This window comes from Micromonospora sp. S-DT3-3-22, assembly GCF_015354745.1.
Lineage (GTDB): Bacteria > Actinomycetota > Actinomycetes > Mycobacteriales > Micromonosporaceae > Micromonospora > Micromonospora wenchangensis.
This window is the reverse complement of the sequence record NZ_JACGMO010000028.1, coordinates 1-57,671: the sequence shown is the minus strand read 5'-3', so window position 1 is coordinate 57,671 and position 57,671 is coordinate 1. Positions and strand designations below refer to the sequence as shown.

Annotated in this window: 33 protein-coding genes, 1 pseudogene and 1 riboswitch (1 of these 35 running past the window's edge); of the genes and pseudogenes, 15 read left to right on the top strand and 19 right to left on the bottom strand. The window is 74.0% G+C overall.

The annotated features are described in order from the left end of the window. On the bottom strand, positions 1–503 hold the start of the coding sequence (gene atzF / locus H1A17_RS11225) for an allophanate hydrolase (protein WP_194821801.1). Its footprint begins 1,411 nt before the window's first position; only the first 503 of its 1,914 coding nucleotides appear in the window; it begins with the start codon at positions 501–503; its stop codon lies beyond the left edge, outside the window. Positions 504–695: 192 nt separating this feature from the next. Here atzF and H1A17_RS11220 point away from each other — a divergent pair, with 192 nt between their 5' ends. The 3 genes from H1A17_RS11220 (at position 696) to H1A17_RS11210 (ending at position 2,691) form a co-directional block, all read left to right on the top strand. Beyond that, entirely contained in the window at positions 696–1,160 is a 465-nt protein-coding gene (locus tag H1A17_RS11220) for a TetR/AcrR family transcriptional regulator (RefSeq protein ID WP_194821800.1), read from the top strand. Between the two features lie 92 nt (positions 1,161–1,252). Continuing rightward, positions 1,253–1,606 (top strand): hypothetical protein, encoded by a 354-nt coding sequence (locus H1A17_RS11215; protein ID WP_194821799.1) that lies wholly within the window; start codon positions 1,253–1,255, stop codon positions 1,604–1,606. Between the two features lie 116 nt (positions 1,607–1,722). Next, entirely contained in the window at positions 1,723–2,691 is a 969-nt protein-coding gene (locus H1A17_RS11210; RefSeq protein ID WP_228543320.1) for a S9 family peptidase, read from the top strand. A gap of 100 nt (positions 2,692–2,791) precedes the next feature. Here the strand turns inward: H1A17_RS11210 and H1A17_RS11205 are convergent, their stop codons facing one another. From H1A17_RS11205 to H1A17_RS11195, 3 genes are all read right to left on the bottom strand, one after another. Then, on the bottom strand, positions 2,792–3,457 hold the full coding sequence (locus H1A17_RS11205; protein ID WP_145919372.1) for a GntR family transcriptional regulator: 666 nt from the start codon (positions 3,455–3,457) through the stop codon (positions 2,792–2,794). 112 nt (positions 3,458–3,569) lie between these two features. After that, positions 3,570–4,673, bottom strand: a complete 1,104-nt coding sequence (locus H1A17_RS11200) for a Gfo/Idh/MocA family protein (RefSeq protein ID WP_194821798.1) — start codon at positions 4,671–4,673, stop codon at positions 3,570–3,572. Continuing rightward, the gene (locus tag H1A17_RS11195) at positions 4,643–5,353 is read right to left on the bottom strand and encodes a ThuA domain-containing protein (protein ID WP_145919370.1); all 711 of its coding nucleotides are present in this window, start codon (positions 5,351–5,353) and stop codon (positions 4,643–4,645) included. The genes H1A17_RS11200 and H1A17_RS11195 overlap by 31 nt, the downstream gene beginning before the upstream one ends. A 395-nt stretch (positions 5,354–5,748) precedes the next feature. Here H1A17_RS11195 and H1A17_RS11190 point away from each other — a divergent pair, with 395 nt between their 5' ends. The 3 genes from H1A17_RS11190 (at position 5,749) to H1A17_RS11180 (ending at position 8,366) form a co-directional block, all read left to right on the top strand. Beyond that, a complete protein-coding gene (locus H1A17_RS11190) occupies positions 5,749–6,879 on the top strand; it encodes a sensor histidine kinase (protein ID WP_194821797.1) in 1,131 nt (376 codons plus the stop codon). Beyond that, the gene (locus H1A17_RS11185; protein WP_145919368.1) at positions 6,876–7,550 is read left to right on the top strand and encodes a response regulator transcription factor; all 675 of its coding nucleotides are present in this window, start codon (positions 6,876–6,878) and stop codon (positions 7,548–7,550) included. The genes H1A17_RS11190 and H1A17_RS11185 overlap by 4 nt, the downstream gene beginning before the upstream one ends. Before the next feature lie 150 nt (positions 7,551–7,700). Then, on the top strand, positions 7,701–8,366 hold the full coding sequence (locus H1A17_RS11180; RefSeq protein WP_145919367.1) for a DUF2306 domain-containing protein: 666 nt from the start codon (positions 7,701–7,703) through the stop codon (positions 8,364–8,366). A 46-nt stretch (positions 8,367–8,412) separates the two neighbouring features. Here H1A17_RS11180 and H1A17_RS11175 read toward each other — a convergent pair whose 3' ends face one another. After that, positions 8,413–9,003: a DinB family protein gene (locus H1A17_RS11175; protein ID WP_145919366.1), complete on the bottom strand. Its 591-nt coding sequence runs from the start codon at positions 9,001–9,003 to the stop codon at positions 8,413–8,415. 124 nt (positions 9,004–9,127) lie between these two features. Here H1A17_RS11175 and H1A17_RS11170 point away from each other — a divergent pair, with 124 nt between their 5' ends. The 5 genes from H1A17_RS11170 to H1A17_RS11150 all read left to right on the top strand — a co-directional run bounded on the left by H1A17_RS11170 (position 9,128) and on the right by H1A17_RS11150 (position 15,504). After that, positions 9,128–9,688: a hypothetical protein gene (locus H1A17_RS11170; RefSeq protein WP_145919365.1), complete on the top strand. Its 561-nt coding sequence runs from the start codon at positions 9,128–9,130 to the stop codon at positions 9,686–9,688. A gap of 232 nt (positions 9,689–9,920) precedes the next feature. Then, positions 9,921–10,610, top strand: a complete 690-nt coding sequence (locus tag H1A17_RS11165) for a response regulator transcription factor (RefSeq protein ID WP_194821796.1) — start codon at positions 9,921–9,923, stop codon at positions 10,608–10,610. Next, complete coding sequence (locus tag H1A17_RS35305; protein ID WP_309236752.1) at positions 10,607–12,397, top strand: HAMP domain-containing sensor histidine kinase; 1,791 nt, start codon at positions 10,607–10,609, stop codon at positions 12,395–12,397. Before H1A17_RS11165 ends, H1A17_RS35305 begins: the two co-directional genes overlap by 4 nt. Before the next feature lie 127 nt (positions 12,398–12,524). Then, positions 12,525–14,903: a PEP/pyruvate-binding domain-containing protein gene (locus tag H1A17_RS11155; RefSeq protein ID WP_194821795.1), complete on the top strand. Its 2,379-nt coding sequence runs from the start codon at positions 12,525–12,527 to the stop codon at positions 14,901–14,903. A gap of 7 nt (positions 14,904–14,910) precedes the next feature. Further along, positions 14,911–15,504 carry a TetR/AcrR family transcriptional regulator gene (locus tag H1A17_RS11150; protein WP_194821794.1) on the top strand — a complete coding sequence of 198 codons (594 nt, stop codon included), beginning with the start codon at positions 14,911–14,913 and terminating at the stop codon, positions 15,502–15,504. A 55-nt stretch (positions 15,505–15,559) separates the two neighbouring features. Here H1A17_RS11150 and H1A17_RS11145 read toward each other — a convergent pair whose 3' ends face one another. Beyond that, a complete protein-coding gene (locus H1A17_RS11145; RefSeq protein ID WP_145919362.1) occupies positions 15,560–16,279 on the bottom strand; it encodes a hypothetical protein in 720 nt (239 codons plus the stop codon). Positions 16,280–16,334: 55 nt separating this feature from the next. After that, positions 16,335–17,237: an oxidoreductase gene (locus tag H1A17_RS11140; protein ID WP_145919361.1), complete on the bottom strand. Its 903-nt coding sequence runs from the start codon at positions 17,235–17,237 to the stop codon at positions 16,335–16,337. 127 nt (positions 17,238–17,364) lie between these two features. Between H1A17_RS11140 and H1A17_RS11135 the strand changes: the two genes are divergently transcribed. The 3 genes from H1A17_RS11135 to H1A17_RS11125 all read left to right on the top strand — a co-directional run bounded on the left by H1A17_RS11135 (position 17,365) and on the right by H1A17_RS11125 (position 22,020). Then, complete coding sequence (locus H1A17_RS11135; protein WP_145919360.1) at positions 17,365–18,252, top strand: helix-turn-helix transcriptional regulator; 888 nt, start codon at positions 17,365–17,367, stop codon at positions 18,250–18,252. Between the two features lie 28 nt (positions 18,253–18,280). Then, positions 18,281–18,494: riboswitch (cobalamin riboswitch) on the top strand. Between the two features lie 119 nt (positions 18,495–18,613). Further along, positions 18,614–20,989, top strand: coding sequence for a ribonucleoside-diphosphate reductase subunit alpha (locus H1A17_RS11130; RefSeq protein ID WP_194821793.1), 2,376 nt, complete (start codon positions 18,614–18,616; stop codon positions 20,987–20,989). Positions 20,990–21,042: 53 nt separating this feature from the next. Then, a complete protein-coding gene (locus tag H1A17_RS11125) occupies positions 21,043–22,020 on the top strand; it encodes a ribonucleotide-diphosphate reductase subunit beta (protein ID WP_228543325.1) in 978 nt (325 codons plus the stop codon). 62 nt (positions 22,021–22,082) lie between these two features. On the opposite strand, the gene H1A17_RS11120 is transcribed toward H1A17_RS11125, so the two are convergent. From H1A17_RS11120 to aceA, 5 genes are all read right to left on the bottom strand, one after another. Beyond that, positions 22,083–23,417 carry a PIG-L family deacetylase gene (locus tag H1A17_RS11120; RefSeq protein WP_194821792.1) on the bottom strand — a complete coding sequence of 445 codons (1,335 nt, stop codon included), beginning with the start codon at positions 23,415–23,417 and terminating at the stop codon, positions 22,083–22,085. A gap of 103 nt (positions 23,418–23,520) precedes the next feature. Then, positions 23,521–25,152: an ABC-F family ATP-binding cassette domain-containing protein gene (locus tag H1A17_RS11115; RefSeq protein ID WP_194821791.1), complete on the bottom strand. Its 1,632-nt coding sequence runs from the start codon at positions 25,150–25,152 to the stop codon at positions 23,521–23,523. A gap of 244 nt (positions 25,153–25,396) precedes the next feature. Next, positions 25,397–26,938, bottom strand: a complete 1,542-nt coding sequence (locus H1A17_RS11110; RefSeq protein ID WP_194821790.1) for a glycoside hydrolase family 43 protein — start codon at positions 26,936–26,938, stop codon at positions 25,397–25,399. A gap of 149 nt (positions 26,939–27,087) precedes the next feature. Further along, positions 27,088–28,695, bottom strand: a complete 1,608-nt coding sequence (gene aceB / locus H1A17_RS11105; protein WP_194821789.1) for a malate synthase A — start codon at positions 28,693–28,695, stop codon at positions 27,088–27,090. Continuing rightward, complete coding sequence (aceA, locus tag H1A17_RS11100; protein WP_194821788.1) at positions 28,692–29,963, bottom strand: isocitrate lyase; 1,272 nt, start codon at positions 29,961–29,963, stop codon at positions 28,692–28,694. The genes aceB and aceA overlap by 4 nt, the downstream gene beginning before the upstream one ends. Positions 29,964–30,202: 239 nt before the next feature. On the opposite strand from aceA, the gene H1A17_RS11095 reads away from it, so the two are divergent. Then, on the top strand, positions 30,203–31,588 hold the full coding sequence (locus tag H1A17_RS11095; RefSeq protein ID WP_168222457.1) for a short-chain fatty acyl-CoA regulator family protein: 1,386 nt from the start codon (positions 30,203–30,205) through the stop codon (positions 31,586–31,588). 33 nt (positions 31,589–31,621) lie between these two features. Here the strand turns inward: H1A17_RS11095 and H1A17_RS11090 are convergent, their stop codons facing one another. From H1A17_RS11090 to H1A17_RS11060, 7 genes and pseudogenes are all read right to left on the bottom strand, one after another. Then, positions 31,622–32,023, bottom strand: a complete 402-nt coding sequence (locus tag H1A17_RS11090) for a hypothetical protein (RefSeq protein ID WP_145919352.1) — start codon at positions 32,021–32,023, stop codon at positions 31,622–31,624. A gap of 24 nt (positions 32,024–32,047) precedes the next feature. Beyond that, positions 32,048–32,407 carry a nuclear transport factor 2 family protein gene (locus H1A17_RS11085; RefSeq protein WP_145919351.1) on the bottom strand — a complete coding sequence of 120 codons (360 nt, stop codon included), beginning with the start codon at positions 32,405–32,407 and terminating at the stop codon, positions 32,048–32,050. 35 nt (positions 32,408–32,442) lie between these two features. Then, the gene (locus tag H1A17_RS11080) at positions 32,443–33,672 is read right to left on the bottom strand and encodes a cytochrome P450 (protein ID WP_145919350.1); all 1,230 of its coding nucleotides are present in this window, start codon (positions 33,670–33,672) and stop codon (positions 32,443–32,445) included. Then, positions 33,669–37,493 carry a type I polyketide synthase gene (locus tag H1A17_RS11075; protein ID WP_194821787.1) on the bottom strand — a complete coding sequence of 1,275 codons (3,825 nt, stop codon included), beginning with the start codon at positions 37,491–37,493 and terminating at the stop codon, positions 33,669–33,671. Before H1A17_RS11075 ends, H1A17_RS11080 begins: the two co-directional genes overlap by 4 nt. After that, positions 37,490–41,833, bottom strand: coding sequence for a type I polyketide synthase (locus tag H1A17_RS11070; protein ID WP_375372807.1), 4,344 nt, complete (start codon positions 41,831–41,833; stop codon positions 37,490–37,492). Before H1A17_RS11070 ends, H1A17_RS11075 begins: the two co-directional genes overlap by 4 nt. After that, a complete protein-coding gene (locus tag H1A17_RS11065; RefSeq protein WP_375372808.1) occupies positions 41,830–51,945 on the bottom strand; it encodes an SDR family NAD(P)-dependent oxidoreductase in 10,116 nt (3,371 codons plus the stop codon). The genes H1A17_RS11070 and H1A17_RS11065 overlap by 4 nt, the downstream gene beginning before the upstream one ends. Positions 51,946–52,036: 91 nt before the next feature. After that, positions 52,037–57,490: pseudogene (locus H1A17_RS11060) on the bottom strand (SDR family NAD(P)-dependent oxidoreductase); the annotation flags it as partial. Between the last annotated feature and the right edge of the window lie 181 nt (positions 57,491–57,671).

Sequence of the window (57,671 nt, the reverse complement as noted above, 5' to 3'; positions counted from 1 at the left end):
AGGGCGAAGCTGACCTGGCCGGCGGCGACCGCGACGGCCGAACCGGAGCTGGAGCCGCCGGAGACGAGCCCGCCGCCGAAGACGCTCTCGCCGCTGCCGTACGGCGAACGGGAGCCGGTCAGACCGGTGGCGAACTGGTCGAGGTTGGTCTTGCCGACGAGCAGGGCACCGGCGTCGCGCAGCCGGCGCACCACGGGAGCGTCCTCGGCGGCCCGGTAGCCGAAGTCGGGGCAGCCGGCCGTGGTGACCATCCCGGCGACGTCGATGTTGTCCTTGACCGCGAAGGGGATGCCGTACAGCGGCAGCGCGGCGGGATCGTGGTGGCGGGTCAGTTCCTCGGCGCGGGCCCGCAGCTCGGCGGCCGGGACGGTGCTGATCCAGACCGGTCCCCCGTCCCGCCCGGCGAGCCCGGCCAGGACGCGTTCGACCTGGTCGACGGGGGTTGTCGCCCCGCTGCGGTAGGCCGACCGTAGTTCCGGGACGGTGCCGATGCGCTCTGACATACTGTCGATTGTCGACTGTCTTGTTACGACCAACGGTCCATGCCGTAACGACGCCATGACGGCCGGCAGGTCGGGCCGGCCCACCTTCTCCCAGTAGCCGTCCACCTCGTGACGCCCGCGACCCGCTCGACCTGTCGAGAAAAGGAACGATCGTTCTTGACTGGTCGTTCCTCAATCGTTAGGGTTCTCGGCATGGGTCGCCCGAGGGGTTTCGACGAAGAAGTCGTGACGGCCGCGGCGGCCGAGCTGTTCGCCGGCCGGGCCTACGACGGGGTGTCCGTCGACGACCTCGTCCAGCAGTTGGGAGTGCACCGCAACAGTCTGTACAAGACCTTCGGCAGCAAACGGGGGCTGTATCTCGCCGCTCTGCGGTGGCACCTCGATCACCGGCTACCGCCACTGACCGAGCAGCTCGCCGCCGGCGCCGAAGTCGCCGACGACTCCGCACTCGATCTGCTGTTGTTGGCGGCGGTCGAGCGCGCTCCCCGCGACGTCGAGGTAGCCGCCCTCGTGACCAAGGCGTGGCAGGCGCTGGATCAGGCCCTGCAGCGGGCGTCGGCGAACCACCCCGACGGCTCTCCCTCGACGGCGTTGAACGCCCTGCTGGGCGAGCGGCTGCGGGCTCGTGCCGCTGCGGCGACGGCCGGCCCTTCATAGCCCCAACCACTCCCCCCGCCCGGCGCTGCTCACGCCGGTGCCCCACCATGCCCTGCGGCCGGTGCCGCCGGGCTTACGAAAGGACCTACGACATGGCCAGTGTCCGCATCGAGGGCGACGATCTCGTCGTGGAGATCGAGGGGATGGACAGGTTGTGGTCGCTCAAGAGCCGTTTGGTGATCCCGTTGGCCAATGTCCGCGGCGCCACCGCCGACCCGGGTATCGCCGCCGAACCCAAGGGCCTCCGGGCACCGGGAACGAGCCTGCCCGGGGTGATCACGGCCGGCACCTTCCATCAGGACGGTGAGCGCGTCTTCTGGAACATCCGTGACGGTGCCCGCGCCGTCGTCATCGAACTCGCCGACGAGCACTACGCCCGCCTGGTGGTGGAGGTCGTCGACCCGACCGCCACGGTCGCCCTGATCGAGCAGGCGGTCCTGCGATGATCTCGCTCGGCCGGATGCCGCACACCGCCCGCCGGATCGCATGGAGAGCCGCGATCGGCGCCGTCACGCTCGGGAGCATCGCCGCGGGGGCCCTTCCCGCCGGTGCCGTGCGGTCCATGCCGACCACGCCCGCCATGGACCGCGAGATCAGCTTCACTGTGGACGGCACCGTCACGTACGGCACCCTGCACATCCCCGCCCACCGCCGGGGGCGGCAGATGCCGGCCGTGTTGTTGCTGCCCGGCAGCGGCCCCACCGACCGCAACGGCGACCAGCCGCCCGCGCTCACCCCGCACACCCTGGCCAAACTCGCCGATGCGCTGGCGCGCGACGGAGCCGTCAGCCTGCGCTTCGACAAGTACGGCACGGGCCGGACCGGGCTGGGTGCCTACGCCGAACGTCCCGAGACGATCGACTATCCCGCCTTCGTCCGCCAAGCCGATGCCGCGTACCGGCTCCTCGCCAGCCAGCCCGAGGTCAACCGGCGGGCGGTACGGCTGATCGGGCACAGCGAAGGCGCGCTGACGGCACTGCAGGTCGCGGTCGCCGCCGAACCCCGTGCAGCCGGGGTCGGGCTGTTGCAACCCCTGGCACAACGGTTCCTCGACGTGCTCGCCCGGCAACTGCACGACCAACTCGCCGCCGCCGTCGCCGCAGGTCAGCTGAGCCGGCAGGAGCAACGCACCATCGGACGCGCCGTCGACCGGGCCGTCGCCGATCTCCGGGCGCACCGCCCGCCGGACACCACCGGCATGCCGCCCGCCCTCGCCGCACTCTTCCAGGCCCTCGGCGGCCCCAACCGGCGCTACGTGGAGACCATCGACGCCATCGACCCAGCCTCGGTCGCACTCCAGCTACCGCGCCGGACCCCTGCCCTGCTCACCTGCGGAACCATCGACCAGCAGGTCCCGTGCCACACGACCACGCGGCTGGCAACGGCGCTGGAGCGGGCACACACCAGCGGGCCCGGCCGCATCGTGCTGTCCGGCGTGGCGCACGATCTGACCGACCCCGCGAATCCGGACGTGCTCGCCCCGGCGACACTCGACGCACTGCACCGGTTCATGCGGCACGGCGCCCGATAGGCGAGGCCCATGCTCACGATGCCCGGTGTGATGGGCGTGCCGGTGGGGTCGCTGCCACCCTCGACCGGCTACGCGCCGTCCCCGACCCGCAAGACGGAACCTAGCCGAGGTACGAACGCGCGCCGTGCGCGGAGAGCACGGCGAGCACCTCCTCCGGGTCACCCCCGGCGACCGCCTCGAACAGCCGCTCGTGCCGGTGCACGCCGTCGAGCGGCTGGGCCAGCTCCGCCTCCCGGCGCAGGTTGATCGCCATGTAGAGCTGCAACTTCACCAGGATCGAGTCGTACACGTCGGACAGTTTCCGGTTTCCGGCGAGCGCCACCAGCGCGACGTGGAACGCCCGGTGCGCCTGCGCGACCAGCATCCGGTCGCCACGCCGTACCGCCTCGCGCATCTGCTCCAACGCCGCCCGCAGGCCGGCCAGGTCGCCGTCGCGGCCCACCGGGATGCCGGCCCGCACCGCGAACCGCTCCAGCACGTCGCGCAGCTCGTAGAGTTCCCGCACGTCGCGGTCGGAGAGGGTGGCGACCCGGACCCCCCGGCGGGGCACGTGCTCGACCAGCCCCTGCTGGGCGAGCAACCGCAGCGCCTCCCGCAGCGGCGCCCGGCTGATCCCCAACCGCCGGGTCAGCTGCTCCTCCACCAGGCGTTCACCCGGGTCGCTCCTGCCGCTGAGGATCTCCTGGGTGATCCGGATGACGGCCAGCTCCACCAGGCTGACACTCTCCAGCTCACCATCCATCGGCGATGCGGCCACGTCGTTCACTCCGCTGAGTCTGCCATCTGTCCCCCGGCGGTCGGCGTCGCGGCGTCACCCCGCCGGGGTGACGCCGCGACGGTCCGGCCCGTACCCCGGCTGCCGGGCCTTCCGCCCCCGCTCAGCGTCCCTGCCAGTCCTCGGCCGCCGTGAGCGGCACGGGGTGGGGTCGCCGCACCGTCGTGTCCAGCGTGATCCGCCGGCCCTCGGTCGCCGACCGCAGCAGGCCGGTCATCGTGTCGAGCACGTGCAACGCCAGGTCACCGCCCGCCCGGGGGGCCCGCGCGTCGTCGGCCCGCACCGCGTCGATCAGGCCGAGGCCCCGGGCGCCGTCCCGGTAGCCCGCCGTCGGTGCGAGCACCCGCCAGCCGTCGCCGCCGAGCGGGCACAGCCGGACCTCGCCGTCGAAGTAGTTCGGGTCGGGTACGGCCAGGGTGCCGCTCTCCCCGTGCACCTCGATCGGCGCGGCCGTCGTGGTCACCCCGTCGAAACTGGTCGTGAGGGTGGACAGCACCCCGCTGTCGTGTTCGAGCACGCCGGTCACGTGGGTGTCCACCAGGACGGGGACGCGCTGGCCGAGGCGCGGGCCGTTGCCGACGACCCGGTCGGAACGCAGCCGGCTGGCCGCCCCGGTCACCGCGCGGACCGGACCGAGCAGGTGGATCAGCGCGGAGAGGTAGTAGGGGCCCATGTCCAGCAACGGGCCGCCACCCGGGGCGTAGTAGAAGTCGGGGTGGGGATGCCAGCGCTCGTGCCCGGGGGTGACCATGACGGCCGAGGCGGCCAGCGGACGCCCGATCAGCCCGCCGTCGATCGCCGCGCGGGCGGTCTGGGTGCCGGTGCCCAGGACGGTGTCGGGCGCGCAGCCCACCCGTACCCCGGCCGCGGCGGCCCAGTCGAGGACCGCACGGCCCTGCGGCAGCTCCACGGCGAGCGGCTTCTCCACGTACACGTGCTTGCCGGCGTCGATCGCGGCGAGCGAGACCTCCACGTGGGCGGCGGGGATGGTGAGGTTGAGGACCGTCTGCACGTCGGGGTGGTCGAGCAGGCGCGCGACGCTCATCGCCTCGGCGTCGGGGAGGGTCGCGGCGGCTGCGGCCGACCGGTCGGCGTCGAGGTCGGCCACCGCGACGATGCACAGCTCGGGGTGGTGGGCCAGGGTGTCCAGATAGGCGCGGGAGATGACCCCGAGCCCTACGACGCCGACGCGGTGCGGGTCGCCCACAGCATGCCCCTCTCGATGACGGTCCGCACGGACGGGTGCTCCAGCACGTCGAGGCTGTGCCCGGGGGTCGTGACGACGACCCGGCCGGCGCCCCAGCGCCGGGTCCAGATCGCCGGCGAGGTGACCGGCCGGTGCCAGGGGTGCCAGTCCCGGGTGGGGTGGACGGTGCTGGCGAGGACGTCGACCAGGTCGTCGTGCAGCACCCAGTACTGCTCGGTGACCAGGTCGAAGTCGGCGATCCCGGCGGTGATCGGATGCTGGCGGCCGAGGTCGGTGACCGTCACCGTGTGCGGCAGGAAGTTGTCCTCTTCCCCGCCGCGCCGCTCGCAGGGCTCCCGCCCGGGGTGGGTCGCGAACTGGCCGCCCACCAGGTGCAGGTAGTCCGACGAGGCGCGGAACGCGTCCACGATGCCGCCGTGCCAGCCGGTCAGGCCCGTCCCGGCGACGACCGCCGCGCTCAGGCCCGCCACCTGGTCGGCGGTGATCTCGGCCATCGTCATGCACTGCACGACGAGGTCGGTGCCGGCCATCGCGGCGGCGTCCGCGTAGACCTCGGTGGACTCCTCGATCCGTACCGAGTAGCCGTTGTCCGCCAGGAACGGCAGGAACAGTTCCGTCGCCCGGACCGGCTGGTGTCCCTCCCAGCCACCGCGTACCACCAGTGCTCTGCGCTGCGTCACGCTCGCTCCCCTCCACGGTCCGTCGCCGGCCGGGCCGGCCGGTGCCGCCCCGGCGACGGGCCGCCGCCGGGCGTGCCGGCCGGGCACCGAAACCGTACTCGGCTCCGCCGACACGATCGGCCCCGCGCGGATCGCGGCATCGCCGACGGATCGGACCGCAGCGGCTGCGGGGACGGGTCCAGGGCCGGGGCGTCCACGGGCACAGGGCGACCTCGGTGGCCTGCTGGAGGGCCGCGCGGGTCGCGACCGGGTCGACGCGGCGTCGCGCGTCCCCCGGCAGCGTGGTCAGGGCGGCGGTGGCCGCACCGACGGACGCGCCGACCAGGGCGGCGGCGCTCACCTCGTCGAGGCGGTCGGGATAGGCGGCGGCGAGGTGCCGGCCGTACGATTTCCCCGTGCGCGAGCTGCTGCGGTCCTGGTGGCGTGAGCCCCGCCCGGCGCGCCCGGCACCGCACGGGTGGCGCGACGGGACGCTGGTCGCCCTGCTCGCGGCGGCGGCGCTGGTGGAGGGGCTCGCCCGGTGGGGCAGCCTGCCGCAGCCGGCGGCCGTGCCGGTCCTGATCGGCGTCGGTCTCGCCCCGGTCCTGCTGTGGCGACGGAGCCGGCCGCTGCCCGTGACGCTTGTCGCCTTCCCGGTCTGCGCCGTGGGCGAGATCGTCGTCGGTGGCGATCTCGGCCTGCACACGCTGGCCTACCTGCTGCTGGCGGTGTTCGCGCTGACGCGCTGGGGATCGGGGCGGGAGGCCGGGTTCGGCGCGGCCCTCGTCGCCGCGAAGATCACCTGGTCGACTGTGGTCGGCCACCTCGGCCCGGAGGACGCCCTGGCCGGGGCCGGGGTGGTGGCGGCGGCCCTCGCGGTCGGGGCCGCGTTGCGCTGGCGGGAGCGGGCCCGGCGGCGGGAGGTCGAGCAGGTGACGCTGCGCGAGCGGGAGCGGCTGGCCCGCGACCTGCACGACACCGTCGCCCACCACGTGTCCGCGATAGCCGTCCGCGCCCAGGCCGGACTCGCCCTGATGGAGACCCGGCCCTCGGCCGCCGCCGACGCGTTACGGCTGATCGAGACGGAGGCGAGCCAGGCCCTGACCGAGATGCGCACCCTGGTCCGGGCCCTGCGCCGCGACGAGCCGGCCGACCGGCTGCCGAGCCCCCGCATCGCCGACCTGCGGCAGTTGGCGGGCCGGACCGGTGACGGCCCGGCCGTCGAGGTGGACCTGGACGGCGACCTGGACGGCCTGCCGGCCCCGGTGGCGGCCACGATCTGCCGGCTGGCCCAGGAGTCGGTCACCAACGCCCGCCGGCACGCCCGGGAGGCGACCCGGATCACGGTCCGGGTCGTGGCCGACGGGGACACGGTGCGGCTGCGGGTCAGCGACGACGGCGTCGGCCCGCCGAGGCCCGGACGCGACGGCTTCGGGCTGGTCGGGATGCGGGAACGGGCCCATCTGCTCGGCGGCTCCGTCGACGCCGGCCCCGACCGGGACCACGGTTGGACGGTCACCGCCGCGCTGCCCCGGGCCGTGGCATGAGCGGCGGGCCCGGCCGGGTACGGGTGCTCGTCGCCGACGACCAGGAGATCGTGCGGACCGGGCTGGCGATGATCCTCGCCGCGCAGCCCGACGTCGAGGTGGTCGGCGAGGCGGCCACCGGGCAGCGGGCGGTCGAGCTGGCCCGGCGGCTGCGCCCCGACGTGTGCCTGTTCGACATCCGGATGCCCGGCCTGGACGGGATCGAGGCGACCCGGCTGCTGGCCGGCCCGGGGGTCGCGGACCCGATGGCGGTGGTGGTCATCACGACGTTCGACCTGGACGAGTACGTCTACGCCGCGCTACGCGCCGGGGCGCGCGGGTTCCTGCTCAAGGACTGCGGCCCGGCCCTGCTCACCCAGGCCGTTCACGCGGCGGCCGCCGGGGACGCGCTGATCGCGCCGCAGGTCACCACCCGGCTGCTCCGGGCGTTCGCGGACGCCGGGCCGGCCGCCCCGCCCCGCCAGCCGGTCGACCGGCTCACCGACCGGGAGGAGCAGGTGTTGGGCGCGGTGGCCCGGGGACGCACCAACACCGAGATCTCGGCCGAGCTGCACATCACGCTGAGCACGGTCAAGACGCACGTCGCCAGCCTGATGGCGAAGCTGGGTGCGCGGAACCGGGTCGAGGTCGCGATGTGGGCGTACCGGACCGATCGGCTGCGCGACGGCTGAGCGGGACCCCTTCCGGGCGACGCCGGTCGCGGCCGGGTCCCTCCACGGTGGACGTCGCCGAAAGTACGGTCGACGGCCCCGACCATCGGCCGGTCCGACGGCGGCCCGTGGACCGATGAGCCGGCCGGGTCCGGTCGCCATGCTCGGGTCATGACGACGCGACGACGGGACTGGCCCCTCCTCACCGGGCTCAGCGCGCTCAGCGCGGTCCCCACCTTCGGCGGCGCGCTGCGGGTGGCCGCCCTCTCCGGTGGGGCCGAGGTGACCCCCGCCAACGAACGCTTCTTCGCCGCGCCGGTCCCGGTGCTGCTGCACATCGCCGCCGCCGTCACCTTCAGCCTGCTGGGGGCGTTCCAGTTCGCGCCGGGCTTCCGGCACCGCCACCGGGCCTGGCACCGCCGGGCGGGCCGGTTGCTGGTCGGCTGTGGACTGATGGTGGCCGCGACCGGGTGGTGGATGAACGCCACCTATCCGCTGCCACCGGGTGACGGCCCGCTGCTCATGGTGCTGCGTTACCTGTTCGCCGCCGGCATGTTCGTCGCCGTCGCCGCCGGTTTCGTGGCCGTCCGACGGCGACGCCTGCACCAGCACCGGGCGTGGATGATGCGGGGTTACGCGATCGCCCAGGGCGCGGGGACCCAGGGCGTGCTGCTGTCGACCTGGATGCTGGCGGTGGGGCCGACGACCGAGCTGTCGCGGGCGTTGCTCATGGGGGCGGCCTGGACGCTCAACCTGCTCGTCGCCGAGTGGCTGATCCGGCGGCGACCCGGCCCGGTCACGGCGACCCGCCCGGCGACGCTCGCCGCCACGGGATAACGGGCGGGACGGAGCGTCCCGTCGCCGGGGTGGGCCGGTCGGCGGGTCAGGCGAACCGGTCGGCGAGCGCGGTCAGCCTGGCGACGTACGCCGGCCAGTCCTGGTCGTCGGGGACGTTCGGGTTCTCCCGTCGCCAACCGATCGCCGCGTCGTGCTGCTCGCGCAGGATGTCGGCGTGGCCGGCGTGCCGGGCGAGGTCGCAGGTCACGTGGATGATGATCTGGTGCAGGGTCACGTCCTGGTGCCCCGGTCGCCACCACGGCACCCGCCCCGGCGCGTCGAGCGGCAACTCGGCGATCGTCCGGTCGGCGAACTCGGCCACCCGGCGGTACAGGTCGATCAGGCCGTCCTTCGTCTCGTCCGCCCGCGCGTACCAGTCCGCCTGCGGGTCCTCGTCGTACGCCGCCATGGGGACCAGTTCGCCGGGGGACCGGAACGTCCGGCCGAAGGTGGGGCCGAAGTAGCCGGCCTCGACGTTAAGGCAGTGCTTGAGCAGGCCCAGCAGGTTGTTGCCGGTGGCGGTGCGGGGCAGCCGGGCCTCGCGTTCGTCGAGCCCGTCCAGCTTCCACACCAGGTCGTCGCGGGTGGCCTGGAGGTAGTGCCGCAGTGCCGCCTTCGGATCGTCCCGTTCCGCCATGCCCGTCAGTCTGCCCCACCGGTACGACACCCGTGGGGGCCCGTCGCGGCAAACAGCTTCCTGACAGTCGACGGTGATGCTGGGCCCCGGCGAGATCGCCACAGAGCTGACCGGAGGCGTGACGATGAGGAAGCAACTGATGGCTGCGCTGTGCAGCGCCGTACTGCTGATCGGCGGGTGCTCGACCGCCGACGAGGAACAGCCCGCGGCCGTCGGCAAGACCGGTGAGGCGGAGGTGGCCACCCTCCAGACCGGCGCGCCCACCCCCGCCGCGTCGGCGACGTCACCGCAGGCCGAGCGGCCACGGGAACGCCTCGACGACACCCCGGAGGACCAGAAGGAACGCCTCAAACCGTACGTGAAGTGCATGGCCGACCACGGCGTCGACATCGCCAAGCTCCGGAGCGACGGCACCAGCTCGAACGGGACCAGCGAGGCGTCCAAGGCCTGTGAGCAGCTGATGCCGCTACCGCCCTGGGAGTTCGACCCGGCCAACCCGGAGGCGAAGGACTTCGCCCGGGACGTCGTCAAGTGCCTCAAGGGCAAGGGCGTCCGGTACGTCGAGGTGGGCTCCGACGGCACAGGCTGGGCCTTCGGCGGCAAGAACAACGACTCCGAGTCGATCTCCAAGGGGTTGAAGTACTCCCCGGCGTGTGAACGCGAGGTCGCCGCGAAGCGGAAGTGACCGCGCACCCGGCGGCGTCGCCCACCCCGGGCGACGCCGCCGACGGTCGTCCGCAGGGCGATCCTGCCACCGGTTTGTCAGGAACCGGTCAGGGCCGGGCATGACCTTCTTCTCACGATCGCCGGATCTCCCCGCCACCCGCCCGCCGAACTGCACACCGATCGTGAGGTGCCCGGTGCCACCACCTTCCGCCGGATTCGCGACCCCCCTGACCTGCTCTATATTCCCCAGCATGTGCGCACACGTGATGCTCGCGGAGGACGATCCGCGGCAGGCCGAGGCGCTGCGCCGCTACCTCACCGCAGCGGGTCACCGGGCGACGGTCGTGGCCGACGGCGAGACGGCGCTGCGCCAGGCCCGGGAGCAGGCGTTCGACCTTCTCCTGCTCGACGTGATGCTGCCGAGACTGGACGGCATGCAGGTTTGCCGGATCCTCCGGCAGGAGTCGGACGTGCCGGTGCTGATGCTGACCGCCCGGTCCGCCGAGGACGACCTGCTGCGCGGGCTGGACCTGGGCGCCGACGACTACATGACCAAGCCGTACAGCCCGCGTGAGCTGGTGGCCCGGGTACGCACCCTGCTGCGGCGGGTACGCACGACGCCCCAGGAGTCACCGGTGCACCGGCTCGGGCGGCTCGCCGTCGACGAGTCCCGACGCCTGGTCACCGCAGGGGACACCACGGTCGACTGCACCGCCGGGGAGTTCGCCATCCTCGCCGCGATGATCCGGCAGCCCGGCCGGGTGTTCAGCCGGGTGCAACTGCTCGAACACACCCGGGGCGTCGACCGGGAGTCGACCGGACGCACCATCGACGTCCACGTGATGAACCTGCGCCGCAAGATCGAGTTGAACCCACGCCGGCCGCAGCAGCTGCTGACCGTCTACGGCGTCGGCTACAAGCTCAGCGCCGGCGCGTCGTGACCCGACGGCAGCGGGTCCCCCTGCACCGCAGCCTGGTGGTGCGGCTGCTGGCCACCTCGCTGCTGGTCGCGATCTGCGCGATCCTGGCGACGACCTGGCTGGCCGTGCAGTCGACCACCCGGGCGATCCGCCAGGAGCAGGGCCGCTCGCTCGCCGACGACAAGAGCATCTACGACACGCTGCTGGATCACGCGGCGACCCACCGGGACTGGAGCGGGGTCGACGCGGTGCTCGCCGAACGGGCCGACCGGCTCGAACGGCGGATCACCCTGATGACCCCGGACCGGCAGGTGATCGCCGACTCCGCCCCGGACGGCCCGTCGTTGCAGACGGCCCGGCCGTCGGCGACCGTCGACCCGTTGCAGGTCGACCTGGGCCTGACCGGCGGGACCGAGCGGGTCGATCCGCGCGCGGTCGGGCCGTACCGGCTGACCAAGCGGGAGAGCAGCACCATCCGGGAGCTGGCCGAGCGGCAGCTCGGCTGCGTGCGTGCCGAGTCCAGGGCGGACGCGCGGGTGGTGGTGGATCCGGCCGGCCGCGCCTCGGTGCAGGTGAGCGACCCGAAGGACCGGGGCATCGTCGGGTTCTGCCTGCCCGACGAGCTGACCCGCCCGATGCCGAGCGAGGCCGCCGGGATCGCCCAGTTGGAGACCCTGACCAAGACCTGCTTGAAGGAGCTGGGGGAACCGACCCGGGTCGACATCCGCGCCGACCGGACTGCGGCACCGAGCCGCGACACCCGCTTCGACGAGCAGGTCGCCGGCTGTCTGCAGAAGGCCCGGACGGCCCAGCTCCGGGCGTACGTGGCGCCACCGGCGCTGCTGTTCGTCACCGACAAGACGCAGGGCGGCTCCGAGCCGGTGTTCAACCTGTCCCGGGCCAACGTGGTCCGCATCGCCCAGGTGACCGGGGCGGTGCTGGTGGCCACCGTGCTGATCACCGTGCTGGTCGGGCGGCGGCTGGTCCGGCCGTTGCGGGCGCTCACCGACGCGACCCGGCAGCCGATGGACGAACCGGCCCGGGTTCCGGTGACCACCCGCGACGAGATCGGCCTGCTGGCCACCGCGCTCAACGATCTCGCCGCCCGGCGGGAGCAGACCGAGGCGCTGCGCCGGAGCATGGTCAGCGACGTGGCGCACGAGTTGCGGACGCCGTTGACCAACATGCGCAGCTGGCTGGAGGCCGCGCAGGACGGCCTCGCGCAGCTCGACACGCAGTTGCTCACCCTGCTGCTCGACGAGGCGCTGCTGCTGCAACACATCATCGACGACCTGCGTGACCTGGCCGCCGCCGACGCCGGTGACCTGCGTATCCACCGTGAATCGTACTTCGTGGCCGACCTGCTGGAGCAGGTCGTCGAGGCACACCGGGGGGCCGCCGAGGCGGCCGGGGTGCGGCTGGGCACCTCGGTGGGCGTCGACCTGGAGATGGCGGTCGACGGTGCCCGGCTGCGCCAGATCGTCGGCAACATCGTCGCCAACGCGGTGCGACACACCCCGGCGGGTGGTTCGGTCGTCGTGCGCCTGGAGGTACGCGACGACCAGCTCACCATCGCCGTGTCCGACACCGGCACCGGCATCGCCCCCGCCGACCAGGCCAAGATCTTCGACCGGTTCTGGCGGGCCGACGACTCCCGCACCCGCAGCACCGGCGGCAGCGGGCTCGGGCTGTCGATCGCCCGCAAGCTCGCCGAGGCGCACGGCGGCACGATCGGCGTCGAGAGCGTCCTCGGCCGGGGCAGCACGTTCACCGTCCGGCTGCCGATCGTCGTTCCGGCCCGGGGCTGAGCCCGCCGCCGTCCCTCGCTCCCGCCCACGGCCGCCTTCCGGGTACGGGCGACTTTTTGCGTTGCAGTTGCACTGCAACCCGCGTACCTTCTTTTGCAATGCAGTCGTATTGCAAAGGGAGGCGCAGGTGTCGGTGATCCCCCTGTCCGAGGCACATGCCGGCCTGGTCCCGCTGGTCGGCGGCAAAGCGGCCGGACTCGGCGAGCTGATCCGCGCCGGCGAGCGGGTGCCGGAGGGGTTCTGCGTGACCACCGAGGCGCACCGGGCCGGGGTGGTTCCGCAGGACGAGGTCCGGGCGGCGTACGCGCGGCTGGGCGGCGGCCCGGTGGCGGTGCGGTCGAGCGCGACCGACGAGGACCTCCCGGACGCCAGCTTCGCCGGCCAGTACGACACGGTGCTGGACGTCGAGGGCGAGGCGGACCTGGTGGCGGCGATCGGCACGTGCTGGAAGTCGCTGCACGGCAGCCGGGCGGCGGCCTACCGGGAGGCACGCGGGAGCGACCCCGCCGACGTGCACATGGCGGTGGTGGTGCAGCGGATGGTCACCCCGGTCCGGGCCGGCGTGCTCTACACGGCGAACCCGGTCACCGGCAACCGCACCGAGATGCTCGTCGAGGTCGGGCCGGGCCCGGGCACGACGGTCGTCGACGGCCGCACCGACGTGACGCGCGTCGTCCTGACCGGCCCGGCCGGCAGCGACGGGCGGCGGCCGGAGCCCGGGTGGCGGGATGCGCTGTGGGCCGCCGGCCGGCGGATCGAGGCGCACTTCGGCACGCCGCAGGACGTCGAGTGGGCCCTCGACCACGACGGGACGCTGTGGTTGCTCCAGTCGCGGCCGGTCACCACGCTGTTCCCGCTGCCGCCGCAGACCGACGACCTTCGGGTGTACGTCGAGTTCGGCAACGTGCAGGGGATGCTGCGACCGGTCACCCCGATGGGCGTGTCCACGCTGCGCAGGGTGATCGCCGCCATGGTCGCCTCGCTCGGGATGCGGGTGGAGATCGTGGACATCGGCGGGCGGCTCTACGGCGACCTGACCGACCTGGTCCGCCGGCCGGCCAGCCGCCGGCGGCTCGTCCGGCTGATGGCCGTCGACTTCGGACCCCGCGCTCAGGCCGTGATGGAACACGTCCTGCGGGACCCCCGGTTCGCACCGTCCCCCGGCAGGTCCCGCCGCCCGGCGGACGCCTCGCTGGGTACGGCCCTGCGGGCACTACGGGGCATCCTGCGGGCGCTGGCCCGACCGGACGCGGCACGGCACCGGCTGCTCGCGGCCGTCGACCGGCTACGGGCCGAGTCGACGGCGTCGCCGCACCTGCGGACGGCCCACGAGCGGCTGCGGTTCGTCCGTGACCACGGCGACGGCGACGACGGTGCCGCCGACGACATCACCTGGCCGATCGTGGCCGGGATGCTCGCCTCGGCCCTGCCCGCCCACCTACTCAAGGGGGTCGCCACCGAGGACGACGTCCACGCCGTGCTGCGCGGCGTCCCGCACAACGTGACCATCGAGATGGACCTCGCGCTGTGGGCGCTGGCCTGCGCCGCCCGCGAGCACCGCGAGCTGCTCCTCGGCACGCCACCGGGCGAGCTGTCGGCCCGGTACCTGCGGGGCGCGCTCCCCGAGATCGGGCTGTCCACCTTCCTGTCCCGGTACGGCCACCGGGCGGCGGCCGAGGCCGACGTCGGGGTGCCGCGCTGGGCCGAGGACCCCACCCCGGTCTTCGCGGTGATCGCCAACTACCTGCGGCTGACCGATCCCGCGCAGGCACCCGACCGGCGCTTCGCCGAGGCCGCCGCAGCTGCCGGGGCCGCGCTGGACGAGCTGGCCGCCCGGGTCCGCCGACGTCGCCCGGTGCGGGGCCGGATCGCGGTCTTCCTGCTGCGGCGGGCACGACGGCTGGCGGGGCTGCGGGAGTCCGGCAAGTTCGCCGGGCTGTACCGGCTCCGGACCGTACGCGAGCAGTTGCTGCTCATCGGGGCGACGCTGTTCCCGACGGCGGACGACGTCATGTTCCTCACCCTCGACGAGGTCGAGGCGGCCCTCGACGGTGCCGACCTGGCCGGGCTGGTCGCGCGACGACGGGCGACGCACCGGCGCGAGTTGCGCCGCCGGGCGGTGCCGGTGGCGCTGCTGTCCGACGGGACCGACGTGGAGAGCACCCTGCCGGCCCCCGCCGACGGGGCAGGTCTGCTGCGGGGCGTGGGGGCGGCGACGGGTAGGGTGACCGGCCCGGCCCGGGTGATCACCGACCCGGCCACCGCGCACCTCGAACCCGGGGAGATCCTCGTGACCGCCACCACCGACCCGGGCTGGACGCCACTGTTCCTGACCGCCGGGGCGCTGGTCACCGAGACCGGCGCGATCATGGCGCACGGCCCCACGGTGGCCCGCGAGTACGGCATTCCGGCCGTGATCAGCGTGCCGGGCGCCACGTCGCGGATCGTCACCGGTCAGGTGATCACCGTGGACGGTGCGGCCGGCACCGTGACGACGGCGCGGTAGGCCCCCGATGCCCAGGAAGGTCGATCCCCGTCAGCGGCGCACGCTGATCGCGGACGCGCTCATGCGGGTCGCCGCCGACCGGGGTCTGGAGGCGGTGAGCCTGCGGCACGTGGCCGCCGAGGCGGGGGTCTCCGCCGGCATGGTGCAGCACTACTTCACCACCAAGGACGAGATGATGGCGTTCGCGCTGTCCGTCGTCCGTGACCGGGGCCGGGCCCGGGTCGAGGCGGCGGTCGCGGCACTCGGCCCGGACCCGCAGCCCCGGCTGTTGCTGCGCACCCTGCTGGCGGCGTTGCTGCCGCTGGACGAGGCGGCACGCGGGGACGGGCGGGTGGCGTTGGCGTTCCTCTCCTGGACCGCCCTGCACCCGGCGGCGGCCCCCGGGCTGCGGCCGGACACCGCGCAACTGGTGGAGTTCATCGCCGGGCTGCTGCCGCAGCCACCGGCACCGCTCGCCGGCCGGGCGGAGGCGGCGTCGGACGCCGCGGCGGGGCTGCTGGCGATGGTGGAGGGGCTGGGGGTGTACCTGCTCGGCGGGCAGTACACCCCGGCGCAGGCGACCGCGGTCCTCGACCACCAGTTGGACCTGCTCTTCGCCTGACCGCAGCTGACCGGCAGCCGGGGGTGGACGCCGTCGGCGTCCACCCCCGGCGACGTCAGGTGAGCAGGGCCGGCCGCAGCTCGCCGCCCACGTTGATCGTGCCGACCACCCGGTCGCCGGTGAGGTCGAAGACGTCGACCGTCCGGTTGGTGCGCATGAGTTCCCGCACCGACGGCGGCAGCGACGGAGGTTCCTTCATCGCCGCCCGGACGTCCCGGGTGGTCGAGATCAGTCGACCGACCAGCGACGCCCCGTCGTGGTCCACCCGCACCCGGCCGTACTCCCAGCCGCAGGTGGTGAGGTCGAGCACCTCGAACAGGCGGGCGAGCAGCGGATGGGGGTCGGTGCCCCGGACGAACTGCGCCGCCCGGGTGCCGACGACAGTGGTGGCGGCGGCGACGTGCACGTACGGGTGCAGGCCGCCCGGCAGCGCGAACAGCGGCCAGTGCAGCCGGCCACCCGCCTCGCGCCACAGCGGCCGGTAGTTGCGCCGGTCCACCGGGAACCGCTGGCCGGTACGCCGGTACAGCTCCGCCGTCTGGGCCAGCAGGTCCGCGTGGGCGGCGTCGGCGAACTCACCGACGATCGAGGCCGCCACCGCCAGGCCGTCGCCGTCGTCGAGCAGCCGGACCATCGCCGCCACCTGCTCGGCCGGGCGGACGGCCAGGTGCGCGCCGAAGCGCTGCCGTACCTCGGCCGACAGCGCCGCCTGCCGGACCGGATCGTCCTGGACCTGCCGGCCCCCGCCGCCCAGCACCCGCCCGAGCCATCCCATGTCGCCTCGTCTCCACCGCCGTCACCGACCGCAGCCATGCTAGTGCGGCCCTGCGTCAGAGATAGCGGACGCCGGTCAGTTCCTCGGCCGCCGTCCACAGCCGCCGGCCGACGGCGGGGTCGGTGGCCTCCCGGCTGGCCCGCACCTCGGTGACCGGCCCCCGGGTCTGGAAGAACCGGGCCGGGCCGAAGAACTGGCCGCCGTGGACCTGCGGGTCGGTGGCGGCGCGCAGTTGGGGCAGCGCACCCTGCTCGACCGGTTGGGTGGCCAGCAGGCCGAGCCGGGCGATCACCCGGCCGCGCCGGCCCTGGTGGGACCAGGCCCGGGGGGTCAGGTTGGTGCGGGTGACACCGGGATGGGCCAGCACGCTGAGCACCGGCGATCCGGTGGCGCGCAGCCGGCGGTCCAGTTCGATGCCGAAGACGGTGGTGGCGAGCTTGGACCGGCCGTACGCGCCGGCACCCCGGTAGCCGCGCTCCCCCATCAGGTCGGTGAAGTCCAGGTGCGCGCTGCGGTGGGTGATCGAGCTGAGGCTGACCACCCGGGCCGCCCGCGCCGCACCCAGATTGCCCAGCAGCAGACCGGTCAGCGCGAAGTGCCCCAGCAGGTTGGTGGCGAGGTGCAGCTCGTGGCCGTCGACGCTGGTCCGGCGCGGGCCGAGCAGCACCGCACCGGCGTTGTTGACCAGCAGGTCGAGCACCGGACGGTCGGCGGCCAGCGAGGCGGCGAATTCCCGTACCGAGGCGAGGGAGGCGAGGTCCAGTTCGCGTACCTCGGCGTCGCCGCCGATGTGACGGGCGGCCTGCCGGCCGGCGGCGGTGTCGCGCACGGCGAGCACGACCCGCGCGCCCCGGCGGGCCAGGGCGGTGGCGGTGACCAGGCCGAGGCCGGAGTTCGCGCCGGTCACGACGGCGGTGCGGCCGTGCTGGTCGGGGATGTGGTCGGCGGTCCAGGTCATCTGCTGCTCCCTGACGGTCGGGTGGGACCGCCGACGCTAGGGGCCGGCCGGGCGGGACCGGTCGTACCCGGTTGCCTAGGTCCCGCAGACCTACCCGCGCCGGTCCGGGCCGCGCCACACTGGCGACATGACCCACCCGTACGCCCGTGAACTCGGTGACTTCCTGCGCGCCCGGCGCGGCCGGCTGCACCCCCGCGACGTCGGCCTGGAGCCGGGCGGGCGACGCCGGGTCACCGGGCTGCGCCGCGAGGAGCTGGCGCTGCTGGCCGGGTTGAGCACCGACTACTACCAGCGGATGGAGCAGGGCCGGGAGGTACGCCCGTCCGACGACGTGCTGGACGGGCTCGCCGCCGCGCTCGGCCTCGACGACGCGGAACGCCGGCACCTGTTCACCCTGGCCCGTGCCGCCCGCCGGCCGCTGCCCGCCCGGGTCGACCACGGCCCGGAGCGGGTGCCGGAGAGCACCCGGCGGCTGCTGCGGGTGATGGACACCCCGGCGGTGGTGCTCGGCCGCCACCTGGACCTGCTCGCCTGGAACACGTGGGCGGTGGCGCTGCTCGGCGACCCGGCGGGCTACCCGCCGGACCGGCTCAACATGCTGCTGCTGATGTTCGACGAGGCGGCGACCGGTGCCCGGCGCTGCGCGGCCTGGGAGCGGCAGGCCATGGACTACATCGGCATGATGCGCGCCGCCGTCGCCACCGACCCCACCCACCCCCGGGCCACCGCCGTCGTCGGCGAGCTGAGCATCCGCAGCGCCGAGTTCCGGCGGCTGTGGTCCCGGCACGACGTGCGCGGATCGGTCAACGGCACCAAGACCTTCCAGGTCCCCGAGGTCGGTGACATCGTCCTGGACTGGGACACCTACCCGCTGCCCGGCAACCCCGGCCCGGTCATGCTGGTCTTCACCGCCGAGCCGGGCAGCGCCGACGCCGACGCGCTGCGGCTGCTGGCGTCACTGCGGGCAACCGGCCGGTCGGATGAGAGTTATCCGACACGCCGACGCGACATCTAGTGTTGCCTCTCCCCCATCCACGCCATATATGGTGTGCCACGCAGCTGGTTCGACCGGGCCCGGTGGTCCGGTCGAGGCAACAGGGAACCCGGTGGGAATCCGGGACTGCCCCGCAGCGGTAAGTGGGAACGACCGCCGTCATCGAGCACTGGACCGTAAGGTCTGGGAAGCGACGGCCAGTAGGCGACCGGACCCGGTCACGCCCGCGAGTCCGAAGACCTGCCAGTGCGCCGTGCGCTGCTGCGCGCGGCGGTCGGAGGTCGCGCGGGACGACCGACGCCAGCACCCGGGACGGCCGCCGTGCCGCGCCCGTTGGCGTTCTCCCGCGTCCGATGGCCATCGGTGACAGCGAGGAGAGGTCATGACGAACGTAGCGGAGAGCCTACCGTCCGATGTCGACGGCGCGGGGCCACGCCGGCCGGCGATGCGGGTACGCAAGCGCGACGGCGACACCGAGCCGGTGGACGTCAACCGGATCGTCACGGCCGTCGCCCGATGGGCCGCCGACCTGGACGAGGTCGACCCGCTGCGGGTGGCCACCAGGACGATCAGCGGCCTCTACGACGGGGCGACCACCGCCGAGCTGGACAAGTTGTCGATCCAGACGGCGGCGGAGCTGATCGGCACGGAACCGCAGTACTCCCGGCTGGCAGCACGGTTGTTGGCCGCGTACGTGGAGAAGGAGGTACGCGGGCAGGAGGTGACCTCGTTCAGCGAGTCCATCCGGTACGCCCACGGCCTCGGCCTGATCGCCGACGACACCGCCGCGTTCGTTACCCGGCACGCCCGGCAGCTCGACGACGCCGTCGACCCGGCCGGTGACCTGCGGTTCGAGTACTTCGGGCTGCGTACGGTGGCCGACCGTTACCTGCTGCGGCACCCGCAGTCGCGGCTGGTGGTGGAGACGCCGCAGTACTGGCTGCTGCGGGTGGCCTGCGGGCTGTCCAGCACGCCCGACGAGGCGGTCGGGTTCTACCGGCTGATGTCGTCGCTGGCCTACCTGCCGAGTTCCCCGACGTTGTTCAACTCGGGCACCCGGCACACCCAGATGTCGTCGTGTTTCCTGGTCGACTCGCCGCGCGACGAACTGGACTCGATCTACGAGCGCTACCACCAGGTGGCGAAGCTGTCGAAGTTCTCCGGCGGCATCGGCATCTCCTTCACGCGGGTGCGCGGCCGGGGCGCGCTGATCCGGGGCACCAACGGCAGGTCGAACGGGATCGTGCCGTTCCTGAAGACCCTCGACGCCGGGGTGGCGGCGGTCAACCAGGGCGGTCGGCGCAAGGGGGCGGCCTGCGTCTACCTGGAACCCTGGCATCCGGACATCGAGGAGTTCCTGGAGCTGCGGGACAACACCGGCGAGGAGGCCCGGCGTACCCACAACCTCAACCTGGCCAACTGGATCCCCGACGAGTTCATGCGCCGGGTCGAGGCCGACGGCGAGTGGTCGCTGATCGACCCGTCGGACGCCCCGGAGCTGCCCGACCTGTACGGCGAGGAGTTCGACGCCGCGTACCGGGTCGCCGAGAAGAAGGCGGTCCGCACGGTGCGGGCCCGGGACCTGTACGGGCGGATGATGCGCACCCTGGCGCAGACCGGCAACGGGTGGATGACGTTCAAGGACCCGGCGAACCGGCTGTCCAACCAGACCGGCGTGCCGGGCAACACGATCCACCTGTCCAACCTGTGCACCGAGATCCTGGAGGTCAACAGCGACACCGAGACGGCGGTGTGCAACCTCGGGTCGGTCAACCTGGGCGCGCACCTCACCGACGACGGCGTCGACTGGGACAAGCTGCGCGGGACGGTCCGCACGGCGGTGGTGTTCCTGGACCGGGTGATCGACATCAACTACTACCCGGCCGAGCAGGCGGCGGTGTCGAACCCGCGCTGGCGGCCCGTCGGGCTGGGGCTGATGGGGCTTCAGGACGCGTTGTTCGCGCTGCGGCTGCCGTTCGACTCGGCCGGGGCCCGGGAGTTGTCCACCCGGGTCCAGGAGGAGATCTTCCTGACCGCCCTGGAGACGTCGACCGGTCTCGCCGAACGGTTCGGCGCGCACCCGGCGTACGCCGAGACCCGGGCCGCCCGGGGTGACCTGCACCCGGACCTGTGGGGGGTCGAACCCACCCAGGTCGACCGGTGGGTCGCGCTGCGCACCCGGATCGCGGCGCACGGCCTGCGCAACTCGCTGCTGGTGGCGATCGCCCCGACCGCCACGATCGCGTCGATCGCCGGCTGCTACGAGTGCATCGAGCCGCAGGTGTCCAACCTGTTCAAGCGGGAGACCATGTCCGGGGAGTTCCTCCAGATCAACACGTACCTGGTGCGGGAGCTGAAGGCGCGCGGGCTGTGGACGTCGGAGATCCGCGACCAGATCAAGCGGGCCGAGGGTTCGGTGCAGGGGATCGTCGACCTGCCCGCCGAGGTGCGGGAGCTGTTCCGTACCGCGTGGGAGCTGCCGCAGCGGGCGCTGATCGACCTGGCCGCCGCGCGGGCGCCGTACATCGACCAGTCGCAGTCGCTGAACCTGTTCCTCAGCGCGCCTACCATCGGCAAGCTGTCCTCGATGTACCTGCACGCCTGGAAGTCCGGGCTGAAGACCACCTACTACCTGCGGTCGCGTCCGGCGACCCGGATCCAGCAGGCCACCGTCACCGTCGCCCCGGTCGTCGCGGCCGACGCCGAGGCGCTCGCCTGCTCCCTGGAGAACCCCGAGAGCTGCGAGGCGTGCCAGTGACCACCGTCGACGAACCCCGCACCGCCGGGCGGCAGCTGCTGCTCGACCCCGGCATGGACCTCACCCTGCGGCCGATGCGCTACCCGCACTTCTTCGACCGGTTCCGGGACGCCATCCGCAACACCTGGACGGTGGAGGAGGTCGACCTGCACTCCGACCTGGCCGATCTGGAGCGGCTCTCGCCGGCCGAACGGCACCTGGTGTCCCGGCTGGTGGCGTTCTTCGCCACCGGTGACACGATCGTCGCCAACAACCTGGTGCTCAACCTCTACCAGCACGTCAACTCACCGGAGGGCCGGCTCTACCTGTCGCGGCAGCTGTTCGAGGAAGCCGTGCACGTGCAGTTCTACCTGAACCTGCTCGACACGTACGTGCCCGACGAGCAGGAACGGTTCGCCGCGTTCGCCGCCATCGAGAACATCCCGTCGATCCGGCGCAAGGCCGAGTTCTGCTTCCGCTGGATCGACTCGGTATTCGAACTGCGGGAGCTGCGTACCCGCGCGGACCGGCGGGCGTTCCTGCTCAACCTGATCTGCTTCGCCGCCTGCATCGAGGGGCTGTTCTTCTACGGGGCCTTCGCCTACGTCTACTTCCTGCGGTCCCGGGGCCTGCTCAACGGGTTGGCGTCGGGCACCAACTGGGTGTTCCGCGACGAGTCGATGCACATGGCGTTCGCCTTCGACGTGGTGGAGACCGCCCGGCGGGAGGAGCCGGACCTGTTCGACGCCGAGCTGGAACGTCAGGTGACCGAGATGCTCGCCGAGGCCGTCGAGTGCGAGGTGCAGTTCGCCGAGGACCTGCTCGACCAGGGCGTGTCCGGGCTGTCACTTAAGGACATGCGGGCCTACCTGGAGCACGTCGCCGACCGGCGGCTCGCCCAGCTCGGCATCGCGCCGCGCTACGGGGCGCAGAACCCGTTCGCGTTCATGGATCTGCAGGACGTGCAGGAGCTGTCGAACTTCTTCGAGCGGCGGGTGTCGGCGTACCAGGTGGGGGTCAGCGGCAGCGTCACCTTCGACGACGACTTCTGACCGGCGTGGCCGGGGCCCGGTCCGGTGGGGCGTGCGACCACCGGGCCGGGCCTGGCCGTCGGTCAGGGGCCGGCGTTGCCGAACACCTCGATCTCGGCGAGGCCGACGTTGACGGTGCCGCCGCCGACCCCGGTGACGGTGAGCTTGACGCTGGTCACCGTCTTCGCCGCCGGGAGAATGATCTCCGTCGGGCCGCCGCTGTTGTCCAGGGCGCCGACGGCCGTGGAGGTGCCGTCGCTGAACAGCAGGGTGCCGCCGGTGATCTGGTCGTTGGGGTTGGGCCGGTCGTAGAGGACGACCCGGCGGATGGTGCGCGGGCCCGGCCAGCTCAGGGTGAGCTGGGTGCCGACGCCGCCGTAGACGGTCGCCCACTCCCGGGTCGGGTCGTCGGGCCAGCCGGCGATCACCCCGTCGACGGCCTTGGCCGCCGTCTGCCCGCTGCCGGTGTCCTGGCTGGTCGCGGTGACGGTGGCCGTCCGGGCCAGGTTGGGGCCGAGGACCTTGTACTGCCGCTGGAGGAAGTACGGGTAGTCGTAGCCGGCGCAGGTGGGCAGGCTGGTGCAGGCCCCGTCGTCGTACTGGCCGTAGGCGAAGAAGGCCGCGGACTTGGCGGCGACGTCGGTCGACCCCAGGTTCGCCGGATAGTTCTTGATCTTGTAGTCGTGGTAGCCGGTGAACGTCGGCGAACCGACGTACGCCTGCTCGGCGGCTTGGGCGAAGTAGGCTGCGGCGTGGTGGTCGCTGTGGTCACCGTCGCCGAACCCACCGGCGTGGTCCTGGGTGTTGACGGCGGTCGGCTGGTAGGCGGCCATCAGCCCGGCCAGGGTGGTGATCAGGCCGGAGCGGCTGTAGCTGGACGCGCCGGCGCCCAGCGACGTGATCGACGAGATGTCGTTGAGCCAGAGCTTCTGCAGGCATTGCGAACCGGTGTTCGGATGGCCGGTGCCGCCGGGGTATCCGTCCGGGAGCCGGAGGAAGGCCAGCGACACGGTGGGCTTGGCGGTGAGGGTGAAGATCGGGATCGGGTGCCCGCTGATCCCGGCGTCCGCCTGGGTCCAGGTGTCGGCGACCCCGGCCATCTGGGCGTACGCCGCCCGCGCCCCGGTCTCCCGGCCGGTCCAGTAGGCGCTGTCCCGGCCGGCGTCGCCCGCCGTGACGAAGACCGTGCGGACGCAACGGTTGGTCTGCACGTCGTGCAGCAGGTCCGGGCTGAGGAAGAGCAGGTCGTCGTCCTGGTGGGCGACCACGTTCATGATCGCTCCGGCCGGGCAGCCCGGCCCGGCCTGGGCGGCCGGCGGGCCGACCAGGGTAGCCGCCGCGCAGGCGGCCACCACCCCGACGGCCAGCGACCACCGGGCCGGACGACGGCGAACTGTTCGCATGACAAAGTGACGCACGGTTACCTCCCCGTAGCAGTAGCGTGCGTCCTCTTTCTACCATGGACGAACGTCAACCTCTGCCCCGTCACGACGGCCCCCGGCGTCGGACGGCCGGGCCGGGTCAGCGCGGCGGCCCGGTCTCGGTGAGCCGGCCGTCGGCCAACCGGAGCCAGCGGTCCACGGCGATCCCGGCGAGGAACCGGTCGTCGTGACTGACCACCACGAACGCCCCCCGGTACGCCAGCAGCGCGCTCTCCAACTGCGCCACGCTGACCAGGTCCAGGTTGTTGGTGGGCTCGTCGAGCAGGAGCAGCTGCGGTGCCGGCTCGGCGAACAGGACGCAGGCCAGGGTGGCGCGCAGCAGTTCGCCACCGGACAGCGCGCCGACCGGCAGGTGGACGCGGGCACCCCGGAACAGGAACCGGGCCAGCAGGTTCATCCGCTCCGCCTCGGCCCGCGCCGGCGCGAACCCGGCGAGGTTCTCCGCGACCGTACGGTCCGGGTCGAGCAGGTCGAGGCGCTGCGACAGGTACGCCACCCGACCCTGGGCCCGGGTGGCGGTGCCGGAGTCCGGTTCCTGCCGCCCACCGATCAGCCGCAGCAGCGTCGACTTGCCCGCACCGTTCGGCCCGGTCAGGGCGATCCGTTCCGGTCCCCGGATGTCCAGGCCGACCCCCGCACCGGCGAAGACCGGCCGGCCGTCGTATCCGGCCCGCATTCCCTCGCCGTGGAAGACGGTCCGGCCGGTGGGCACCGTCGTGTCCGGCAGGTCGAGGACGAGGTGGTCGTCGCGGCGGGCGGCCCCGCTCGCCTGGTCCAGCCGGGCCTGGGCGTCGCCGACCCGGGCGGTGTGCACGTCCTGGGCCCTGGCCGCCGACACCTGCGCCTCCCGCTTGAGGTTGCCGGCGACGATCCGGGGCAGCCCCGCGTCGGACAGGTTCCGGGCGGCGGTCGAGGCCCGGCGGGCCGCCCGCTCGCGGGCCTGCTGGAGTTCCCGCTTCTGCCGTTTCACGTCCTGTTCGGCCTGACGCACCTGCCGCTCGGCGACCTCCCGCTCGACCCGTACCACCTGCTCGTGGTGGGTGAAGTTGCCGCCGTACCAGCGGAGCCCGCCGTGGTCGAGGGCGGCGATGCGGTCCATCTCGTCCAGCAGTTCCCGGTCGTGGCTGACCACGAGCAGCGCACCCGGCCAGGACCGCAGCACGGCGAGCAGGCGCGCCCGCGCCGGTCGGTCGAGGTTGTTGGTGGGCTCGTCGAGCAGCAGCACGTCGGGCCGTTTGAGCAGCTCGGCGGCGAGGCCGAGGGAAACCACCTCACCGCCGCTGAGGGTGCCGAGCCGGCGGTCCAGCGTCACCCCGGTCAGGCCGAGCCGGTCGAGGGCGAGACGGGTGCGGTCCTCGACGTCCCAGTCGTCGCCGACGGTGGCGAAGTGCTCCTCGGCGGCGTCACCGGCCTCGATGGCGTGCAGCGCGGCGACGACGCGGTCGACCCCGAGCACCTCGGCCACGGTCTGCCGCATCGCGAACGGCAGGTGCTGCGGCAGGTAGCCCAGCACCCCTTCCACGGTGACGCTGCCCCCGGTGGGGCGCAGTTCGCCGGCGATGAGCCGCAGCAGGGTGGACTTGCCGGCCCCGTTCGCCGCGACCAGGCCGGTGCGGCCACCGGGAAGGGAGAACGACAGGTCCTCGACGACCGGGGTGTCATCCGGCCAGGAGAAGGACAGGTTGGAGCAGACGACGAAACTGTCGGACATGACGGACCTCGGAGACAGGTGATCCGGGCGCGTAGGCGCTGCCCGGGGTGAACAGGGCAGGACGACATGGGCGACGCGGCGGGGGATCGTGCCCCGTCGGTCACCGCAGCCGGGTGTTCACCCGGAGATGTCGTCGTCACCTGCCACGGTCTGCTCCCTGTCCTGGTCGACCCGACCAGAATAACCCGGTCGGCCCGGCGCGGGCGGGCCGACGCACGCCCGACGCACGCCCGGCGCAGGTGGGCTAGCGCGGCGCGTAGTCGAACCAGTCGAACGCGACGACGCCATCCGCCGCGTACATGCCGATGACCCGGCCGGTGAAGCCGCCGGCGACCTCGGTCGACAGGTACCGGCCGTCGAGTTCGGCCAGCACGTCGAAGGTCCCGTCCGGGCGCTCGACGCCGAGCCGGAGCTGGTCGGGTTCCTTGGCGGGGTGCCAGTCGCCGGGGGCCGGGGCGAGCACCTCGACGCGCAGGTGGACCGGGCCGGGCCCGACCGGCCGGGTGGCGAGCGTCGACAGCACCGATCCGATCCGGGCCACGACCCGCACCGCGCCGCCGCCCGCCTCGATGTCGTAGTGGTGCCGTTCGTCCAGGCGGACCACCAGACCGCCGCGCCCGTCGCCCGGATCGACCACGGTCCCGACCCGGCACGACGGGTGCTGCTGGCGGCGGCCGACGAACGTGACGTCCGGCGCGTCCGGCGACGTGCCCCGGGCCCGCAGCGTCAGCCAGCCGGGCCGTTCGCCCAACGACCAGACCTCCGCCGGCCGGGACCGCACCGACACCCAGCGGGGGTGCAGCCGGTCGGCGTCGAAGTCGTCGCGTACGGGCGGCGGGGCGACGGGGTGCGCGGCCCACGGCGGGGCGGCCATCGTCGGCGTGACCGCGCCGACCACCGGCCAGCCGTCGACCCAGGTCACCGGGGCCAGGAACGTCTCCCGCCCGAGCACGTGCCAGCCGGGGGTGCCGCCGCCGGGGCGGACCCCGAGCAGCACCAGCCACCACGATCCGTCGGGCCCCTCGACCAGGTCGGCGTGGCCGGTGTTCTGGATCGGCCGGTGGGTGCCCCGGTGGGTGAGGATCGGGTTGGCCGGGCCCGGCTCGTACGGGCCGTCGGGTCTGGTCGCGCGGGCGATCGAGACGGCGTGCCCGCGTTCGGTGCCGCCCTCGGCGATCAGCAGGTACCAGTGGTCACCGATCCGGTACAGGTGCGGCGCCTCCGGGGCCTGCGCCCCCGCCGCGCCGGACCACAGCCGCCGGACCGGGCCGAGGGTGCGTCCGGTCTCCGGGTCGAGGCGCACCTGCCCGATCCCGGCGTACGTGCACCAGCAGGTGCCGTCGTCGTCCCAGGCGAGGTCGGGGTCGATGCCGTCCACCCCGGGTGCCCGGACCGGGTCCGACCAGGGGCCGGCCGGGTCGGTGGCGGTGCAGATCAGGGTGCCGCCGCCGTCCGCGCAGTTGGTCACGATCAGCCAGAACCGGCCGTCGTGGTGGCGCAGGGTCGGCGCGTACACCCCGGCCGACGACGGCATGTCGACCGGCAGGGTGAGCTGACCGGGCCGGTCCAGCGCGTTGCCGATCTGCTCCCAGTGCACGAGGTCCCGGCTGTGGAACAGCGGCACCCCGGGGAAGTACTCGAAGCTGGAGCAGGCCAGGTAGTAGTCGTCGCCGACCCGGCAGACGCTCGGGTCGGGATGGAAGCCGGCCAGCACCGGGTTGGCGAAGGTGCCGTCGCCCCAGCCGGCCGCACCCCCGGTCACCGCGTCGGCCCCGACCGGATTCATCCACCAACCCCCTGGGATCGTGATCAGGATGGATACCCGCTCACGATCCCACGGGGCGGCACCGCCTGCTGCCCCACCCGACGCCGGCCGCCGGGCCGGCACCGGCCGGGAGGGGCCGTCGGGCCGCCTCCCGGCCGCGCGGTGACGGGTCAGCCCACCGGCACGGGACGCCGGACCGGGCCGAGGTGCCGGGCGTACGCGCCGGTGGTGAAGAACGCCGGCAGGTCCTCGCCGAGGGCGGTGTCCTCGACGATCCGCGCCGCCCGGCCGGCCCGTTCCCGGTCCTCGCCGTCGCGCCCGGCGACCAGGGCGGCCAACTCCTCCGCGAGGACCGACCGGACCAGGTCCTCGGTCACGCAGCCGCCGTCGGCCAGCGGGGTGCCGTGGTGCAGCCACTGCCAGACCTGGCAGCGGGCGATCTCGGCGGTCGCCGCGTCCTCCATCAGGTTCCCCAGCGCCACCGCGCCGGTGCCGCCGAGCCACGCGTCGACGTAGCGCACCGCGACGGCGATGTTGGCCCGCACCCCGGCGGCGGTGACCCGGCCGGGGGTCTTGTCGACGGCGAGCAGGTCGGCGGCGGTGACGGCGACGTCGTCCCGCAGCCGGTCGAGCTGGTGCGGGCGGTCACCCAGCACCGCGTCGAACTCCCGACGGCAGGTGTCGACCAGGCCCGGGTGGGCCACCCAGGAGCCGTCGAACCCGTCGCCGGCCTCCCGCCGCTTGTCGGCCCGGACCCGGTCGAGGGCCACCTCGTTGAACTGCGGGTCCCGGCTCGGGATGAACGCGGCCATCCCGCCGATCGCGTGCGCCCCGCGCCGGTGGCAGGTCGCCACCAGCAGCTCGGTGTACGCCCGCATGAACGGCACCGTCATGGTGACCTCGGACCGGTCGGGCAGGACGAAGTCGGCCCACTGCCCGAAGTTCTTGATCACGCTGAAGATGTAGTCCCACCGGCCGGCGTTCAGCCCCGCCGAGTGTTCCCGCAGCTCGTAGAGGATCTCCTCCATCTCGAAGGCGGCGGTGATCGTCTCGATCAGCGTGGTCGCCCGGATGGTGCCCCGGGGCAGGCCGAGGCGTTGCTGGGCGAAGACGAAGATGTCGTTCCACAGCCGTGCCTCCCGGTGCCCTTCCAGCTTCGGCAGGTAGAAGTACGGCCCGGCGCCCGCGTCGAGCTGCCGCTGCGCGCAGTGGAACAGGTAGAGCCCGAAGTCGACCAGGCTGGCCGAGATGGGCCGGCCGTCCACCACGATGCCCTTCTCCACCAGGTGCCAGCCGCGTGGCCGGACGACGATCGTGGCGAGCTGCGCGCCGAGGGCGTACCGCTTGCCGCGCGGGTCGGTGAAGTCGATCCGCCGGTCCAGGGCGTCGATCAGGTTGAGCTGGCCGGAGATGACGTTGTGCCAGGTCGGTGCGGTGGCGTCCTCGAAGTCGGCGAGCCACACCCGGGCCCCGGAGTTGAGCGCGTTGACAGTCATCTTGCGGTCGGTCGGGCCGGTGATCTCGACCCGCCGGTCCTGGAGCCCCGGTGCCGGCGGGGCGACCCGCCAGTCCGGGTCGGCGCGGATCGCGGCGGTCTCCGGCAGGAAGTCGGGGAACTGGCCGGTGGCGTAGCGGTCCCGGCGGGCCCGGCGGGTGTCCAGCAGGGCCACCCGGCGGGCGGCGAACTCACTGTCCAGCGCGACCAGGAACTCCAGCGCCGCAGGGGTGAGGACCTCGTCGAACCGGTCGGCCAGCGGGCCGATGATCTCGTACCTCATGCGAACTGCTCCTCTTCGGTGGAGCCGCGCAGGGCGGTGGTCTCGGCGGCCGGGTTGAGCACGGTGCTGATCAGGTCGAAGTAGCCGGTGCCGACCTCACGCTGGTGCTTGACGGCGGTGTAGCCGGATGCCTCGGCGGCGAACTCCCGCTCCTGCAACGCCACGTAGGCGGACATGCCGTCGGCGGCGTAACCCCGGGCCAGGTCGAACATCGAGTAGTTGAGGGCGTGGAAGCCGGCCAGGGTGATGAACTGGAACCGGTAGCCGAGGTGGCCGAGTTCCCGCTGGAACTTCGCGATGGTCGAGTCGTCGAGGTGCTTGCGCCAGTTGAACGACGGCGAGCAGTTGTAGGCGAGGAGCTGGTCCGGGTACTCGGCCTTGACCGCCTCGGCGAAGCGGCGGGCCACCGCCAGGTCGGGGGTGGAGGTCTCCATCCACAGCAGGTCGGCGTGCGGGGCGTAGGCCAGGCCCCGGGCGATGCACGGCTCGATGCCGTTGCGCACCCGGTAGAACCCCTCGGCGGTGCGCTCGCCGGTGACGAACGGCCGGTCCCGCTCGTCGACGTCGGTGGTGAGCAGCGTGGCGGCCTGCGCGTCGGTGCGGGCGATCACCACCGACGGCACCCCGGCCACGTCCGCGGCGAGCCGCGCCGCCTCCAGGGTACGGACGTGCTGGCCGGTCGGGACGAGCACCTTGCCGCCCAGGTGGCCGCACTTCTTCTCGGCGGCGAGCTGGTCCTCCCAGTGCACGCCCGCCGCGCCGGCCCCGATCATGGCGGTCATCAGCTCGTAGGCGTTGAGCGGGCCGCCGAAGCCGGCCTCGGCGTCGGCGACGATCGGCGCGAGCCAGTCGATGCCGTCGTCGTCGCCCTCGGCGGTGGTGATCTGCCCGGCGCGCAGCAGCGCGTTGTTGATCCGGCGCACCACGGTGGGCACCGAGTTGGCCGGGTAGAGGCTCTGGTCGGGGTAGGTGTGCCCGGCGAGGTTGGCGTCGGCGGCCACCTGCCAGCCGGAGAGGTAGATGGCCTTGAGCCCGGCCCGGACCATCTGCACGGCCTGGTTGCCGGTGAGCGCGCCCAGGGCGTGGACGTAGTCCTCGGTGTGCAGCAGCCGCCACAGCCGCTCCGCCCCACGGCGGGCCAGGGTGTGCTCCTCCTGGACGGCCCCGCGCAGGCGGACCACGTCCTCGGCGCGGTAGCTGCGGCGCACCCCCTGCCAGCGGGGGTCGGTCTCCCACTCGGTACGCAACCGCTCCACGGCGTTCTGCATGATCTCGTCTCCTCGGATGTCGTGACGCCGGCACCGGCCGTCGTGCCGTCCGGCGGTGCGAACGCGTCGCCCGGCCGGCGTGTCACCCACGGTCACACGGGGTCCGGGGCGTGGTCGAGGGACGGAAGAAGCCAAGTTCTGAGAAGTTCACACCCGGTTCTGCGAAGTTGCGAACAGGTATATTCGCACTCTGCCAAGGGGTGCTGGGCTGCTGAAAGAGCAGCGGGGAGGTGAGCGTGGTGAGCAAGACCTTCGCGGGTGCCCGGCTGCGCCGGATGCGCGAGGACCGCGCGTTGAGCCAGTCCCGGCTGGCCCGGCTGCTCAACATCTCGCCCAGCTACCTCAACCAGATCGAGCACGACACCCGGCCGCTGACCGTGCCGGTGCTGATGCGCATCACCGAGGTGTTCGGCGTCGACCCGACGGTCTTCGCCCCCCGGGACACGCCCCGGCTGGTCGCCGGGCTGCGCGAGGCGCTGCCCGGCCGGCCGGGCGTCGCCGACCTCACCGAACTCGCCACCCGGCTGCCCGAGGTCGCGGAGGCCGTCCTCGACCTGCACCGCCGCTACCGGCAGGCCGACGAGCAGCTCGCCGAACTGCTGGGCGACCGGGAGACGGTCGGGCGCAGCCCGCACGACCGGGTGACCGAGTTCTTCTACCGGCGGCAGAACTACGTGCCGGATCTGGACGAGGCGGCCGAACGGCTCGCCGCGACGATCGGGATGCGCCGCGGCGAGGTCCGGTCCACCCTCCAGGACCGGCTCGCCCAGCGGCACGGCGTGCAGGTACGCCGCGACGACGCCACCCTGCTCGGCGACGAACTGCACCGCTACCGGCCGCAGACCCGCACCCTGCACCTGTCGACGTCGCTGCGGGCCGGGCAGGAGGCGATGCGGATGGCGGCGCAGATCGCCCTGCTGGAGTACGCCGACGTGATCGACGAGATCGTGGAGGAGGAACGGTTCGACGACCCGCAGACCCAGATCCTCACCCGGGTCGGCCTGGCCAACTACTTCGCCGCCGCGCTGATCCTGCCGTACGGGCCGTTCCTCGCGGCGGCCGAACAGCACCGGTACGACATCGACCTGCTCACCCAGCACTTCACGATGGGCTGGGAGACCGTCTGCCACCGGCTCAGCACGCTGCAACGGCCCCGGGCGCGCGGGGTGCCGTTCTCGTTCGTCCGGGTCGACCGGGCCGGCAACCTGTCCAAACGCCAGTCCGCCACCGGCTTCCCGTTCTCGCTCACCGGCGGCACCTGTCCGCTGTGGAACGTCTACGAGGCGTTCAGCGCGCCCGGCCGGGTGGTGGTGCAGGTGGCCGCGATGCCCGACGGGCAGCGCTACCTGTGGATCGCCCGCACCATCACCCGGCACCACGGCGGCTACAACCAGCCCGGCAAGGTCTACGCGATCGGGCTCGGCTGCGAGATCCGGCACGCCGACCGGCTGGTCTACTCCCGGGGCATCGACCTGTACGACGCCGACGCCGTCACCTCGATCGGCCCGGGGTGCAAGACCTGCGAGCGGATGACCTGCCCGCAGCGGGCCGCCGCGCCGATCAGCGGCCGGCTCGACCTGGACGAGAACCGCAGCACCTTCATCCCGTACCCGTTGAAGGGCTGATCCCGGCGGCGGGCCGGAACGGGCGCGCGGACGTCACGAGGTGGGGCTGGTAAAGAGGATCACCTTGGCTTCGGCGAGCTTGCCCAGTTCCACCGGGCGCCACTGGCGGAAGCCCTGCCGGCCGGTCAGCTCCCCGCTGATCCCCACCGCCGGGCAGTACAACCAGTCGCCGTTGCTCAGGTTGGGAAACTCCGCCCACGCCTGCACGTGCACGTCCCCCTGCGGGAACGACAGCGTCTCCGACAGGTGCACCATCGGCATCCCGTCGGACTCACGGTGCAGGACCAGCCGGTACCCGCCGTCGACGGTGCCCACCCGGCCCTCGTCCGGGACCACCAGGTCCGCCTTGTACCACCCGCTCTGCCCGAGCTTCGGGTTCTCGAAGTCGATGTCCGCACCGAACGAGGTGAGGATCTCGTGGAGGTTGTCGTACATGGTCGCCTCTTTCCGTGTTGGGGGTCAGGCCTTGCGGAAGACGTCCTTGACCAGGATCTTGCCGTCGCGCAGCGTGAACACGTCCACGCCCCGTTCGAGCACCTCGCCGGTCGCGGACTCGCAGCGGAACTCCAGGAACTCCCGGTCCGCCACGACGATGCGGTCGCCGTACACCATGCGGGCGCCGGCGGCGTCGAGTTCGTCGCGCTTGCCGATGATCTCGGCGAGGAACCCGGGTATCTCCTTGCGGTGGTAGGTGTGGCCCGGTTCGGGGCCGGCCGCGACGATCCACACGCCGTCGGGGGCGAAGCAGTCGGCGGCGGCGTCCAGGTCGTCGGCGTCACAGGCGGCGAAGAACGCCGCCACCGGGCTGGTGTCGGTCATGGAGGGTCCCCTCTGCTCGGGTGGTGGGTGGGGTGTCAGCCGAAGCGCACGGGCAGCGACTCGATGGCGCGGAACTGGAGGCTGTGCCGCCAGGCGACCTCGTCGTCGGCGACGGCCAGCCGCCAGTGCGGGTGCCGGGCCAGCAGCCGCTGCAACACCACCCGACCCTCCAGCCGGGCCAACGGTGCGCCCAGGCAGTGGTGGATGCCGTGCCCGAACGCCAGGTGGCCGTCGCGGTCGAGGCGGACCGCGTCGGGATCGGGGAACCGGTCCGCGTCGCGGTTGGCCGCGCACAGCGAGATGAACACGATCTCCCCGGCCGGAATGACCCTGTCGCCGACGGTCACCTCCTGCTCGGTGAACCGGATCGTGCTCAGGTTCAACGGGCTCTCGTAGCGCAGCACCTCCTCCACGAAGGCGGGCACCCGTCCGGGGTCGGCAGCCAGCTCCGCGCGCAGCTCCGGCTGCCGGTGCAGCAGCAGCACGGCGCTGCTGAGCATCGCCGCGGTCGTCTCGTAGCCGGCGTTCATCATCAGGAACACGGTGGACAGCAACTCGGCGGTGGCCAGCCGGCCGCCCTCGTCGTCGGCGGCGATGAGCGCGCTGATCAGGTCGTCGGCCGGCGCGGTGCGCTTGACCGCGATCAGGTCCCGCACGTAGCCGTAGGCGTCGGCGATCACCTGCTGCTTGTCGGCCAGCGAGGTGCCGACGCTGCCGAGTTCCGCGCTCCACCGGCGGAAGTCGTCGAACGCCTCCTCGGGGATGCCCAGCAGCGAGCCGATGACCGCCATCGGCACGGGCAGCGCGACGTCGGTCACGAAGTCGACCGTCTCCCCCGCGACGATCCGGTCCAACGCGGCGTCGGTGAAGCGTTCGATCACCGGGATCAGGCCCTGCACCCGCCGGGTGGTGAACGCGCCGCCGACGATCCGACGCAGCCGGGTGTGGTCGGGGGGATCACTGAACAGCATGCTCGGCGGGTTGTCGGTGACGTGCTCGTCCGGGTCGACGGCCTGGGCGCGGATCACCGAGGCGATGCGTCCGGCGTCCTTGGACAGCCTCGGGTCGGCCAGCAGCCGGCGCGCGTCGGCGTGCCGGGTGACCAGCCAGGCGTGCACGGCGGTGGAGAACGTCTTGAGCCGGAACCGGTCCACCGTGCCGCCGTCGCGCAGCCGGGCGAACCCCGGGTACGGGTCCTGGGCGAACTCCTCGGTGAGCATGTCCGCCGGGTGGGGGGTCGAGGTTTCCTGCTGTCCGATGGTCATCGGCTCCGCCCTGTCGGTGAGGGGATCAGTGGGGTGTTCGTCGGTGCCGACCGCAGGCAGTCGGCCAGCGCGGCGGCCGTGGTCGGGGCGTCACCGGTGAGGACGCCCAGGTGGTCGCCCGGCACGGTGCGCCACCCGGTGTCGGCCGCCCAGCCCGGCTCCCGTCCGCCGGGCGCCGCCGCGGCCCGCAGGTGGGTGACGGGGACCGCCAGCGGCTGCGGTCGCCAGTCGGCGAACAGCGCCAGATGCCGCCCCATGGCCAGCAACTGCCGGTCGGTGACCAGTTCGGTGACGGTCCGGTCGGCGGCCATCCGGGTGAACAGGGTCGGCATCGTCGCGACGTACCAGGACCCGCCCGGGACGTGCACGTCGACCAGCACCACCCGCTCGGGCGGTGTGCCGAGGTCGTGCAGGGCCGCCGCCACCGCGTGCGCCAGCCAGCCGCCGGAGGAGTAGCCGACCAGCACGTACGGCCGGTCGCCGAGGTGCGCCCGCAGCGCCGCTACCTGGGCGTCGACGACCTCGGCGCGGGTGGCCGGCAGCGCCTCCCCCAGCCGGTAGCCGGGCAGCGGCAGCACCACGGCGGGCCGGTCGAGGCAGGCCAGCAGCCGGGCGTACTGGTAGGGGCTGGCCGGGGCGACCATGCTGGGCAGACAGACCAGCAGCGGGCCGTCGCCCTCGGCGAACACCAGCGGCGTCGCGGCGGCGGCGGTGCCGCCGGCCGGTGCCCGGTCCGCCGCGGCGGCCAGCAGGTCCAACCCGGCGGGTACGTCGCCACGGGCGCAGGCCGCCGCGAACGCCGCCCGCACCGCGCCGTCGTCGGGGTCGCCGTCGGCCCGCCCGGCGAGGGTGCCGGCGAGTTCGTCGGCGGTGACGGCGGTGAGCAGGTCGGCGGTGCCGACGGGCAGCCCGGTGGCCCGCACCAGCCGGTCGCGCAGCTCCACGGCGCTGAGTGAGGTCAGGCCCAGCTCGGCCAGCGACCGGTGCGGGTCGACGGGGGCCGTACCGTGGCCGAGCACCGCCGCCACGTGCCGCAGCACCACGTCGCGTAGCGCGTCCGGGGCCGGGGTGGCCGCCGGTGGTGCCGACGTCACCGGTTGCGGGCCGCCGGTGGTGGTCGTGAACCGGGCGTCGGGCCAGAACCGGGTCCGCTGGAACGGGTAACCGGGCAGCGCCACCGGGGCGGCGCGGGTGCCGGCGAACACCGCCGCCCGGTCCAGGTGCCCCCGCACCAGCAGCGCGCCCATCGCCACCGGCACCGACACCGGATCGGGCACGTCGGGACGCAGCGTGGGAACGGCCGCCGCGTCCGTGGGAGTGCGCAGGCAGTCAACCACCGTCGCGGTCAGCGCCGGGGCCGGCCCCACCTCCACGAAGGTGCGTACCCCGCGCCGCTCCAGGGTGCGGACGGCGTCGGCGAACCGCACCGGCCGGCGGGCGTGCGTCAGCCAGTGCCCGGGCCCGGCCAGGTCCTCGACGGTCAGCACCGCCCCGGTCAGGGTGGACACCACCGGCAGCCGGGGCGCGGTGAACCGTACCCCCGCCACCACCTCGGCGAACCCGGCCAGGGCCGGCTCCATCAGCCGGGAGTGGAAGGCGTGGCTGACGTCGAGCCGCCGGCACCGGTGGCCGCCGGCCCGCAGCAGCCGGGCCGCCCGCTCCACCCCGTCGACCGTGCCGGAGAGCACCACCGCCCGGGGACCGTTGACGGCGGCCAACTCGACGTCGTCGCCGAGCAGCGGGGTCACCTCCGCCTCGTCGGCCCGTACGGCGAGCATCGCCCCACCCGCCGGCAGCGCGGCCATCAGCCGGCCCCGGGCCGCGACCACGGTGGCCGCGTCGGCCAGCGACAACGCGCCCGCCACGTGCACGGCGGTCAACTCGCCGACGGAGTGCCCCGCGACGGCGGCCGGGGTGAGGCCGTACGCCTCCAGCAGCCGGTACAGGGCGACCTCGACCGCGAAGATCGCCGGCTGCGCGGTGCCCGTGTCGTCGAGTCCGCCGCCGTCGGCGACGGCGGCGGCCAGCGGCCGGTCCAGCAGCGGATCGAGGTGCCCGCAGACCTCGGCGAACGCCTCCGCGTAGGCGGGGAACCGCTCGGCCAACGCCAGGCCCATCCCGACCCGTTGCACGCCCTGCCCGGTGAACAGGACCGCGAGGTCACCGCCGCAGGTCGTGCCCGCGCCGACCCCGGCATCGGCCAGCCCGGTGAGACCCGCGAGCAGCCCGGCGCGGTCGGTCGCGGTGACGCACGCCCGGTGCCGCAGCGCCGCCCGCCCGGTGGCCAACGCCAGGCCGAGCCCCGCCGGGGTGAGCGTCGGGTCGGCCCGTACCAGCGTCGCCAGCCGGCCGGCCTGCTCCCGCAGCGCCTGCGGGTCGGCGGCGGAGAGCAGGCACGGCACCGCGGGCAGCGGGGTCACCGCCGGCCCGCCGGCGGCCGGTGCGGGTGGCTCCTCGACGACGACGTGGGCGTTGGTGCCGCTGATCCCGAACGCCGACACCGCCGCCCGGCGCGGGCGGGACCCACGCGGCCACGGCTGGGCGGCGGTCAGCAGCCGCACCGGGGAGTCGTCCCAGCGCACCGCCGTGGTCGGGGTCGCGGCGTGCAGCGTACGCGGCAGCCGGCCGTGCCGCAGCGCCAGCACCAGCTTGACCAGTCCGGCCAGACCGGCGGCGGCCTGGGTGTGGCCCAGGTTGGACTTCACCGAGCCCAGCCACAGCGGCCGGTCCCGGGCCCGGCCGTAGCTGGCCAGGAGCGCCTCGGCCTCGATCGGGTCGCCGAGGCGGGTGCCGGTGCCGTGCGCCTCCACGGCGTCGACGTCACCGGGGGTGAGCCCGGCGTCGGCGAGCGCCCGCTCGATCACCCGCCGCTGGGCGGGGCCGTTCGGCGCGGTCAACCCGTTGGACGCCCCGTCGGAGTTGACCGCGCTGCCGCGCAGCACCGCGTGCACGGTACGCCCGTGGGCGAGGGCGTCACCGAGCCGTTCCAGCAGCAGCACCGCCCCGCCCTCGCCCCAGCCGACCCCGTCGGCGGCGGCGGAGAACGCCTTGCACCGCCCGTCGGCGGCCAGGCCCCGCTGGCGGCTGAACTCGGTGAACCCGACCGGTGTCGACATCACCGACGCCGCCCCGACCAGGGCCAGGGGCACCTCGCCGGAGCGCAGCGCGCGGACGGCCTGGTGCACGGCCACCAGCGCCGACGAGCAGGCGGTGTCCACGGTCAGCGACGGCCCGGTCAGCCCGAGCACGTACGAGATGCGGCCGGAGGCGACGCTCGCCGCGTTGCCGGTGAGCAGGAAACCCTCGGCCTCGCCGGCGGCGTGGGCGAGCAGCAGCGGATAGTCCTGGCCGTTGGTGCCCACGTACACCCCGGTCTCGGTGGCGCGCAGCCGCTCCGGGTCGATGCGGGCGTCCTCGACCGCCGTCCAGGCCAGCTCCAGCAGCATCCGCTGCTGCGGGTCCATCGCCGACGCCTCCCGGGGGGACACCCCGAAGAAGCCGGCGTCGAACCCGGCGACGTCGGGCAGGAAGCCGCCGGAGTCGACGTAGCTGTGCCCCGGGGCGGCCGGGTCCGGATCGTGCAGGTCCGCCGGCCAGCCCCGGTCGGTGGGGAACGGGACGACCGCGTCGCGGCCCTCGTCGAGCAGGTCCCAGAACCGGTCCGGGGTGTCCGCGCCGCCGGGGAACCGGCAGGACATCCCGACCACGGCGACCGGTTCGGCGGCCGACGCGGCGGCCCGGTCGAGTTCCCCGCGCAGCCGGTCGACCTCGCGCAGCGCGTTACGCAGGGCCGCCACGTACTGTTCGGTGCCGGCGCTCACTGCTGACCCACCGTCTGCGCGGCCAGCGCGAGCAGTTCCTCACCGGAGAGCGCGTCGAGGTCGGCCGGCCCCGCCGGTTCGGCCGGTAGGGTCTGCTCGTCGGCCAGGGCCAGCAGCCGGTCCAGCAGGCCGGCGCGGCGCAGCCGGTCGACGGGGAGGGTGCGCAGTGTCGCGCGTACCCGCTCGTCCTCCGGGTCGGTGTCGGCGGCGAGCTGGGTGAGCAGGTGCGCGGCGAGCGCCGCCGGGGTGGGGTGGTCGAACACCGCGCCCATGCCGAGCGGCACCCCGGTCGCCGCGCTCAGCCGGTTACGCAGGTCCACCGACGTCAGCGAGTCGAAGCCGAGGTCGTGGAAGGCGCCAGTCACCGGCACCAGCGTGCCCGGCTGGTGGCCCAGCACGGTGGCGGCGGTGGCCCGGACCAGGTCGGTGACCGCCTGCCGACGGCCCTGGGTGTCCAGGCCGGTCAGGTCCAGCACGGGCGGGGACGTGGGTTCCCCCGCCGGCAGCAGGGTCCGCAGCAGGGCCGGGGCGGTGCTCGGGTCGAGGGTCGCGGTGCGCAGGTCGGCCGCGACGACCACCGGTTCGGTGCTGGTCAGCGCCGCGTCGAAGAGGGCCAGCCCGGCGGCCACCGGCAGCGGGGCGAGGCCGGCGGCGGCGAGTCGGGCCCGGTCGGCGACGCCCAGGTCCCCGGTCATGCCCGCACCGGCCCACGGCCCCCAGGCGATCGAGGTGGCCGGCAGCCCGGCCGCCCGGCGACGCTCGGCGAGGGCGTCCAGCGCGCTGTTCGCGGCGGCGTACGCGGCCTGCCCGGCCGCCCCGAACAGCCCGGCGACCGACGAGAACAGCACGAAGAAGGCCAGGTCGGTGTCGCGGGTGAGCCGGTCGACGACCCGCGCGCCCGTCACCTTGGCCCGCCAGGCCCGGTCGAGCTGGTCGGGGGTGAGCCCGGACAGGACCCCGTCGGCGAGCACGCCCGCCGTGTGCACCACCCCGCGCAGGGTGCGCCCGTGCAGCGCGGCGGCCACCGCATCCGGGTCGGTGACGTCGCCGGCGACCGAGGTGGCGGTGACGCCGATCGCGGCCAGCTCGGCGGCCAGGTCCGGTGCCCCGCGGCGGCCGAGCAGCACCAGGTCACGCACGCCGTACGCGGTGACCAGGTGGCGGGCGACGGCGCTGCCGAGGGCGCCCGCCGCCCCGGTCACCAGGACCGTGCCGTCGACGAGCGGGCGGGGTCCGGTGGTGGCGGCTGTCAACTCCGGGACGCTGGCGACGCCGGCACGCAGCCGGACCTCCCCGTGGCCGGCGGCGGCTGTGGCCGGCAGTGCCGCCAGCGACGCCGGGGTGCCGTCGTGGTCGACGAGAGCCACCCGGCCCGGATGCTCGGTCCGGGCGGCACGCAGCAGGCCGGCCACCCCGTCGGCCGTCGGATCGGTGCCGTCGAAGCCGACGACGAGCCGACCACCGGTGGGTTCGGCGAGCCGCCGCTGGAGGACCGCGAGTACCTCGGCGGTGCCACTGCCGGCGCAGTCGAGCACCGCCGCCTCCCCGGCGGGCAGGTCCGTCGGCGTCCACCGCACCGCGTACAGCGGCGGCGTCGCCGGACCGGCAGCGAGCCAGTACCGTCGGTGTTGGAACGGGTACGTCGGCAGGTCGACGACCTTCCCCCCGCCGTAGTACCCCCGCCAGTCCACCTCGTGGCCGCGCACCCACACCTGCGCCAACCCCGTCACCGCACTGACCGCCTCATCGGCACCCGGCCGGAGCATCGGGATACCGTCAGCCAGCAGGGACGACAGACCACCATCCGCGCTCAACTCCCACCAGGAACGGGGACCAGCCGCCTCGATCGCCTCGTGGAACCGCACCGGCTCACGCACCTGCCGCACCCAATACCCCGGATCCCCCAGATCCTCGACCGTTCCGGTGACGGTCGACACCACCGGAATCCGCGCCGGCTGGAACGACAGGCCCTCCACCACCGCACGGAACTCGTCCAACATCGGCTCCATCAACGGCGAATGGAACGCGTGACTCACCGACAACCGCCGCTGCCGGACGCCCAGCATGGTCGCTGCCGCCTCCGCCACGCGCAGCGTCTCCCGCTCCGCACCGGCGATCACCACCGCCGACGGACCATTCACCGCCGCGACCACCACATCACCGGACAGGAACGGCTGCACCGCCTCAGCCGAGGCCCGCAACGACACCATCGCTCCCCCAGCGGGTAGCGCCGCCATCAGACGAGCCCGCGCCGACACCAACACCACCGCATCCGGCAGGGACAGCACCCCCGACACGTGTGCGGCGGCGATCTCCCCGATCGAATGACCCACCAGAACCGCAGGGTTCACACCCCACGACTCGACCAGCCGGAACAGCGCCACCTCCACCGCGAACAACGCCCGCTGCGCAACACCCGTCCCATCCAGACCCACACCAGAGCCGATCGCCTCATGGACATCCGGCCCCAACAGCCCACACACCTCATCGAACACCGACGCGAACACCGGAAACGCCCGATACAAACCCGAACCCATCCCCACCCGCTGACCACCCTGACCCCCGAACACCAGACCCAACCCCACAGGAATGCCACCGGACGACACCCCACCCGACGACGCAGCGCCATCCGACGACCCCCGGGCCGGATCCACTGTGGGGGTAGGAACCGCACCGGAAGCCAGAGCACGAATCTCCGGAGCGAGCGACGCCGAATCCGCGACAGTCTCACCGTCGAGCAGCACCGCCCGCTCGTCGAACACCGACCGCGTCGACGCCAACGACCACCCCACATCCACCCCCGACACCCCAGCCACCATCGACTGCAACCGCTCCACCAACTCCCGCACCCCGGCGGCGGTCCGCGCCGACACCGGCCACGGCGTCACCCCCACCGGCACCCGCGAACCCGCCGCCAGCGCATCCGCGTCCGCCGGAGCGCCCGTCTCCACCGGCGGTGGCTCCTCCACGATCACGTGCGCGTTCGTCCCACTGATCCCGAACGACGACACCCCCGCCCGCCGACGACCACCATCGGCCACCGTCCACTCCCGGGGCTCCCGCAGCACCTCCACCGAGCCTGACGACCAGTTCACGAACCCCGACGGCTCGGCCAGGTGCAGCGACCCCGGCACCACCCCGGCCCGCATCGCCGACACCATCTTGATCACCCCGGCGACCCCCGCCGCCGCCTGCGCATGACCGATGTTCGACTTCACCGACCCCAACCACAACGGCACCGACCGACCCTGCCCGTACGTCGCCAACAACGCCTCCGCCTCGATCGGATCACCCAACCGGGTGCCCGTCCCGTGGCCCTCCACCACCTGCACGTCGGACACCGACAGACCCGCCACCGCCAACGCCCGACGAATCACCCGCTCCTGCGACGGACCACTCGGCGCCGTCAGGCCGTTCGACGCACCATCCGAATTCACCGCGCTGCCCCGCACCACCGCCAGCACCCGGTGGCCGTTGCGGCGGGCGTCCGACAGCCGTTCCAGCAGCAGCAGGCCCACGCCCTCACCCCAACCGACGCCGTCGGCGGTGTCGGCGAACGCCTTGCACCGGCCGTCCGGGGCCAGGCCACGCTGCCGGGCGAACTCCACCAGCAGGTCGGCGGTGGGCATCACCGTCACGCCCCCGGCGAGCGCCAGCGAGCACTCCCCGGCACGCAGCGCCGACGCCGCCAGGTGCAGGGCGACAAGCGACGACGAGCAGGCGGTGTCGAGGGTGACCGCGGGCCCGGTGAAGCCGAACTGGTAGGCGATCCGGCCGGAGACGATGCTGCCGGCGCTGCCGCTGATCAGCAGCCCTTCGAGTTCGTCGGGCACGTCCTGACCGCCGAAGGCGTAGTTCTGGTACATGGTGCCGACGAACACGCCGGTCGGGCTGCCGGCGAGCGACCCGGGGTCGATACGGGCGTGTTCGATGGCCTCCCACGAGGTTTCCAGCAGCAGCCGCTGCTGCGGGTCCATCGCCAACGCCTCCCGGGGGGAGATGCCGAAGAAGTCGGCGTCGAAGCCGGCGACGTCCGCGAGGAAGGCGCCGCCGGTGGCGTACGTGGTGCCGGGGTGGTCCGGGTCGGGGTGGTAGAGCCCGGCGAGATCCCAGCCCCGGTCGGTCGGGAACCCGCCGACCGCGTCGACCCCCTCGGCGACCACCCGCCACAGGTCCTCCGGGCCGCGTACCCCGCCGGGCAGCCGGCAGGCCATCCCGACGATCGCGACCGGTTCGCTGATCCGGCTCTCCAACTGGGCGACGCGGGCCCGTGACCGGCGCAGGTCGGTGGTGGCCTTGCGCAGGTACTCCACGAGCTTGGCGCTGTCCTCGGCCATCACAGCTCCGTTCCCTGGTCGATGATGTCGTAGAGGCGGTCCACCGGGATCGTGTCCAGGTCGTCGGTGTCCAGGTCGCCGTAGTCGGCGGGTGGGCGCAGTTCGATCAGGAGGCGTTCCAGCCGGTCGACCACCTCGTCGCCGCCCGCGTCGCCGGTGCGCAGCGCCGCCTCCAGCCGGTCGAGGGCGGCCATCGCCGAGCCGTCCCCGCGCTCCTGGTCCGGCCAGCGCAGCCCGCAGACGAAGTCGGCGAGCGCGGCGGGGGTGGGATGGTCGAACACCACCCCGGCCGGCAGCGGCACACCGGCGGCGGCGCTGACCGCGTTGCGGAGCTGGGTGGCGGCCAGCGAGTCCACACCCAGGTCGGCGAAGCGGCGGCCCGGGTCGACCTCGGTCGGGTCGGCGTGGCCGAGCACCTTCGCCGCCTGGGCGGTGACGAGGTCCAGCACCGCCTGGCGTCGGTCGGCCGGTGCGAGCGCGGCGATCCGGTCGGCGGCCGGCTGCTGCTCCCCCGGCGTACGGCGGGGGGTGCGGACCAGGGCGCGGAGCACGGGCGGCGGCGCGTCGACCGCCCGCAGCGCGGCCGGGTCGAGCCGGACCGGCGCCTGCACGGCCCGGTCGTGGGCCAGCGCCAGGTCGAACAGCGCCATGCCCTCGGCCTCGGTCATCGGCACCACACCGGTCCGGGCGACACGTTCCCGGTCATGCGCGTCCAGGGTGCCGATCATGCCGCTGTCCTGCGCCCACAGTCCCCAGGCCAGCGACACGGCGGGCAGGCCGAGGTGGCGGCGCAGCCGGGCCAGCGCGTCCAGGCCGGAGTTGCCCGCCGCGTAGTTGGCCTGGGCGGGCGGGCCGAGCAGTCCGGAGATCGACGAGTACAGCACGAACGCGTCGAGGTCGAGATCCCGGGTCAGCTCGTGCAGGTGCCAGGCGGCGTCGATCTTCGGGGCCAGCACCGTGTCCAGACGTTCCGGCGTCAGGGCGGGCAGCACACCGTCATCGAGCACCCCGGCGGTGTGGATCACCGCGCGCAGCGGGTGCGCCGGGTCGGTCCCGGCGAGGAGTTCCGCCAGGGCGTCCCGGTCGGTCACGTCGCAGGCGGCCACGGTGACGTCCTGCGCGCCCAGGTCGAGCAGTTCCGCGCGGAGTTCCGCCGCACCCGGGGCCGCCGGCCCCCGCCGGCTGACCAGCAGCAGCCGGCGTACGCCGTGGGTGGTGACCAGGTGCCGGGCGGCGAGCGCCCCCAGGCCGCCGGTGCCCCCGGTGACCAGCACGGGGCCGGACCAGCGGCGGGGTGACGGGGCGACACCCCGGCTGCGGACGAGCGTCGGGGTGGTCACCGCACCGCCGGTCGCGGTGAGTTCGGTGGTGCCGGCTAGCAGGGCGTACGGGAACGCCCGTGCCGAGCGGCGGTCCCCGTCGAGGGTGACCAGGCCGAACCGGTCCGGGTACTCGCTGATCGCCGAGCGGACCAGCCCCCAGGCGGTGGCGAGCACGACGTCCCGGTCCACCCCGGAGGCGACGAACACCAGGCGGCAGGGGGCGAGCGCCTCGTCGCGGAGCCAGTGTTGGGCCAGTTTCAGCACCCGTTGTGCCATGGTGTGGGTGTCCGCCGCCGGGTCCCCGGTGTCCGGGTAGGTCAGCGGGTGGAGCAGCACGTCCGGCCGGCCGGCCGTCGAGTCGAGCAGTTCGGCGAGGGTACGGTGCCGGCGCAGGCCGCCCAGCCCGTCGAGCAGCCCGAGTTCGTCGTCGCCGAGCACCGCCCAGTCACCCGGTACGCCGCTCGTCTCCCGCGTCGGGACGCGCCGGTCCTCCAGGTGGAACAGGGCGTCGCCGACGGACGGGCCGGCGTCGTCGCCGAGTTCGATCTCGGCTTCCGTGGTGACGGTGCCGTCGTGGTCGACCAGGGCGATCCGGACGTGCCCGGTGTCGTGGTGCGCGATCTCGACGTCCACGGCGGGGGCGGCCCGGTGCACGGTCAGGTTCGTCCAGCGGACGGGCCGGGCGGGGGCGAGGTCGTCGAGGGCGGAGCGGAGCACGGCGGTGGGCAGTGCCCCGCCGTCGCCGGGTTCGGCGGAGAGTTGCCCGGTCGCGTGTTCGACCCAGGTGCCGTTGGGCCGGGAGGCGATGGTGAAGCCGGCACCGTCCACGGTGACCCGCAGTGGGCCGGGGCGCTCGGGCGGCACCTCGGGGACGAGTTGGGTGACGCCGGTGACGCCCGCGTGCCGGGCGGCGGCCAGCGCCGCCTCCGCCAGGACGACGTGCGGTCCGGCCTCGGCCAGCGCCGTCGCGGTCAGTACGCCGGCGAGGACGAACGAGTCGTCGGACAGCTCCACCGCCGCGCCCAGCAGCGGATGTTCCACCGGGTCGAGCCCGACGCCCGCCACGTCCGTGCGGGGTGCCGGCGTCAGCCAGTACCGCTGCCGTTGGAACGGGTACGTCGGCAGGTCGACGACCTTCCCCCCGCCGTAGTACGCCCGCCAGTCCACGTCGTGGCCGCGTACCCACACCTGCGCCAACCCCGTCACCGCGCTGACCGCCTCATCGGCACCCGGCCGGAGCATCGGGATACCGTCGGCCAGCAGGGACGACAGACCACCGTCCGCGCTCAACTCCCACCAGGAACGGGGACCAGCCGCCTCGATCGCCTCGTGGAACCGCACCGGCTCACGCACCTGCCGCACCCAATACCCCGGATCCCCCAGATCCTCGACCGTTCCGGTGACGGTCGACACCACTGGAATCCGCGCCGGCCGGAACGACAGGCCCTCCACCACCGCACGGAACTCGTCCAACATCGGCTCCATCAACGGCGAATGGAACGCGTGACTCACCGACAACCGCCGCTGCCGCACACCCAACGCCGCCGCCACCGCCTCCGCCGCCCGCAGCGTCTCCCGCTCCGCACCGGCAATCACCACCGCCGACGGACCATTCACCGCCGCAACCACCACGCCACCAGACAGATACGGCTCCACCTCATGCGCGGAAGCCCGCAACGACACCATCGCTCCCCCGGCGGGTAGCGCCGCCATCAGACGAGCCCGCGCCGACACCAACGTCACCGCATCCGACAGCGACAACACCCCCGACACATGCGCGGCAGCGATCTCCCCGATCGAATGACCCACCAAAACCGCAGGACGCACACCCCACGACTCCACCAAACGGAACAACGCCACCTCCACCGCGAACAACGCCCGCTGCGCCACCCCCGTCCCATCCAGACCCACACCAGAGCCGATCGCCTCATGGACATCCGGCCCCAACAGCCCACACACCTCATCGAACACCGACGCGAACACCGGAAACGCCCGATACAAACCCGAACCCATCCCCACCCGCTGACCACCCTGACCCCCGAACACCAAACCCAACCCACCCGACGCCAACGCCCGCACCCCAGAAGCAAGCGACACCCCATCCGCGACCACCACACCGTCAAGCAACACCGCCCGCTCGTCGAACACCGACCGCGTCGACGCCAACGACCACCCCACATCCACCCCCGACACCCCGCCAACGACTGTCGACTCCGGCGGATCACCGTCCGCCCCCGTCCCGGGTCCCGAACCGACCGTCAACGCGCCGAGCTGCCCGACCAGCTCCCGCACCCCGGCGGCGGTCCGCGCCGACACCGGCCACGGCGTCACCCCCACCGGCACCGGCGACCCCGTCACCCATGCCTCCGCCTCCACCGGCGGTGGCTCCTCCACGATCACGTGCGCGTTCGTCCCACTGATTCCGAACGACGACACCCCCGCCCGCCGACGACCACCATCAGCCACCGTCCACTCCCGGGACTCCCGCAGCACCTCCACCGCGCCTGACGACCAGTCCACGAACCCGGACGGCTCGCCCACGTGCAACGACCCCGGCACCGTCGCGTGCCGCATCGCCAACACCATCTTGATCACCCCGGCGGCACCGGCCGCGTGCTGCGTGTGGCCGATGTTCGACTTCACCGACCCCAACCACAACGGCTCCGACCGCCCCTGCCCGTACGTCGCCAGCAGCGCTTCCGCCTCGATCGGGTCACCCAACCGGGTGCCGGTGCCGTGGCCCTCCACCACCTGCACGTCGGACACCGACAGGCCCGCCACGGCCAGCGCCTGGCGGATCACCCGTTCCTGGGACGGGCCGCTCGGCGCGGTCAGGCCGTTCGACGCGCCATCGGAGTTCACCGCGCTGCCCCGCACCACCGCGAGCACCGGGTGGCCGTGCCGCCGGGCGTCGGAGAGACGTTCCACCAGCAGCATCCCGGCGCCCTCGGCCCACCCCGTGCCGTCGGCGTCGGCGGAGTACGCCTTGCACCGGCCGTCCGGCGACAGTCCGCCCTGCCGGCTGAACTCGACGAACAGGGTCGGGGTGGACATCAGCAGCGCACCACCGGCGAGGGCGAGGTCGCACTCCCCGGCGCGTAGGGCGTTCGCCGCCAGGTGCAGGGCCACCAGCGACGACGAGCACGCCGTGTCCAGGGTGAGGACCGGGCCGACCAGGCCGAGGTGGTAGGCCAGCCGGCCGGACGCGACGCTGTTGGCGCTGCCGGTGAGCAGTTGCCCCTCGAACTCGGGCACGGTGGCGAGCAGCGAGCCGTGGTCCTGGCTGCTGACCCCGACGAAGACACCGGTCCGCGAACCCCGGGCGGCGAGCGGGGGGATCCCGGCCCGTTCGAACGCCTCCCACGAGGTCTCCAGCAGCAGCCGCTGCTGCGGGTCCATCGCCAGCGCCTCCCGGGGCGAGATGCCGAACAGGGCCGGGTCGAAGTCGGCGATCCCGTCGACGAAGCCACCCTGGGCGGCGTACGTGGTGCCGGGGTGGTCCGGGTCGGGGTGGTAGAGGTTGTCCAGGTCCCAGCCCCGGTCGGTCGGGAAGTCGCCGATCGCGTCGGTGCCCTCGGCGACCACCCGCCACAGGTCCTCCGGGCTGCGTACCCCGCCAGGCAGCCGGCAGGCCATGCCGACGATGACGACGGGGTCGTCGTCGGTGCGGGTCGGGGTGGCGACCGGGGCGGGGGCGGGGGTGCGGGCGATCTTCGTGGTCAGCCAGGTGGCGACCGCCGCCGGGGTGGGATGGTCGAACACCAGCCCGGCGGGAAGGCGCAGCCCGGTCGCCGTCGACAGCGCGTTGCGCAGTTCCACGGCGGTCAACGAGTCGAAGCCCAGCTCGGTGAAGGGCCGGTCGGCGGGGACCGCGTCGACACCGGAGTGGCCGAGGACGTCCGCGACGCGTTCCCGTACCACCTGGAGGAGGGCGACGGTGAGGTCCGCGCCGCGCCGCCCGGCGAAGACCGTGGTGGGGTCGGCCGCCGCGACGGCCCGCCGGGCCGGGCGACGGACCAGCCCTCGCAGCACCGCCGGTGGCTCACCGGTGATCCTCGGCAGGTCCATCCGCATCGGTACGAGGTGCGGCTGGCCGGTCGCGTCGGCCAGGGTGATCGCGGTGTCGAACAGGGCCATCCCCTCCGACCGGTCCAGTGGGGTCATGCCGGCCCGGGTGATCCGGTCCCGGTCGGCGGTGGTGAGGGCGGCGGTGATGCCGCCGTCCTGTTGCCACAGTCCCCAGCCGAGCGACAGCGCGGGCAGCCCCCGGGCCCGGCGGTGGGCGGCGAGCGCGTCGAGGAACGCGTTGGCGGCGGCGTAGTTGGCCTGCCCGGGGCCACCGAACACGGCGGCCGACGAGGAGTAGAGGACGAAGGCGTCCAGGGCCCGGTCCACGGTCAGCTCGTGCAGGTGGCAGGCGGCGTCCACCTTGGGGCGGAGCACCCGGGTGAGCTGTTCGTCGGTGAGCGCGCCGACGACCGCGTCGTCGAGCACCCCGGCGGTGTGCACCACCGAACGGACGGGATGACTGTCGAGCAGCCGGGCCAGGTCGTCCCGGTCGGCCACGTCGACGGCGGCGACGCTGACCGTGGCACCGAGGCCGGTCAACCCGGCCACCAGTTCGCCCGTGCCCGGTGCTCCGGCGCCCCGACGGCTGGCCAGCACGAGTTCGCGTACGCCGTGGGTGGTCACCAGGTGGCGGGCGACCAGCGCGCCCAGCCCACCGGTGCCGCCGGTGACCAGCACCGGACCGGGGATGCGGGTGGGTTCGGCCGGTGGGGCGGTGACCCGGGCCAACCGGGTGACGGTCCAGGTGCCGGCCCGGACGCTCACCTCCGGTTCGTCACCGGCGGCGAGCCCGGCCGCGACGGTGGGGACCGTGGTCGGGTCGTCGGTGTCGACCAGGACGAGCCGCCCGGGGTTCTCGGTCTGCGTGGTACGCAGTAACCCCCAGGCGGCGGCCAGGGCGGGATCGTCGGCGACACGGTCACCGGCGACGACGACCCGGGTGTCGGCGTACGGGTCGGTCAGCAGGGTGCGGACCAGGGCGAGGGCGGCGGCGACCGCGACGTGGGTACGGCCGGCCAGGTCGTCTCGGCCGGGGTCGACGGTCAGGTGGTGGCAGGTCAGCGGGGCGGGGCCCGCGTCGAAGGCCGGCACCGGGGCGGCGACCGGTGGGGCCGGCACCGGCACGGCCACCCGCTCGTAGAGGTGTTCCTGGCGGGGCCGCCCGGCCGACCGCAGCGCCTCCGGGGAGACGGGGCGGGACAGCAGTCCACCGACGGTGACCACCGGCGCGCCGGACTCGTCGTAGCCGGTCAGGGTGAGGCTGCCGGTCGCCTGTTCCCGCAGCCGTACCCGCAGGGTGGTCGCGCCGGATCGGTGCACCTGCACGTCGCTCCAGGAGAACGGCAGACCGCCGGGGCGGGTGTCGTCGAGCACACCGCGCAGCAGTGGGTGCAGGCAGGCGTCGAGCAGTGCGGGGTGCAGCACGAACGCGTCGGCGTCGGCGTGCCGGTCGGCGGGCAGGCCCACCTCGGCGAGGATCTCGTCGTCGAGCTGCCACAGCCGGCGCAGGCCACGGAAGGCCGGGCCGTACCGGTGGCCGTCCTCGGCCAGGCGGGGGTAGGCGTGCGTGACGTCGATCTCGCGGCTGCCGGGCGGTGGCCAGGTCTCCTGCCCGGTGGGGGCGGCGGGGGGCGCGACGGTCAGCTGCCCCTCGGCGTGGGTGGTCCAGGCGGGGTCGTCGCCGTCGGCGGTGTGCGGACGCGAGTGGACGGTCACCGGTCGCCTGCCGTCGGGGTCGGGCGCGCCGACGGCCACCTGGATCTCCACCGGTTCCTCGGTGAGCACCAGCGGCGCGGCGATGGTCAGTTCGTCGACGACGCTGACGCCGAGGTGGTCGCCCGCGCGCAGGACGAGGTCCACGAAGGCCGTCCCGGGCAGGAGCACGGTGTCGAGCAGCGCATGGTCGGCCAACCACGGATGGGTACGCAGGGACACCCGCCCGGTGAGCAGCACGCCGTCACCGGTGGCCAGTTCGACCGTCGCGCCGAGCAGCGGATGCCCGGCGGAGCGTAGGCCGGCGCTGGTCACGTCGCCCCGTCCGGCCCCGGCGTCGAGCCAGTACCGCTGCCGTTGGAACGGGTAGGTGGGCAGGTCGACGACGGTGCCGCCGCCGTAGTAGGCCCGCCAGTCGACGTCGTGCCCGCGCACCCACACCTGCGCCAACCCCGTCACCGCACTGACCGCCTCATCGACGGTCGGACGAAGCATCGGGATACCGTCGGCCAACAGGGACGACAGACCACCGTCCGGGCTGAGTTCCCACCACGACCGGGGACCAGCCGCCTCGATCGCCTCGTGGAACCGCACCGGCTCACGCACCTGCCGCACCCAATACCCCGGCTCCCCCAGACCACCGACCTGCCCGGTCACGGTCGACACCACCGGAATCCGCGCCGGCTGGAACGACAAACCCTCGACCACCGTGCGGAACTCGTCGAGCATCGGCTCCATCAACGGCGAATGAAACGCATGACCCACCGACAACCGCCGCTGCCGCACCCCCAACGCGGTCGCTGCCACCTCCGCCACTCGCAGCGTCTCCTGCTCCGGACCGGCGACCACCACCGCAGACGGACCATTCACCGCCGCGACCACCACATCACCCGACAGGAACGGCTCCACCGCATCGACCGAAGCCCGCAGCGACACCATCGCACCCCCGGCCGGCAACGCCGCCATCAAACGGGCACGGGCCGACACCAACGTCACCGCATCCGGCAGCGACAACACCCCCGACACGTGTGCGGCGGCGATCTCCCCGATCGAGTGGCCCACCAGGACCGCAGGCCGCACACCCCACGACTCCACCAGCCGGAACAACGCCACCTCCACCGCGAACAACGCCCGCTGCGCGATGCCCGTGTCATCCAGACCCACCCCGGACGAGATCGCCTCATGGACGTCCGGCCCCAACAGGTCACACACCTCGTCGAACACCGACGCGAACACCGGAAACGCTTGATACAGACCCGAACCCATCCCCACCCGCTGACCACCCTGACCCCCGAACACCAGGCCCACACCGGAGGGCACCACCCGGGAGTCGACGTCCGTCGCGGCCGGGGACGCCGGGTCGGCGTCACCTGCCGGTGGGACCGTCGCCGGCCAGCGGAGTTCCGGGGGCACCGAGGCCGAGTCCGCGACGACGTCGCCGTCGAGCAGCACGGCGCGGTCGTCGAACACCGTCCGGGTCGACGCCAGGGACCAGCCCACGTCGGCCGCCGGCACCGTCGGGTCGGCGGCGGCGCTCCACGGGCGGAGCCGCTCGACCAGTTCCCGTACCCCGGCGGTCGTCCGCGCCGACACCGGCCACGGCGTCACCGGTACGGCGTCGGGTTCGCCGGTGGCCCCGGCCGACGGGCCCGCCTCGGCGGGTGACCCGTCGGGCGACGGGTCCGTCACGGCGGGGGGTTCCTCCAGGATGACGTGCGCGTTGGTGCCGCTGATCCCGAACGACGACACCCCCGCCCGGCGTCGGCCCTCCACCTCCCACGGCCTCGGGCCGGTCACCACCTCCACCGCACCCGACGACCAGTCCACGAACCCCGACCGCTCGCCCGCGTGTAGCGACCCCGGCACCACCCCCGCCCGCATCGCCGACACCATCTTGATCACCCCGGCGACACCCGCCGCCGCCTGCGCATGACCGATGTTCGACTTCACCGACCCCAACCACAACGGCACCGACCGACCCTGCCCGTACGTCGCCAACAGCGCCTGTGCCTCGATCGGATCACCCAACCGGGTGCCCGTCCCGTGGCCCTCCACCACCTGCACGTCCGTCGGGGTCAGGCCGGCGGATTCGAGGGCCTGCCGGATGACGGCGCGCTGGGCGGGGCCGTTGGGTGCGGTGAGCCCGTTGGACGGGCCGTCCTGGTTGATCGCGGAACCCCGGACGACGGCGAGCACCGGGTGGCCGTGCCGGCGGGCGTCGGAGAGCTTCTCCAGCAGCAGCATGCCGGCGCCCTCGGCCCAGCCGACCCCGTCGGCGGCGGCCGAGTACGACTTGGCCCGGCCGTCCGGGGCCAGCCCCCGCTGCCGGCTGAACTCGACGAACGTGCCGGGGCTCGCCATCACGGTGACACCACCGGCGAGGGCCAGCGTGCACTCCCCGGCGCGCAGCGACCGGGCGGCGAGGTGCAGGGCGACCAGGGACGACGAGCAGGCGGTGTCGACGGTGACGGCGGGACCGGTCAGGCCGAAGGTGTAGGCGATCCGACCGGAGGCGACGCTGCCGGCGCTGCCGGTCAACAGGTAGCCCTCGAACTCCTCGGGGACGTCGCGGACCCGCAGGCCGTAGTCGCCGTACATGATGCCGGTGAACACCCCGACCGGGGTACGACGCACCGAGGCGGGGAGGATGCCGGCCCGTTCGAACGCCTCCCAGGTGATCTCCAACAGCAGCCGCTGCTGCGGGTCGACGCCGAGTGCCTCCCGGGGGCTCATGCCGAAGAAGGCGGGGTCGAAGTCGGCGGCGTCGTGCAGGAAGCCACCCTCGTGGGCGTAGCTGTGTCCGGCCCGTTCCGGGTCGGGGTCGTAGAGGTCCGCCGGCCAGCCCCGGTCGGTGGGGAAGTCGGAGATGGCGTCCCGACCCTCGGCGACCAGGTCCCACAGGTCCTCCGGGGAGCCGACCCCACCCGGGTAGCGGCAGGCCATGCCGACGATGGCGATGGGTTCCCGGTCCCGTTCGGTCAGCTCGGTCAGCCGCTGCCGGGTCTTGTACAGGTCGGCGCTGACCTTCTTGAAGTATCCGAGCAGCTTCTCGTCGGCCATGTCGGTCTCTTCCGCCCTTGGTCGTGGAATGGGGTCGGTCGGGTCAGTCCAGGGAGATGCCGAGTTCGCGGTCGACGAAGGCGTAGACCTCCTCCGCCGAGGCGTCGGCGAGTTCCGCGTCGACGTTCTCCCCCGCTGCGGCGGGCTCGTCGAGCAGGGCGAGGATGTCCTTGAGCCGGGCCCGCGCCGCCGCCCGCGCCGTCGCGGCGAGATCCGCGGCGAGCACCTCGGCGTGCAACCGGTCCAGCCCGCCGAGCACCGCCGGGCCGGTGTCCCCGGCCTCGTCGGCGAACCGTTCCGCCAGGTAGGCGGCCAGTTCGGCCGGGGTGGGATGGTCGAAGACGAGGGTGGCGGGCAGCCGCAGCCCGGTCGCCGCGCCGAGCCGGTTGCGCAGGTCCACGGCGGTCAGCGAGTCGTAGCCGAGGTCCCGGAACTGCCGGCCCGGGTCGACGTCAACGGCGGTGAGCCCGACGACGGCCGCCACCTGGCCGCGTACCAGGTCCAGCAGGACCGGGTCCCGGTCCTGCGGCGGGAGGGCGGCCAGGTCGACGGTCGGGGTGACGGGCGCGGTGGCCGACCGGGCGGCGGGGACGAGGCTGCGCAGCACGGCGGGCAGCGCGTCACCCTGACCCCGCAACGCCGCCGGGTCGAGGCGCAGCGGAAACACCCAGGCCCGGGGCTGGGCCAGTGCTGCGTCCAGCAGGTCGAGGCCGTCGGCGACGGGGATGGCGGCCACGCCGGAGCGGGCCATCCGGCGGAAGTCGGCCTCGGTGAGGTGCCCGGTGATGCCGCCGACGCCCTCCCACAGCCCCCAGGACAGGGTGGTCGCGGTCAGCCCCCGGGCGCGACGGTGGTGGACCATCGCGTCGAGGAAGGCGTTCGCGGCGGCGTAGTTGCCCTGGCCGGGTGCCCCGAACACCGACGCGGCCGAGGAGAACAGCACGAACGCCGACAGGTTCCGCCCGGCGGTCAGCTCGTGCAGGTGCCACACCGCGTCGACCTTGGGTCGCAGCACGGCGTCGACCCGGTCCGGGGTGAGCGAGCCGAGCACCCCGTCGTCGGAGACGCCGGCCAGGTGCACGACGGCGGTCAGCGGGTGCTCGTCGGGGATGCCGGCGAGCAGCGCGGCGACGGCGTCCCGGTCGGCGGTGTCGCAGCCGACGACGGTGGCCTCAGCGCCGAGTTCGGCCAGCTCGGCGACGAGTTTCCCGACGCCGTCGGTGTCGGGGCCCCGGCGGCTGGTCAGCAGCAGCCGGGTCACGCCGTGCCGGCGGACCAGGTGCCGGGCCAGGGCCGCGCCGATGCCGCCGGTGCCGCCGGTGAGCAGCACGGTGCCCGACGGGTCGAGGGTGGTGCCCGGCCCGTCGGCGGTCTCCAACCGGACCAGGCGGGGCACCAGCACCCGGTCGCCGCGTACCACGGCCTGGGGTTCGGCGGCGGCGACCACGGCGGGCAGCAACCGGCGGGCGGCGGCGGACCCGTCGAGGTCGACCAGCACGACCCGGCCCGGGTTCTCGGTGGCGGCGGTGCGCAGCAGGCCGAGGGCTGCGGCCAGCGGCAGGTCGTGGGGTTCACCGCCGGCGGTCGGCACGGCGTTCGTGGTCAGCACGACGAGGGTACGGTCGTTGTCGTCGGCCAGCCATTCCTGGACCAGGCGCAGCGCCCCGGTGGTGGCCGCGTGCGTGCGGGCGACGGTGTCGGTGCCGTCCGGGCCGGTCAGGGTCACCAGTCGGACGGGGCTGTCGGGGCGCTGCCAGGACGGCGGGTCGTCCCCGGCCGCGCCGACGGCGACCTCGGTCCAGTTGAGCCGGTACAGCGACTCGTGGTGGGTGGGGCGCAGCGCGGCGGCGGACACCGGCCGCCAGTCCAGCCGTTCGGCGACGGCGACGGGTTCGCCCGTACCGTCGGCGAGGGTCACCGCCACCGCGGACTCGCCGACCGGGACGAACCGGGCGCGCAGTTCGGTGCCGCCGGGACGCACCACCCGCACCCCGCTCCACGCGAACGGCAGGCTCGGTTCGGCTGTGGTGAGGGAGTCGAGCATGACCGCGTGCAGGGTCGCGTCCAGCAGGGCGGGGTGCAGGGCGTAACCGGCGGCGTCGGGGCGGGCCGGTTCGGGGAGGGTGATCTCGGCGTACACCTCGGTGCCCCGTCGCCAGGCCCGGCGTAGCCCCTGGAAGGTGGGCCCGTACCGGTAGCCGGCGGCGGCGAGCGCCGGGTACGCGGCCGACACGTCGATCTCGGTGGCGTCGCGCGGCGGCCACTGGCGCAGCGCCTCCACCGGGCCGCCGTCGGGGGTGAGCATGCCGGTGGCATGGGTGGTCCACCCGGTGCCCCCGGCCGGCCGGGACCGGACGGTGACCGCCCGGCGGCCGTCGTCGGCGGGTGGGGCGACGGTCACCCGTAGGTCGACGGCCCGGCCCGCCGGCAGCACCAGCGGCGCGGCCAGGGTGACGTCGTCGACACCGGCACAGTCGACGCGGCGGGCGGCGGTGACCGCCAGGTCGACGAACGCCGTGCCGGGCAGCAGCACCGTGTCGAGCACGGCGTGGTCGGCGAGCCACGGGTGGGTGGCGGTGGAGATCCGGCCGGCGAGGGTCAGCCCGTCGTCGTCGACGTGTTCGACGAGCGCCCCGACCAGGCCGTGGTCGGTGCCGGTGAGGCCGGCGTCGTCGACGCCGCCGGTGGGGCGGGCGGTGAGCCAGAACCGTTCCCGGGCGAACGGGTAGGTGGGCAGGTCGACCACGCGGGCGTCGCCGCCCCGGTAGCAGGCCGCCCAGTCCACCCGGTGCCCCCGGGCGAACACCTCGCCGACGGCGGCGACCAGGGTGGCCGCCTCGTCCCGGTCCCGGCGCATCGTCGCGGTGACCGTGGCGTCCCCGGTCAGCAGGTCGACGGTCAACGGGGTGAGCGCCGCGTCCGGGCCGACCTCCAGCAGGGTGTCGACGCCGGTGTCGCGCAGCGCGGCGACCGCGTCGGCGAACCGCACCGGTCGGGACACGTGGGCCACCCAGTGGTCGGGGTCGGTCAGGTCGGCGGGTCGACCGGTCACCGTGGACACCACCGGAATCCGGGGCGGGTGGAAGGCGAGCCCGCCCACCACGGCCCGGAAGTCGTCGAGCATCGGTGCCATCAGCGGCGAGTGGAACGCGTGGCTGACCGTCAGCCGCCGGCCCGGCACGCCGAGGGCGTCGGTCACCGCGGCCACGGCGGACGCGGTGCCGGAGAGCACCAGGGAGCGGGGGCCGTTGACGGCGGCGATGCCCACCTCGGCGGTGAGCAGCGGCACCACGTCGGCTTCGGCGGCCCGGACGGCGGCCATCACACCGCCGGACGGCAGCGCGCCCATCAGCCGGCCCCGCGCGGTGACCAGGGTGGCCGCGTCGGCCAGCGACAGCACCCCCGCGACGTGCGCGGCGGCGATCTCGCCGATGGAGTGCCCGGCCAGCACGTCCGGTCGCAGCGACCAGGATTCCAGCAGCCGGAACAGGGCGACCTCGACGGCGAAGATAGCGGGTTGGGTGACGGTGGTGTCGTCGAGGCCGTCGCCGGTGTCGACGACGTCGGCCAACGACCGGCCCAGGTGCCCGTCGCAGGCGGCGCAGACCTCGGCGAACGCGGCGGCGAAGACGGGGAAGGCGGCCCGTAGTCCCCGGCCCATGCCGGCCCGCTGCGCGCCCTGCCCGGTGAAGAGGAACCCCAGGTCGCCGGGGCCGGGCGGGACCAGCGGAAGGTCCCCGTCGGCCAGCGCCCGCAGGCCGACGGTGTCGGTGACCACCGCCCGCCGTTCCAGTGGCTGGCGGGTGGTCGCCAGGGAGAACCCGAGGTCGGCCGGGTCGACCCGGTCGGCGACGGTGAGCAGGTCGGCGGCGACGGCGCGCAGGCCGCGTTCGTCCCGCCCGGTCACCACCCACGGGGTGACCGGCGGCGCGGCCGAGGGGGCAGGGTCGACGGTCGGCGGGGCGGCCTCGACGATCACGTGGGCGTTGGTGCCGCTGGCCCCGAAGGAGGAGATCGCCGCCCGGCGTGGCCCCGGACCGGCCGGCCAGGGGCGCTGCTCGCGGAGCAGTTCCACCGCGCCGCGCCGCCAGTCGACGAACGGGGTGGGTTCGTCGGCGTGCAGCGTCCGGGGCAGTACGCCGTCGCGCAGGGCGTGGACGAGTTTGATGATCCCGGCCACCCCGGCGGCGGCCTGGGTGTGCCCGATGTTCGACTTCAGCGAGCCCAGCCACAGGGGCCGGTCGGCCGGTCGGCCCTGACCGTAGGTGGCCAGCAGGGCTTCGGCCTCGATCGGGTCGCCGAGCCGGGTGCCGGTGCCGTGCGCCTCCACCAGGTCGACGTCGGTGGCGGCGACGCCGGCCGTGCGCAGCGCCTCGGTGATCACGGCCTGTTGGGAGCGGCCGTTGGGTGCGGTGAGGCCGTTCGACGCCCCGTCCTGGTTGACGGCGGAGCCCCGGACCACGGCGAGGACCCGGTGGCCGTGGCGGTGGGCGTCGGAGAGCCGTTCGACGAGCAGCATGCCCGCGCCCTCGGCCCAGCCGGTGCCGTCGGCGTCCGCGCCGAACGCCTTGCACCGCCCGTCGGGGGCCAGGCCCCGCTGCCGGCTGAACTCGACGAACGTGCCCGGGGTCGACATGACGGTGACGCCGCCGACCAGCGCCATCGTGCACTCCCCGGCGCGCAGCGCGTGCCCGGCCAGGTGCAGCGCCACCAGCGACGACGAGCAGGCGGTGTCGACGGTCAGCGCCGGGCCGACCAGCCCGAACAGGTAGGCGATCCGGCCGGCGACGACGCTCGCCGCGTTGCCGGTCATCAGGTAGCCGTCGACGCCCTCCGGGGCGCGGGTCATCGTGGTGGCGTAGTCGTTGCCGTTGCCTCCGGCGAACACCCCGACCCTGGTCCCGCGCAGCGACTCCGGGGTGATCCGGGCGTGTTCGACGGCCTCCCACGCCGTCTCCAGCAGCAGCCGCTGCTGCGGGTCCATGCCCAGCGCCTCCCGGCGGGAGATGCCGAAGAACGCCGGGTCGAACTCGGCCACCCCGGTCAGGAACCCGCCCTGGTCGGTGTAGCTGGTGCCGGGATGGTCGGGGTCCGGGTGGACCAGGTTGGCGAGGTCCCAGCCCCGGTCGGTGGGGAACGACGAGATGGCGTCGACGCCGTCGAGCACGAGCCGCCAGAGCTGTTCGGGGGTACGCACCCCGCCGGGCATCCGGCAGGCCATCCCGATGATCGCCAACGGCTCGTCGGGGGCTGCGACGGTGGTGGGGGCGTCGGCGGGGCGGGTTCCGGCGGCGGCGAGGTGCCCGGCCAGGGAACGGGCGGTGGGATGGTCGAACACGACGGTGGTGTGCAGGTCCGCCCCGGTGGCGGCGGCGAGGCGGTTGCGGATGGTGACCGCCGTCATCGAGTCGATGCCCAGCTCCCCCAGCGGCCGGTCGGCGGTGACCCGGCCGGTGTCCGGGTGCCCCAGCGCGACGGCGATCTCCCGGCGTACCAGGGGCAGCAGGTCGGCCGGGTCGAGTTGCCCGCCGGTGGGCCCGGGCGGCGGGCCGGCGTACCCGCCGAGCACGCCGCGTACCCCCGGGGGGAGGTCGGCGACGCCGAGGGTGGCCGGCGTGAGGGCGGCGACCACCGCGGCCGGCAGCCGACCGCCCACCGCGCGCCGCAGCGCGGCGACA

What these genes read in the sequence shown, in the direction of transcription:
- aceB (WP_194821789.1), bottom strand. Translation starts at nt 28,695, where the DNA reads ATGAGGTACGAGATCATCGGCCCGCTGGCCGACCGGTTCGACGAGGTC.
- H1A17_RS11150 (WP_194821794.1), top strand. Translation starts at nt 14,911, where the DNA reads ATGCCCAGGAAGGTCGATCCCCGTCAGCGGCGCACGCTGATCGCGGAC.
- H1A17_RS11135 (WP_145919360.1), top strand. Translation starts at nt 17,365, where the DNA reads ATGACCCACCCGTACGCCCGTGAACTCGGTGACTTCCTGCGCGCCCGG.
- H1A17_RS11185 (WP_145919368.1), top strand. Translation starts at nt 6,876, where the DNA reads ATGAGCGGCGGGCCCGGCCGGGTACGGGTGCTCGTCGCCGACGACCAG.
- H1A17_RS11110 (WP_194821790.1), bottom strand. Translation starts at nt 26,938, where the DNA reads ATGAATCCGGTCGGGGCCGACGCGGTGACCGGGGGTGCGGCCGGCTGG.
- H1A17_RS11130 (WP_194821793.1), top strand. Translation starts at nt 18,614, where the DNA reads ATGACGAACGTAGCGGAGAGCCTACCGTCCGATGTCGACGGCGCGGGG.
- H1A17_RS11115 (WP_194821791.1), bottom strand. Translation starts at nt 25,152, where the DNA reads ATGTCCGACAGTTTCGTCGTCTGCTCCAACCTGTCCTTCTCCTGGCCG.
- H1A17_RS11175 (WP_145919366.1), bottom strand. Translation starts at nt 9,003, where the DNA reads ATGGCGGAACGGGACGATCCGAAGGCGGCACTGCGGCACTACCTCCAG.
- H1A17_RS11090 (WP_145919352.1), bottom strand. Translation starts at nt 32,023, where the DNA reads ATGTACGACAACCTCCACGAGATCCTCACCTCGTTCGGTGCGGACATC.
- aceA (WP_194821788.1), bottom strand. Translation starts at nt 29,963, where the DNA reads ATGCAGAACGCCGTGGAGCGGTTGCGTACCGAGTGGGAGACCGACCCC.
- H1A17_RS11170 (WP_145919365.1), top strand. Translation starts at nt 9,128, where the DNA reads ATGAGGAAGCAACTGATGGCTGCGCTGTGCAGCGCCGTACTGCTGATC.
- H1A17_RS11165 (WP_194821796.1), top strand. Translation starts at nt 9,921, where the DNA reads ATGTGCGCACACGTGATGCTCGCGGAGGACGATCCGCGGCAGGCCGAG.
- H1A17_RS11210 (WP_228543320.1), top strand. Translation starts at nt 1,723, where the DNA reads ATGCCGACCACGCCCGCCATGGACCGCGAGATCAGCTTCACTGTGGAC.
- H1A17_RS11140 (WP_145919361.1), bottom strand. Translation starts at nt 17,237, where the DNA reads ATGACCTGGACCGCCGACCACATCCCCGACCAGCACGGCCGCACCGCC.
- H1A17_RS11080 (WP_145919350.1), bottom strand. Translation starts at nt 33,672, where the DNA reads ATGACCATCGGACAGCAGGAAACCTCGACCCCCCACCCGGCGGACATG.
- H1A17_RS11220 (WP_194821800.1), top strand. Translation starts at nt 696, where the DNA reads ATGGGTCGCCCGAGGGGTTTCGACGAAGAAGTCGTGACGGCCGCGGCG.
- H1A17_RS11215 (WP_194821799.1), top strand. Translation starts at nt 1,253, where the DNA reads ATGGCCAGTGTCCGCATCGAGGGCGACGATCTCGTCGTGGAGATCGAG.
- H1A17_RS11125 (WP_228543325.1), top strand. Translation starts at nt 21,043, where the DNA reads ATGGACCTCACCCTGCGGCCGATGCGCTACCCGCACTTCTTCGACCGG.
- H1A17_RS11145 (WP_145919362.1), bottom strand. Translation starts at nt 16,279, where the DNA reads ATGGGATGGCTCGGGCGGGTGCTGGGCGGCGGGGGCCGGCAGGTCCAG.
- H1A17_RS11085 (WP_145919351.1), bottom strand. Translation starts at nt 32,407, where the DNA reads ATGACCGACACCAGCCCGGTGGCGGCGTTCTTCGCCGCCTGTGACGCC.
- H1A17_RS11180 (WP_145919367.1), top strand. Translation starts at nt 7,701, where the DNA reads ATGACGACGCGACGACGGGACTGGCCCCTCCTCACCGGGCTCAGCGCG.